The sequence below is a fragment of the Wenxinia marina DSM 24838 genome (assembly GCF_000379485.1).
In the GTDB taxonomy this organism is placed as follows: Bacteria; Pseudomonadota; Alphaproteobacteria; order Rhodobacterales; family Rhodobacteraceae; genus Wenxinia; species Wenxinia marina.
Genome location: NZ_KB902286.1, coordinates 57,672 through 98,407, shown reverse-complemented (window position 1 = coordinate 98,407; position 40,736 = coordinate 57,672). Strand labels below are relative to the sequence as shown.

Genomic DNA, 40,736 nt, shown 5'->3' with positions numbered 1-40,736 from the left:
CCGCCCCCGCCCCGCCGGTCAGGATGTCGGTGCCGCGCCCGCCGATCAGCTCGTCGTCACCCGCGCCACCGTCCAGCGCGTTGCGCTGGCCGTTGCCGATGATGCGATTGGCGAATTCGTTGCCCGAGATCGCGACGTCCTGCACGACGTTGCCGTCCGCGTCGCGCACGCGCCTGAGCTCCAGCTGCTCGATCCCCTGCCCCTCGGGCAGGACGTAATCGGTATAGGCGCGGACCACGTCGTAGGAGCTGGAGAAGCGCGGATTCTCCTGCACCACGTCGCCTTCGCTGTCGACGATGAAGAGATCGTTCAGCGCACCGCCCTGCAGGATGTCGTCGCCGCCCTTTCCGTCGAGCGTCGCCTCGGTGCCGAAGATCGAGCGCAGCGTGTTGGACAGGTCGTTGCCGACGATGACACCGGCCGCCGAGAGGTTCTCGACATCGGCATATCCCTCGAGCGAGAAGGAGGTCGTCGTGATGATCGTGTCGATACCGCCGTCCGCGGCCTCGACGATCACGTCGCCCGTCTTCACGTCCCAGTAGGTGTCGTTGCCCGCTCCGCCGTTCAGCGTATTGGCCAGATTGCCCGTGCCGTAGATCATGTCGTCACCCGCCCCGGCCAGGACGGTGTTGCCGCCGGTATCGGACGTGCCGTCCGACGCGGCGGGATCGTTCGTGCGGATCACCTCGCCCCCGTCGGTGCCGACGATCTCGTCCGGGCCATTGGTGCCCCAGATGTCGAACGTGCCGCTGTCGTCGCGTGGGTCGATGAAGGCCACGGCATCGGTATCGACGAATACCGCAGAGACACCGACCTCGGCATTGCCGAGCGCGTTGCTCCCGGAAGAGGCGATTCCGATCCCGACGAAGTCGAAATCGGGGTTCGCCACCGCCGCCGCATAGGCGGGGACGTTCTGCAGAAGGTAGTTGTGCAGGTTCGGCCCGCCATTGGCGTAGTTGCCCGCCAGAGGCTGCTCGTCCAGATAGAGCGTGACCTCGACCGCTTCGCCGGTGACGTCGAGCCCCTCCGCCTCGACCCGGGTCTCGGCCGGACTCGCCGGGGCATCCGCGTCCTGTGCCGCCAGAACGCGGGCCGCGCCGGCGTCGGCCACGGCGTTCAGATGTCCTTCGAGGGCGAGGCCCGGCAGACCCGCCTCGACCCTCCCGAACCGGATGAACTGATAGGTGCTTCCCTCGCCGTCGGTCGCGAATGCCGTCGCCATGTCCGTCTCCTCCTCCGGGAAGGTCTACGCAGAAATCCTGCGGGATCCGTTCCGCTTCGGGCGGACCGTAACCTGTCGATTCTGCGATGCAATGTGGATCGGCCGAGCCCTGCCGGAAACCGCCGACCGCCCCCTCAAACCAGCCAGACATCCCCGATCATCGGCGTGTCGCCGCCTTCGTCGAAGGCGATCAGCGCCACCGGGGCGATCCCGCCCGCGCCGTCGATATCGACATAGCCGGTGCGCGTCCCGGCATCCCAGATCAGCAGGTCGTCCGCGTCCTGCGCCTCGGTCCCCAGCCGGACCAGTTCGGGCATGGTCTTGAGCGGCACGAAATCCGCGTCGCCGAGGTCCACCCCCAGCGCCCCGGCATCGAGCCAGATCCGGTCCGTCCCGCTCTCGAAATCGGTGATCCGGTCGGGTCCGTCCGCGCCGGGACGCTCGGTGAAGCGGAACACGTCCGCCCCCGCGCCGCCGGTCAGGATGTCGGTGCCGCCCGCGCCGATCAGCTCGTCGTCGCCCGCCCCGCCCTCCAGCGCATTGCGCTGGCCGTTGCCGATGATCCGGTTGCCGAACTCGTTGCCGGTGGCCGAGACGTCCTGCACCACCTCGCCGTCCGCGTCGCGCACCCGGCGCAGCTCCAGCTGCTCGATCGCCTGCCCCTCGCCCAGCGTGTAGTCGGTATAGGCGCGGACCACGTCGTAGGACACGATCACCTCGTCCTCGACCACCACGTCGCCCGCATCGCGCACGAGGAAGAGGTCATCGCCGAACTTGCCGACCATCGTGTCGTCGCCGCCCTTGCCGTCGAAGACCGAGCCCCCGAAAAGCGCCCGAAGCGTGTTGCCGAGCTCGTTGCCGACGATCATGCCCTCGGCGGTCAGGTTCTCGACATTGGCGTAGCCCTCGAGCGAGAATTCCCCCTCGTAGACGATGGTGTCGATGCCGCCGTCCACCTCCTCGACGATCACGTCGGGCCCCCCCTGAAGGTAGTCGGGATGATAGGTGTCGTCGCCCGCGCCTCCGATCAGGGTGTCGACATAGAAGTCGGCGGCGTAGATCGTGTCGTCGCCGCCGCCGCCGTAGATGGTGTCGCTGCGGCCCCCGCCCAGGAACCCGCTGACGTGGTCCGCCCGGATGATCTCGCCGGCGTCGGTGCCGAAGATCTCTTCGGACGCGCTCGAATCCCATATCGCGAACGTCTCGCCGCCGTTGTCGACGAGGGCGATCGCGTCGGTGTCGACGAAGACCACCGACACCGCGACCTGGCGGTCCTGGGAGGACCGGACCGTCGACGTGATGCCGATGCCCACGTAGTCGTAATCGGGATCGGCCAGCGCCTCGGCATAGCCCTCCGCCTCGTCGATCAGGACGGAGTTCAGGACCGGGCCGCCGGTGGGGAAGACCCCGGCGCCGGGATAGTCGAGGTAATACGTCACCTCGATCGCGCTGCCGGTCACGTCCAGCCCCGCGGCCTCGACCTCGGCCGCCACGTCCCGCGGCGCGGCGGCCGTCCCGTCGGCCAGCACCCGGGCCGCGCCGGCATCGGCGAGGGCGCTCAGATGCGCCTCCAGTTCGAACGAGCCCTCCGCATAGGCCGTCATGAAGCCATAGGTGCTGCGTTCGTCTTGCGTCGCGACCGCGGTGGCCATGGCGTCTCTCCTCCTCTGGGGAGGGTCAGCCTAGACGGTCCTGCCCCCGAGGCAATCTCAGATCAGCCAGAGGTCCGATCCATGCGGAATCTCGCTGTCCGGCCCGAACACGGCGAGCGTGCGCGCCGCCGCGCCCCCCGCCCCGTCGGGGTCGAGATACGCCGTGCGGGTCGCGGGGTCGTAGAGCAGCCGGTCGCCCGCGTCCCGCGCCTCGTCCCCCAGCCGCAGCATCGCACCGGGAATGCGCCCCGCCGCGCCGCCGACCAGCTCGGCCGCGATCTCGATCCGGTCCTGGCGGCGCTCGAAATCGAGCACGGTGTCGGGCCCCGCTCCGTCGGGCGCGGTGTCGAAGACGAAGGTGTCGATCCCCGACCCGCCGCCCAGCCGGTCCGCGCCCGCGCCCCCTGCCAGCCGGTCGTGGCCCGACCCGCCATAGAGCCGCGCGCCGCCCGTCAGGTTGTCGTGCCCGCCGCCCCCCAGCAGGATCGCGCCATCGCCGCCCGCGATCCGGTCGTCGCCACCGCGGCCGTCGTAGATCCCGCCGGGCTCCGGCTCGGCCAGCCGGTCGGCCCCGCCGGTGCCCACGAGGCGGAACCCCGCGCCCGCGTCGTGCAGCTTGGCGGTGCCCGAGGTCGCCCCGAAATTCTCGGTCACCGCGATCGCGGACATCGGCCGGCCCGAGACCGTCCAGCTGCCGGTGACGAGGCCGACGCCCAGATGGGTGACGTCCGGGTCGAGGATGTTGACGCGGTGGCCGGGACTGTCCATCAGGTTGCGGTGCAGCTGCACCACCTCGTCCGTCCAGCCCGGCCGCCCGTCCGCGGTGACGAGGGCCAGGTTCTCGGTCGTGCGCCAGGGCCCGTCCCGATCGTAGCCCGCGGCGGCGATCCGGTCCGTGTGCGAACTGCCCTCCGCGCCGGTATGGCTGAAGACCTCCGTCCGCAGCATCCAGGCGCTGTGATCCGCCGCCGCCGCCGCGAGCCGGATCTCCATGGCGACCGGGGCCAGCCCCGACGCCGCGCGGGCGCCGTTGACGAGGTCCAGCATCTGCAATTCCAGGGTACTGATGGAAGCGTTCATCGTCCTTCTCCGATTGGACGCGCCCCCCTGGCGATCGGCCGGGCTCCGGCGTCGCGACGGAGGCCGGCGCGAAGGTGGGCGGGGAGTCTCGTCGGGGGCCTACCGGTCAAAGACGACGGAAATGCGGCTGCGCGGTACTGGGATGAGGTTGCGAGCCGAAACGTTCTGCCGCAAAGACGCTGGCATCGCGCATGGAGGCGGAGGACCGCCTCGCGCGCCGGGATGGGTGGACGGATCGTGACTGGGACGGCGCAACCTTCGATACGGCAGAGAGGAGCGGACGAGGGCCGGCACCGGCCAGCCCTCCGCGCGCCCCGCGCACGCCCCGCCGCCCGGCGCGTCCCCCGGCCGGGTTCCGCCATCGCTGCGTGCATCCCGGATCCGCGCGTGCCCGGGGGCCGGCCTTGAGCCAGACGGGCCTTCTTTCCGATCTGCCGGACGGCCTCCGCCGGACGCTGCGCCGCGGCCTCGCCCGCCTGCCGGGGCGGCGGGCGGGCTATGTCGACCGTTTCGACGAGACCCGCGTGGCGGGCTGGGCGGCCGATCCCGCCCGCCCCGAGGGCGGGGCCCGGCTCAGCCTGCATGTGGACGGCGTGGCGGTGATGAACATCGTCGCCAACCTGCCGCGCGAAGATGTCTCCTCGCGCGGGCTGGCGCCGCTCCATTGCGGCTTCGACGCGGCCCTGCCGGCACGGCTGCGCGACGGGCGGTCCCACCGGGTCGAACTGCGTCTCGGCGAGTCCGGCCCGGTCCTGCGCGGCGGGCGGCTCTCGATCGCGGCACGACCCGGCGCCGCCGCGGCGCGGATCGAGACCGGCCTCGTCGAGGGGCTGGCCTGGTTCGACCGGCCGCGCGGCGCGGTGGTGGGCTGGGCGGCCGGCACCACCGCCCTCACCGGCCGCTGGGACGATGGTCCGGCCGAGACGGTGATGCTCGACCGCGAGGTGCCGGGGTTCGGCAAGGGCGTGCAGCAGGGCTTCGTGGTGCCGGTGCCGCCCGCGCTCTGCGACGGGCAGGTGCACCGGCTGCGGCTCGAGGCCGGCGGGACCGAGATCGACGGCAGCCCGGTCGAGGTGATCCGCAGCGGCAACAGGCCCGCCGTGTCGCTCGTCTCGGCCGTCGGCGGGCAGGTCGTGCTCGGCCTGTCGGACGCGACCGGGGCCGCGGTGTCGCGCCCGGTCGCGGCCTTCGCGGACGGACGCGCGGTGACGGTGCGGGCCAAGGCCGGCCCGGGCGAGACCGGGCGGATCACGCTCGACCTGCCGGCAGGCACGGCCGAACTGGTGCTGCGGGCCGGGTCCCAGGAGGGGCCGCAGGACGGAACGCAGGAAGCGGACGGGGCCATCCTCGCCCGCTATCTGGTGCAGGCCGATCACCGCGCGGCGCCCGCAGGGCTGGACCTGACCGAATTGTCGCCGCGCCTGTCCGACCCCCGGCTCGACCTGGCCGACCTGCCCGAGGATCTCGCCCGCGCGGCACGGCAGGCCTTCGAGGCCGCCGGGCGGGCGCTGGAGGGCGGCGCCGAAGTGGCGGGGATCGACCCGGACTGGCTGGCGCGCGAAACCGGCCTGACCGGGTCGGAGGCCGTAGCGCACTGGCATGCGGAAGGGGCTGCGCGGGGGCTCTCGCCCGGCCCCGGCTTCGAAGAGGCGGCGGCCCGGCGGCGCCATCCGGGCCTCGCACGCGCGGTGGAGGAGGGGCGGATCCCCTGCGCCTTCGCGGTCGAGCTCGCCTTGGGCCCCGGTGCGCTCGCCAGCACGGAGCCGGAGGATGGTCCCGGGATCGGCCCCGCTCCCGGCCCGTGGGACGAAGGCGCCGAAGCCCGGCCCGGCCCGGCCTCCCTTCCCCCGCCCAGCCGGGACCTTGCCCCGCAGGACAGCATCTGGGCAGCGAGCCTCGCCCGGCTGACGGCCACCCGTGCCGAGCGCGGCGAGATCGACGAGGACGAGCGCCTGATGCGCGCCGAGATCGCCGCCACGCCGCTGCGGGAGCGGCCGCTCGTCTCGATCGTGATGCCGACCTGGAACCGCGCCTTCACCATCGGCGAGGCGATCCAGAGCGTGATCGAGCAGAGCTACGGCAACTGGGAGCTGCTGATCTGCGACGACGCCTCCGAGGACCGGACCGCCGACGTGGTGCGCGGCTTCGACGATCCGCGCATCCGCTACATGACCTTTCTCAAGTCGAACGGTGCCGGGGCGCGCAATCACGGGCTGCGCTTCGCCCGGGGGGAGTACATCGCCTATCTCGACAGCGACAACATCTGGCACCCGCTGTTCCTCGACCGGATGCTGCGCGCGCTGGAGGAGAGACCCGCCTGTCCCATCGCCTACGCCGCCTATCTGGACACCCAGACCGTGGGCGCGGCGATCCGACTCGAGGCACTGGCACGCCCGACCTTTCGGCCGATCGCGCTGTCGAGCAAGAATTTCATGGATCTCAACGGGATCGTCCACCACCGCAGGGTCTCGAACTGGCTGGGCGGGTTCGATCCCGCCCTCGCCCGGCTGCAGGACTGGGATCTCGTCCTGCGCCACACCTCGATCTTCGGCGCCACCTATGTGGACCGGATCGGCGTCTTCTACCGCCGCAACATCGCCTGGGGGCAGGTCACGCACACCCAGCTCGGCTCCGGTGCGCAGGACAGCGTGGGCGAGAAGACGCGCGACCGGCTGGCCGGCAACCACGCCCGGCTCGCGCTCGACTGGCCGGTGCGCCCGCGGCTGACGCTCCTGCGGACCGGGGCCCCGGGCGCGGGCGCAGCCGCCCTCGACGCCGCCCTCGCCGACGGGCTGGCCGGCCTCGCCGCGCCGACCGCCGATCTGCTGCGCCTCGCGCTCGATTCCGCCGGGGCGGAGGACGAAGGCGGAAGCGCCCCGGGGCCCGAGACCCGGCTGCCGCCCGAGCTCGCATCGGATCCCGCGCGCCTGATGCATCTGCTCGACGGCGCCCTGGCCGAGGGTCCGGTGATCGCCGTCGGACCCCTGCCACAGGGTCTGGAACAGAGCCTGCGACAGGGCCCAGCGTCTCCCGGCCACCGCCTGCTGCACCTGCGGAACCTGGGCGAGCAGACCGCCCTCGTATCGGTCGGGGAGGCACGGATCGACTTCCCGCTCGGGGCGGTGCCGATCGACCTGCCGTCTGCCGCGGCCTCGGGCCCGACCGGCAGCGCCTCCGGCAGTGGGGACATCCTGGTGCTGCGGACGGAAGCGGCGCCCGCGAACTGGGCGGCGCTGGCCGAAGGCCCGGCGCTGCAGGACCTCGCCCGCGTCCTCGGCACCGGACTCCTGCTGCCGCCCTCCGGCCGCGCGCCGTGGCTGAGGCTCGACGGGCGGCGGGCCGACGATCTCGGCCCCGCCCTGCCCGCCGCCCTTGCCGGGATCCGGGCTACCATGGTGCTCGGACCGCTGGGCGGGCTCGATCCGGCGGGCATGGCGCTGCTGCAGGCGCTGCAGGCGCGAGGCGTGCCGGCACTCGTCGCCGCCGATACCTGGACCGAGACCCCGGACGGCCTCGCCCGGCAGTGGATTGAGGCCCGAGCCACCTTCGCGCTGCGCCATGCCGAGCCGGCCTGGATCGACGAGAAGGTGGGCACCCTGCTGCAGGACCACGGCGCGATGGCCCGGCTGGACGAGCGCAGCCGCATCGTCCACGCCATCGCCTTCCACCCCGCCCTCGCACGCGAGCGGCTGGCCCATGCGATCTGGCGGCTGACGATGGATCCCCCCCGCCCCGGATCGCTCCGGAGGACCGGATGACCAGGATCGCCCCCTCCGCGTCCCGCCCCGATCCCAGCGGGCCCGATTTGCTCGTCCCCGTGCTGCACCGGGGCGTGCTGGTCCTCGGCCCCGGCCTGCGGGCCGAGGACGTGACTGTCACTGCTGCCGAAAACGGTAATCCAGACTCTGCGGGCCCTGATGCAGACCCTGTCACAGGCTCAGGCAGGGACACCTCTCCCGGCGCCGCCCCGGGCCCGGGCTTCCGCGTGATCCCGGTCGGCCGGACGGGGCGGGCCCTCGTCGATCCGGTGCCGCGCGGGGACGTGCGCCTCACCCGGCCCGGCCACGCCCCGGTCGACATCCAGGTCAGCGGCTGGTCCGGAAGGGTCGAGACCGTCGAGGGCGCCCTCGTCACCGGCTGGGCCCGGAACGATCGCCATCCCGGCCGACCGGCCACCGTGCTCGCCCTCGGCGCGGAGGGCGTCGTCGCCCATGCCTCCGCCGGCGCCGACGGCCGCTTCGCCCTGCGCCTCCCGGGCGCGCTGGTCCGGAGCGCTGCCGCCCATGTGATCACGCTCGCGATCGCGGGCTCAGACCACCTGATCGAGGACGGGCGCATCGCGGTAGGCGGCGTGCCCGGGGCCGCCCGTCCTCGCCCGGCGGGGCGACCAACCGTGCGACTGACGGCCCGGCCCGCCGCATCCCGCGCGATCCGGATCAAGATCTCGACTCCCAACCTCAAGGAAGCCCCGATGTGGGGCGATTACCATTTCGCCCGCTCGCTCGCCGCCGCCTTCGAACGGCTGGACCTGCAAGCGGGCGTCGATTGCCGCGATGCCTGGTACGGCCGGACGGTGGACGAGGACGTGGTGCTGGCGATCCGGGGGCGCGAGCGGCTGACGCTCGACCGCGGCCGGATCAACGTGATGTGGCTGATCTCCCATCCCGACCGGATCGAGGACGACGAGTTCGCCGAGTACGACCACGTCGCCGTCGCCTCGGACGTCTACGGACGGGCGCTGGCCGCGCGCGGCCTGACCGAGACCAGCGTGCTGCACCAGGCCACCGACGCGCATCTCTTCGGCGCAGCCGGGGCAGCAGCGCAGGACGGCGAGCGCCGCGCCGCCTGCCTCTTCGTCGGCAATTCTCGACGCGAATACCGCACCATGGTCAAGTGGTGCCGCCAGCGGGGGATCCCGCTCGACCTCTACGGCGGCGGGTGGGAGGGCATCCTGCCGGCGGAGGCGGTGGCCGCACCCTCGGTCTCGAATGCCGAACTGCCCGCTCTCTATGCCCGGCACCTCCTCCTGCTGAATGATCACTGGGACAGCATGCGCGACAACGGCTTTCTGTCGAACCGGCTGTTCGACGGCTCGGCCACCGGCACGCCGATCCTGACCGACCCGGTCGCCGGGCTGGCCGAGGTGTTCGGCGACACGATCGCCACGGCGGACACCGCCGAGAGCTTCGCCGCCCGCGCCCGCGACGCGCTCGCCGATCCCGGCCCCTGGCTCGGGCGGGCCGCCCGAGCTCGCGAGATCGTCCTCGGGGCGCATACCTTCGATCATCGCGCAGCGAGCCTCGCGGCGCTGTTCGAGCGGCTGGCCCTGCGCAAGGGCATCGCCTGAGAGGAGCCCCCCCGGAACCTGCCCCCCGGTGGACGAGGCGACGCGAACGATCCGGCGGGCACGCTGGCCCGGCCGCCCCGCTCCAGGACCTAACGGGGGGCTCGCCTTTCTCAGAACAGCAGCACGTCCTGGGCCAGCACCGCGCCGCTGCCCTCGAGCACGGCGACGAGTTCGCCGTTGAACTCGCCTGAACCTGCTTCGTAGGCCGCCTTGCCGCTGTCCAGCGCGCTGCGCACCGTCTCGCGCCCCGCGGGGGACGCATCGACTCCGGGCAGAGCTTGCGCCAGGGGGCAGGTCAAACGGCACGTTGTACGATGAACAGGATAGCGACTGGATCGGTCTGGATCTGAGTGCCGGCCAGACCTATCGCTTCACCCTGACGTCGCAGTCGGGCGACGACATGCTCTCGCTGTTCGATTTCGCCGTCTGGAACGAAGGCGCCCCGTGGGACGGCTACGATCCGGCTTCTGTACGAATATCCGGAGACAGGCAATTCGCTGAGCTTCGATTTCGTGCCACAGACCGACGGGCCCTACTTCGCACAGGTTTGGTCGCTGATCGGAGCAGAGGTCGACGGCGATTACGCGGACCGGTTCCGGTAGTCCGTCTCCTACGAGGCGGTGGAGTCCGATAACCCCGATATCGTCGCGGACGATGATCCAACCGGTCCGGATTCCGGCGGGGATGGCGGTTCCGGCGCGGAGCCGGGCGGGCCGCTGGACCTTGCCTTGGCCGGCGATTCCGATCCGGACCTGCTCAGGGGTCAGGACGGCAACGACCGGCTCGAGGGGCTGGGCGGCAACGATACGCTCGCCGGCCAAGGGGGAACGGACACGCTGATAGGTGGTGAAGGTCGGGACGCATTCACCTTCTTTTCCGGTCCCGGCCAAGGCGTCGACACGGTGATGGACTTCGAGGCGGACGATCGGCTCGCGCTCGACGACCGCTTCTTTCCGGCCTTCGCAACCGACGGCATTGATCCCCGCGCGGTGGCCGGCCTGACCTTCGAGGATGTCTGGCTGTTCTGAGCCCGGTCCCGGGCGGATGAGCCTGCCGTCTCGACGCGGGCGATCGCTCAGAACAGCAGCACATCCTCGGCCAGCACCGCCCCCCCGCCCTCCAGCACGGCAACGAGTTCGCCGTCCAGGCGCAGCTCGCCCGAGCCCGCGTCATAGGCCGCCTTGCCGCTGTCCAGCGCGCTGCGCACGATGTCCCGGCCCGCGGGCCGCGGGTCGATGCCGCCATCGCCGATCGCCGGGAAGAAGCCGTCGTCGATCGCCAAGAGGTCGCCCTCGCGCCGGTCGAAATCGGTCGCCACGGTCGGCCCCTCGTCCGGGCGGATGACGAAGATGTCGGCCCCCGCCCCGCCCTCCATCCGGTCGCTGCCCTGCCCGCCGATCAGCGTGTCGCTGCCGCCGCCGCCGATCAGCGCGTCGTCGCCGGCGCCGCCCTCCAGCCGGTTCGGCAGGTCGTTGCCGTCGATCCGGTTGGCCAGGTCATTGCCGAGGCCCAGGCGCGCCCCGCCAGTCAGGGTCAGCCGCTCGACATGGGTGCCCTCCAGCGACCAGTTCAGAGCGGCCACGATCTGGTCGCCGCCGCCCCAGGAGGCGATCTCGGTCACGACATCCCCGCCCTGGTCGACGAAGAAGACATCCGCCCCCTCGCCGCCGATCATGGCGTCGGCCCCCGGCCCGCCGTCGATCCGGTCGGCGCCGGCGCCGCCCTCGATCGAATCGTTGCCGCCCCCGCCCGTCAGCACGTCGTCGCCGCCGAAGCCGAAGATCAGGTCGGACCCGGTCGTGCCGGTCAGCGGCTGGCCCTGCCCGTCGCCCAGGAACAGCGGCCGCTGCGAGCCGCCGAAGGCGCCGAGGCCGAAGGTGCCGTCCGACAAGGCCAGGAACTCCACGTTCACCAGCCGGTCGATGCCGCCGCCCGGCGCGGCGACCAGGACCGAGCCGTCGCCGGGGAAATAGACGTCGATCTGGTCCGAGCGCGCGTTGAACGCCGCCCGGTCGCCCGCGCCGCCGCCGAAGGTCCCGCCCTGCGGGCCGCCGTCGATCAGGTCCGATCCCGGCCCGCCCGACAGCAGGTCGTCGCCGTCGAGACCGATCAGCGTGTCGTCGCCGAAGCCGCCCCGCAGGGTGTCGGCCTCGCCGCCGGGCTCGACCTTGCCGATCAGCACGTCGCCGAAATCCGATCCGATCACCACCTCGATCCCGACCGCCTGCAGCCCCAGCGCCCAGCCCGCCGAATGGTTGCCGTCCTGGATGTTGAGGTCGACCACCACCGGCCCGGTCGCATTCTGGTAGGACAGCGTGTCGACGTCGTTCGGCGCGAACTGGAAGAAGCCTTCGGTGATCACGTCGCCGACACCGAACTGCTGCGCCTCGGGACCCGGGGGGCCCGGCAGGTAGAAATCCGATCCCGACCCACCGTCCATCGCGTCGGTGCCGGGGCCGCCGTCCAGCAGGTCGTTGCCGCCCTGCCCCGCCAGCACGTCGTTCGAGGCGCCGCCGAAGAGCTGGTCGTCCCGGTCCAGCCCGGCGAGGAAGTTCACCCCGTCGGAGCCTTCCAGCGAGCCGCCCCTCATCACCAGCACGTCGCGCTCGAACAGCTGCTTCAGCGGGACCAGCGAGTTGGTGTTGTAGGCCTGCACGATGGCCTCGGTGAACACCGTCGCCGCGGTGGGCGGGATCGCGATCTCGGCGTCAAGGACCAGGAAGCGCGGGTTGAACAGCGGGCTGAGATCGCCGCCCACCCCGTTGTCGATTGCCTCGGCGAGGCGGTGGTTGAACTCGGACACGATGCCGGTGACGGTGCCCCCCGTCAGCATCGGCAGGGTGCCACCATTGGCCAGCGTCGCGGTGCCGAAGGTCAGGTTCTGGCCGACGAAGGTGACGCGGCCGAGAAAGTTGAACTCGTCGGTGAACAGCACTGCGTTGCCGCCGCCGCGCGCGGTGATCGGCTGCGGCTGCGCCGCCACCGGTCCGGTGCCCGGCGCGATCGAATTGGTCTGGAAATAGCCCTCGACCCCGCGGGCGAAGTTGGCAAGGCCGCCGAGCGGACCTGGCCCCAGCCCGATCAGGTGCTGCGAATTGCTGTAGAACGTCCCCACCCACGCCATGTCGCGCCTCCGTTCCCGTCGAGTTATCGCTGCGTCAGCCTAAGCCGCTCCGGTGCCTGGGGCGACCCCTTTCCCGCCCCCGGGCCTCGGGCCGGACGGACCCGTCCGCGCGCAGGCGACGTTAGGGTCGAAGCACCCGGGACCGCCCCGGGACAACAGGAGGTCCCCATGCGTTCGACCCTGCTCGCTCTCGCTCTTTCGGTCGCACTGCCGACCCTCGCCCCCGCCCAAGGAGCCTGCCGCAATCTCGATTCTTGCATCACCGACGCGACCGACGCGCTGCGGGCGGTGCTGGACGTGCTGCCCGGCCAGGCATCGCGGCTGGACCGCCTGGAGGCACGGGTGCGGCAGCTGGAAAGCGATCTCGACCGCGAGCGCGCCGCGATCCGCTACACCTTCACCGATGGCAGCCCCTGTCCGACGGGCTGGGTGTCGCTCGGCACGGTCGGCTGGCTGTGGGAGATCGACCGCCGCGGCACGAACCTCTCGAGGGGTGGCGACTTCAACGACCGATGGGAGTGGTCTCATCCCCGGATCTGCGAACGCTCAGGGCGCTGAGCGCCCGCACGAATTCCCGCGCCCCGGAGGCGCGGGTCCTCGTCCAGGTGATCTGCGGTCCGGCCCCGCGGCGGCGCCATGGGGCCGGATCGTCGGGATTGTCAGAGTTCGAAGTTGTCGACCCGCGCCAGCTGCGCGACCGTCACGCTCTGCACCAGGATCTCGGTGTCGAAATAGCCGACGAGGACGTCGTCGCCCTGCCTGTCGAACGACACCTGGGCCGCTGAGGAGACGCCGTCCAGACGGATCAGATCCTCGCCGAGCGTGAAGTCCGTGATCGTGTCGGAGCCGCCGTCCCGGTCGAAGACGAAGACGTCCGCCCCGTCGCCGCCGGTTAGGGCGTTGTCGGCCCCGTCGCCCGCCAGCCGGTCGGCGCCGCGGCCTGCGATCAGGTTCTCGATCCCCGAGAGCGCGTAGAAGCCCCGCTCCTCGAGGAAGTTGCCCTGGCCGAGCGTCACGTCGAGGTCGCCGCCCACGAAGGCCATGTCGATCGTGTCGATGCCGCCGCCGCCCTCGATCCGCATCCCCTGGTCCGCGGCGAGAAAGCCCACGCGGATCAGGTCGTCGCCCTGGCCGGCATCGGCCAGCGCGATCCCCTGGTAGCCCAGAAGCAGCGTATCGGCACCGTCGCCGGTCCCGACATATCGCGCGCCGCCGCCGATCGACACCGCATCGGTGCCGTCGAAGGTCACGACCGCATCGACGAAGCCGCGGGCGAGGATCGTGTTGTTCCCCGCGTCGAGCTTCACCATCCCGGCCCCGCCGGAGCCTACCGTAACCCTGTCGTCGCCCTCGAAGGTGTAGATGCCCTGCACGAAGCGTCCCGCGGTGACGACCTCGTTGGCCCCGCCGCCGAGCTGCAGCACCTCGGCCCGGCCCTGGCCGGACATCCGGACGACATCGTCGCCGCCAAAGGCCAGGACCCCGTCGATCTGGCCGCCCTCGATCTGCAGCCGGTTGTCGCCCGAGCCGAGGCCGAGCGCGCCGATGCTCGCGCCCTGGCCGACGATCGCGACGTCGTCGCCCGAGCCGAGCTGCGCCTGCTCGATCGAAGCGCCCGCATCGAGCGTCAGCGTGTCGCGTCCGTTCGACACGCCGAGGCTGCGCAGGGCCGCATCGCCCCCCAGGGTGATGGAATTGACGCTGTCGTCGTTCGAATAGCCGGTGATCGACCCGCCGTAGCCGCGGGCGAACGTCACCTCGTTGCTGCCCGACCCGAAGGTCAGCTGGCCGAACCCGTCCTCCAGCACGAAGGTGTTGTTCCCGTCATTGGCCTGCACGCTCTCGAAGAAGGCGCCCTCGCGCAGGATCAGGGTGTTGTCGCCGCTCTCGAACTTGACGTTCTGCAGGTTGCCGCCCGCGATCTCGACGATGTTGTTGCCCCCGCCCATCGCGGCGTGGCGCCCGCCTTCCGAGACCCGGAGCGCGTCGTCGCCTTCGCCCAATTGGACAAAATTGACGAACTGGCCGAGCGCGATGTCGTGATCGCCCTCGAAGCCGCGCACGATATTGAGTTCCGTCTCCGGCAGCGTGACCTCGGAGCCGCCGTCGGGCAGGCGCAGCAGGTTGATGAACCGGTCGCCCGTGCCCTCCTCGCGTATCACCATGGTGGAGGCCGGGTCGCCGTTGAACTTGGCCAGGTCGATGTCGATGTCGTTGCGGATCACCAGCTCGGCGAAGCCCGTGTCCCCGTCGTCCAGCCGGGCCCGGAGCCGGCCGATGAAGCCGTCGTCCCAGGAGAAGGTGCGGTCGAAGATGGTAAAGTCGTCGACGCCGTTCAGGATGACGGTCTGGTTGTAATCGGTCATGGCAATTCTCCGTAGAAACGAGGCTGACGTGAGGGAACCCTAACCCGATTCCCGTCGGGATCGAAACCGGCGCGATCTCTCTTACTCGGCCCCGCCCCGCGCGCGCCCCGGATCGATCCTGCCGTGTCGACCCGCCGTGACCCCGTCCGCCCCGGATCTTCCCCCCGCCGGCGTGCCCCGTCAGACGAACTCCAGCGTGTCCAGAACCGCCGTCGCTCGGGATGTCCGGCAGGATGGCCCGGTGGGGCGACGCGGGGTCAACATGCCCCGGGGAGGCTCCGTCAGCCGCCCTTCACCAGCCGGTCCAGGGCGGCGAGCGTGCCCAGCATCGCCGCCAGACGATCGACCGGGATCATGTTCGGTCCGTCGGACGGGGCGCGGCCCGGATCCTCGTGAGTCTCGACGAAGAGCCCGTTGACGCCGGCCGCCACCGCCGCCCGCGCGAGTGGGGCCACGAATTCGCGCTGCCCGCCGGACGTCGCGCCCTGCCCCCCCGGCTGCTGCACCGAATGGGTCGCGTCGAAGACGACCGGCCAGCCCGTCCGTGCCATCTGCGGCAGCCCGCGGAAGTCGCTGACCAGCGTGTTGTAGCCGAAGCTCGTCCCCCGGTCGCAGAGCAGGATCCGGCCGTTACCGGTGCTCGCGATCTTGTCGGCGACATGGACCATGTCCCACGGCGCGAGGAACTGACCCTTCTTGACGTTGATCGCCGCCCCCGTCGCGCCGGCGGCCAGCAGAAGATCGGTCTGGCGGCAGAGGAAGGCGGGGATCTGCAGGATGTCGCAGGCCTGCGCCGCCGGCGCGCAGTGATCCGGCAGGTGCACGTCGGTCAGCGTCGGCACCCCGAACTCGGTGCCCACCTTCGACAGGATCGACAGCCCCTCCTCCAGCCCCAGCCCGCGCTCCGTCTTCAGCGAGGACCGGTTGGCCTTGTCGTAGGAGGCCTTGAAGACGAAGGGCGTCGCGGTCGGCGCGCAGGCCTCGGCGATGCGCTCGGCCATCATGCGCGCGTGGTCGAGACCTTCCAGCTGGCAGGGCCCGGCGATCAGCGCGACCGGGGACCGGCCGCCGAAGGTGACGGAGCCAACCTCGATCTTTCGTGTGGAGAATTGCGGTATGTCGAAAATATCGAGGGTCAAACGTCCTTTTCCTTGATCATCGCGTTGCGGCGCAGCGCGTCCTCGATCCGCGGCACGTCCTCGGGATTGTTCAACTCCCAGAACGTCCGTCCGCGCGCCTCGACCGTCGCGCAGGCGACGCCGAGCCCTTCATGGAGGAAGCGCAACTGCTCGAGCCCCTCGCGGTCCTCGATATCGCAGGGCGGCGCGGCCATGTAGGCGGCGAGACCGTGGGGGCGGTAGGCGTAGAGCCCCACATGGTGGAACGCGGCACCGGGCGCGGCGCCATAGGGCAGCACCTCCTTCGAGAAGTAGAGCGCCCGACCCCCTCTGCCGATCACCGCCGTGGTCCCCCCCACCCGCCCCGCCGCGCGGTCGGCGCGGAAGGCCGCGAGCGTGGCCTCCTCCATCGCCAGGACCGGAGTCGCCATGGCGGCGCCTGGATCGGCGCGCAGAGCGGCGACCGTGTCGGTCACGAACCAGGGCGGGGTCAGCGGCGCGTCGCCCTGCAGGTTCACCACGATGTCGGGCCGCGCGTCCAGCACCTCCAGCGCCGCGGCGCAGCGCTCGGTCCCGTTGCGGCAGGCGGCGGGCGTCATCACGACCTCGGCGCCGAAGCCCCGCGCGGCCCCGGCGATGCGGTCGTCGTCGGTGGCGACCATCACGCGGGTCAGGCCGGGCACGGCCATCGCCGTCTCCCAGGTCATCTCGATCAGGCTCTTCGTGCCGCCGCCCGGCTGTTCGAGCGGCACCAGCGGCTTGCCGGGATAGCGGGAGGAGGCGTAGCGCGCCGGGATCAGGCAGAGCGTCTCCATCACGCCACGCCCGCGCGCAGCAGGTCGTGCAGATGCAGCACGCCGACCGGGCGGCCGTCCTCGACCACCACGACCGCGCCGACCTTGCGCGCGTTCATCAGCGCCAGCGCCTCGGGGGCGAGGCAGGAGGGCGCGACGGTGACGGGATCGCGGCTCGCGATGTCGGCGGGGCGGCGCTCCATCAGGCCGGCCATGTTACGCCGGAGATCGCCGTCGGTGACGACCCCGGTGAGCCGCCCGTCCACGTCGGTCAGCGCAGCAAGGCCGAAGCCGCGCGCCGTCATCGTGAGCAACACGTCGTCCATGTTCGCCCCCGGCCCGACGACGGGCGTGGCGTCCCCGCCATGCATCAGCTCGCCCGCGGTGCGCAGCTGCGCGCCCAGCTTGCCGCCCGGATGATAGGTGCGGAAATCCTCGGCCCGGAAGCCTCGGGCATCGAGCAGCGCCATCGCCAGAGCGTCGCCCAGAGCCAGCGTCATCGTGGTCGAGGTGGTGGGGGCCATGCCGATCGGGCAGGCCTCGGGCAGGTCGGGCAGCACGAGCCGGTGATCGGCGGCGCGCATCAGCGTACTGTCCGGCACCTGGGAGATCGCGATCAGCGGGATATCGAACCGCGTGACATAGTAGAGGATCGGCGCCAGCTCCGCCGTCTCGCCCGAGCGCGAGATCAGCAGCGCCACGTCGCCGGGCACGATCATCCCCATGTCGCCATGCGCCGCCTCGGCGGCGTGCAGGAAATCGGCGGGCGTGCCGGTGGAGGCGAGGGTGGCAGCGATCTTGCGCCCCACATGTCCCGACTTGCCGAGGCCCGCGACGATGACCCGGCCAGGCGCGGCGAGGATCGCCTCGACCGCGGGCCCGAAGGCCGCGGGCAGATCATCGGCCAGCACGGTCAGCGCCGCCGCCTCCTGTCCCAACACGTCGCGGGCAACGGCGCGGATCATCGCAACGTCGGCGGCAGGCGGGGCGGAGGAACGGTGGAACTGGGTCATGAACCGCTTATGCCGAACCTCATCTGCGAGAGCCAGACGCGGTCATCGGGCGGGAGGGGGCGGATCCGACCGCGCCGCACACCCCCGCCCTTGCGGCAGGGCCGCCCACCGGCTCGGAGAGTCACTTGCGCTTGCTGGCCCATAACAGGCATGTCGTCGGTGGGCAGGTTCTTGCCCCCGGGATCGATGGTGGGGCCTGCGACGCGCCGGATTGAAGGTAGGATTATGACCAAGACGATCGCTTTTGTCGGCGGAGCACAGAGAAGCGGCACGACGGCCCTCCGCCAGTTCCTGTCCTCCCACCCCAGGGTCGCAATTCTGCACGAACGGTTCGCGCATCTTGCCAACAAACCCGAATTCGGACCTCATCTGTTCACCTCGGACCAGATCGTCGAGGCCGGCGGCGAGGGGGAAGGCCAACGCAGGTTCGACGGTCCCGTGATGAAGGCCATGGCCGCCAAATGGGACGATGCGACTGTCGTCGGAGACAAGATCCCCAAGATGCACTCCCTGATCGCCGCCGCCCGGCGTGTGCCCGGATCCAAGGTCGTGGCGATCGTCCGCGAGCCCTACGGAATGGCCCAGAGCTTCCAGAAGCGTTACAAGAACGAGGAAGACGGGTTCGGCGCGGATTTCAAGGCCGCCGTCAAGCAGTTCAATTTCTCGGTCCAGACCCTCGCCGCCATCGATACCCGGAACGAGGATTTCGACCTGTGCGTCGTGCAGTATCACGACCTGGTCGCCGATCCGGCACGACTGGGATACGTGTTCGAGTTCCTCGGTGTCGACGTGCCCTCTCACGAAGCGATGTCGATGTATCAGCTGAAGGATACCGACCGGCGGCGCGAGGAATCCGAGATCGCGAGTTACGTGTCCCGGAACGCCCGCGTCGGGCTCTATCGAAAGGTTCTGGAACGGTTCAGCGGCGACATGTCGAACGAGAGTTGATCGCATGGTCGTCCGCATCTTCGAAGACGACCTTCTGAGAATCACGTCCCGGCATAAGACGAGCCGCCGCGAAACCGGCTCCGTCCTTCTGTCCTTCACCGGCATCGGTCACGAGATGGGGGGGATCAACGTCCAGAAGCCCGAATTTTTCGGGGTGGGACGCTCGTTCGACAATATCGTATTCATCACCGACAAGACCCGGTCGTGGGGAAACCGGCTGGATTTCTCCGCCGTGAGAGAAGCGATAACGCCTGCCATCGGGGACCGGACGGTGCATTCGATCGGCAACAGCATCGGTGGCTTCAACAGTATCGTATCGACGCATTACATCCCGACGCACACCTGCATCGCGTTCGTTCCGCAATACAGCGTGAACCCGTCCGTCGTTCCGTGGGAAACGCGCTGGAAGAAATACACGTCAAGGATCGAAAGCTTCCGCATAGATCGCGCCGGAGACCACATGAACGACACGACGCGGTATTTCCTGTTCAGCGGCGGGGACGGCCCTGACCGCAAGCACGCCGAGATGTTTCCGGTCCGGGAGAACCTGCATCACTACGCCTTCCCCGGAATCACGCACAAGGTCGCGCAGACGCTCAAGAAGATGGATGCGCTGGACCGGGTCGTGCAGTCCTGTTTCGACCATACCGACGGGCTGCCGAAGGATCTCGAATACGACGTGCTGAGCCCCGACGCCGCCCGACCGGGTGCGGCGCCGGTCCGGGCGGCGGGAGGATCTCGCCCATGAGAAGGGCCGGGGGCGTCTCCTCTCCCGGCCTTCCACCCGCGGATCGCGTCAGAACAGGAACACGTTCTCGAAGGTCAGACCCGACTCCTCGCCGATGACGCGATCCGGGTTCCACCGATCGAAAGCGTGCCGGTGTCGTTGTCGAACGAATCCGCCGTCCGACAGGCCTTTGCCCGGTTCGGTTGCAGTCGGATCGCCCAAGGTCGATCCATCCACTCCAGGTGAGAGGCTCAGAACAGCAGCACGTCCTCGTAGGTGAAGCCGGGCCCGCCCTGCAGCACCGCGACAAGGGCCGGATCCGCGCCGCGTCCCGCCCCGTCGGGATCGATCCGCAGCACCCCGGTGTCGATGTCGTACTCCACCTTGCCCGACCGCAGCGCCGCCTGGGCCTGCACCTTGGTCACCGCGCGGGGGTCGATCATGTCATCGCCAAGGCCGAAGAACCGGTCGTCCAGGGCGAGGAGGTCGGCGCCGCCGAAATCGGCGATCTGCTGGATGCCCTCGCCGGGGCGCAGGACGAAGGCGTCCGCGCCGGCGCCGCCGACCATCGTGTCGGACCCCCCGCCGCCGATCAGGGTGTCGCGGCCGCCGCCGCCCGACAGGGTCTCGTCGAGGGCGGTTCCGATCAGGCGGTTCCGCCCGCCATCGCCCTCGATCAGGGGCGGGGGCGGGGGCGGGGCGGACACGTCCGACACCTCGAAATGACGCGCCTCCAGCGGAGAGCCGGGCCCGCTGGCATGGACAATACTGACCTCGGTGCCGTCCACGAAGGTCAGCGACGAGACGTTGGAGAACGGCTTGGCGAGCGCCGCCACCGCCGCCTCGGCCGAGGCGAAGCCCGACCCCACGATCTCGATCCTCTCGTCCTCGAGGTCGAGGTCGGCGATCCGGATCGATCCGCCGCCGGCCGCGCGGATGACGAAGCGGTCGATCCCGTCGCCGCCGTAGAACGCGTTTTCGCCCGCGCCGTCCTCGAGCAGATCGTCTCCCGCGCCGCCGAACAGGACGTCCGCGCCATCCTCCCCCGCCAGCGTGTCGTCGCCCGCGCCGCCCTGGAGCCGGTCGTCCTGCGCGCCTCCCGACAGCCTGTCGGCCCCGTCCCCGCCGAACAGCAGGTCCTCTCCCGCCCCGCCGTCCAGCGTGTCGTCTCCACCCCCACCCTGAAGCTGGTCGTTGCCGCCCAGACCATCGATCGCGTCGGCCAGTTCCGTGCCGAAGACGGGCCGGTCGTCGCCTTGCGTGGTGATCGGCGGGGTCGATCCCTGCGCGACGAAGCCGTCTATCTCGTAGCCGATATCGGCGAGGAGCGCGAAATCCACCGCGGACGGCAGCTTGCGCGCGCCGATGGTGAGGGTGGGGTCCATCAGCGCGCGGCCCTCGTCGAACCCGTCGGCGACGTGGTCCGCGCCCGATTGCAGCGGGACCGGCGCGCCACCGTTGGCGGCCAGCGCGTTGGGCCCGCCGAACGTGCCGTCCCGGCCGATCGCCTCGAAGATCGGCGCCGTGCCGATGCCGAGGATGTGCCCGATCTCGTGCAACGCGACGCTGAGGAAGTCGTGGCGCCCCGGCTCCGGCCCCTCGAGCGAGAAGCTCCACGCCGCCGCCGTGTCGAAGGTGATCGTGCCGGCCCAGGGTTCGAAATCCGTCACCGGTCCGCCGCCGCGGAAATCGCCCGAGACCCGCGCCCTGTAGACATCGCCCGCCGCGTCGGTGCCGTCGTAGCCGCCGAGGCCGAGCGGGCCGTCCAGCGCCTCGGCCCCGGCGAAGACCAGCAGATCGTCGATCGGTGCGTCCAGGACGATCGGGCGCCGGGTACCGGCATCCGACGGATCGTCGACCGTGAAGGCCGTGCCGGCGGGCACCTCGTCGAACTCGTCGAGGAGCGCGGCTTCCCAGATCGCCGCCGCCGCCTCCAGCGCGGCGCGCCGGGCGGGGTCGTCGAAGAACCCGGTATCGAAACGGTAATCTATGGCGATGTCGAAAGACATGGATCGGTCTCCCTGCCCGAATGGGGGCAGATTAGCGCGAGCGATCGCGGAACTCATGCCTTTCCTGTCCGCCTCTTCCTCCCGCCCGGCTCCCGCAAGACCCTGCCGGGAGGAAGGAAAAGGTCAGAACAGCAGCAGATCGTCGGCCTCCAGCCGCGGCGCCCCGCTCAGCAAGGCGACCAGGAACGGATCGCCCCCGCCCTGGTCTCCGTCCGGATCGAACCACAGCCGCCCCGTGGAGCGCTCGTACTCCGCCCGGCCCGCCGAGAGCGTCCCGCGCACCATGCCGGGCGTCACGTCGCGGATGTCGATCGCGCGCTCCCCGTTGAAATAGCGGTCGTCGAGGGCGAGGCGGTCGCCCGCCTCGAAATCGCGGATCCAGACCGGATCCTCCCGTCCCTCCCATTGCAGCACGAAGACGTCGGCGCCGTCCCCGCCGCTCAGCGTGTCCGCCCCGCCCTTGCCGATCAGCAGGTCGTCGCCCTCCCCGCCGCCCAGCTCGTCGGCGCGCCGCGAGCCCTTGATGCGGTGCAGATCGGCGACGGACCCACCGGATCCGGGGCCCGAACCGGAGCCAGAGCCCGAACCCGTTCCAGTGACCGGCTCCGGCTGTCCGCCGCCCCCCGGCGCGGAGGGGGGCGGGTCGGGCTCGAGTTCGATCCCCTCCATCCAGGCGGGCAGCATCCGGCTCAGCGGCAGCGGATCGGCGGCGCGCAGATCGTCCTGCGTGATCGTGCCGCCCCCCGCCCGCACCAGCCGCAGGACCTCGTCGCCGAAGCGCAGCACCGCGCCGTCCGCGACGCTCTGCACCTCGATCTGCTCGACGCTGCGCAGGAAGCTCCAGGCCGACAGGTCGAGCCGATCGACGCCCACCTCGAAATCCAGCACCCGGTCGAGCGCGCCGTCGGCCTCGAAAACGAAGGTATCCGCCCCCGCCCCGCCGGTCAGCCGGTCCTCGCCCGCCCCGTCCATCAGCACGTCGCTGCCGGCGCCGCCCCGCAGGTCGTCCGCGCCACGCGCACCGGCCAGCAGGTCGTCGCCCGCGCCGGCCTCGATCCGCTCCCCGGCGGAGCGCGCGATCCGGGTGGTGCCCTCCGGCCCGCCGGGCAGGTCGATGCGGGTCAGGCCCGGCTCCGCGCCGCTGGCCGCGACGAGCTCGATCCCGTCGCCATGCGCCGCCATCGACAGCGCCGAAACCGAGGCCAGCGTGGTCTGCGTCGTGTCCGCAAGGCTCGCGACATGGGACAGCCGGCCGCCGGGCAGAAGGCGCAGCACGCTCACCCCGTCATCCGATCCCGCCACCGCCAGGTGCACGCCGCCCGCGCCGTCCGCCACCGCGATCTCGCAGGCCCCGGCGAAGCGGGTGCCCCGGCCGTCGATCACGTGATCGACCGCCTCCAGCCGGCCGGCCGGGTCGATCCGGAACACGCTGAGCGAGGAGGACCCCGCGGCGGCGAGGATCGCGTAGCTCTCGCCCGCCACCTGCGCCACGGCCAGGGCTGCGGGCGCGGCGATCCCCAGCCCCTCCGCCACCGCGACGGTGTCGGCCAGGCTCGCCCGGCCCTCCGAATCGAGCCGCAGCAGCGCCAGCGCGGTCTCGCCGCCGGTCGCGGCCACCAGCCAGTCGGTGCCGCCGTCCTGCGCGGGCGCGAGATCCGCGAGCCGGTCCGCGCCGGGGATCGCCACCGTGCGGCGATCGGCCAGCGTCCCGTCCTCCAGCCGCCAGCTCTCGACCAGGCCCCGGTCGATCTGTCCGCCGTGAACGAGGACGTCGCCGCCGGCCGGCCGGGCCACCCGCGCGGCGAATCCGTCCTCCGGCCCGCCGCCATCGACGCGGCCCCTGGCCGCGAGATCGTCCCCCGTGGCGTCGAAGCGGCGGATCACGCCCCCCGCGAGCCCGCCCAGCAGCAGGTCCTGCCCGCCCGGCAGCGCCAGCAGATCGCGCGGATTGCCCGCCACCGGACCGTCGCCCAGGCTCAGCTGGTCGAGCCGCCGGGCCTGTCCGGCATCGTCGATCCTCCAGCTCGCCACGCCGCCGGCGGCCGCGGCGTTCACGCTGTGGTAGAGCCCCGGCTCCGTCCCCGCCACGATGTCCTGGACCGCGGCGAGGAAGGGGTCGCCGCCACCGCTCGCCCGCGCCGTGATGTCGTCCGTCCGGATCGCCATGGTTCGTCTCCCGCAGGGTGCGGAGGACGGTCTGCGGGCCGGGCATGGCCGGGCGGGGGCGGAGCCGGTACGATCCGGGCGGCATCCCGGGGCGCGGGCGCGGCGATCACCGCCGATTTTCGGTCAATTGGCCGGACCGGAGGCCCCGCGGTCAGAGCCTGCCGGCGGCCAGCGCCTCGAGATAGGCGCCGTAATCGTTCTTGGCGAATTTCGTCGCTCGCGCCCTCAGGCCCGCGCTGTCGATCCATCCCTTCTGGAACGCGATCTCGTCGGGGCTGCCGGTCTGCAGCCCCTGCCGCTCCTGCAGGGTGCGCACGAAATTGCCCGCATCCAGCAGCGAGGCATGCGTGCCGGTATCGAGCCAGGCATAGCCCCGCCCCATCCGCTGCACGTCGAGCGTGCCGTCGGCGAGGTAGCTCTCGAGCAGCGAAGTGATCTCGAGTTCGCCCCGCGCCGAGGGCGTGATCCGCGCCGCCCGCTCCGGCGCGGTCCCGTCGAGGAAGTAGAGCCCGGTCACGGCGTAGGAGGAGGGCGGCACGCGGGGCTTCTCGACGATCGCGCGCACAGTGCCCGCGGCATCGAAATCCACCACGCCGTAGCGTTCGGGGTCGGCCACGTGGTAGCCGAACACGGTGCCGCCCTCGCGGCGCGCATCGGCCCGGGCCAGCATCTCGGGCAGGCCGTGTCCGAAGAAGATGTTGTCGCCCAGAACCATCGCCGAGGGGCTGCCCGCGAGGAAATCATCGGCCAGCAGATAGGCCTGGGCCAGCCCCTCCGGCGCGGGCTGGACGATATAGGTGAGCGCGATGCCCCACTGGCCGCCATCGCCGAGCGCGCGGCGGAACTGGTCCTGGTCCTCGGGCGTGGTGATGATCGCGATCTCGCGGATCCCGGCCAGCATCAGCACGCTGAGCGGGTAGTAGATCATCGGCTTGTCGTAGAGCGGCACCAGCTGCTTCGACAGCCCCAGCGTGATCGGATAGAGCCGCGTCCCCGACCCTCCGGCCAGCACGATGCCCTTGCGCGCCGTTCCGTCCGCCTTCGTTTCCGCCATACCCTCACCCTTCTCTGCCTGTCCTGCCGCTGCCCCGCAGCGCGGCGCCGCCCATCGCTAGTGCCGCCCCTCCGGGCACTCAAGCGCGGCCGCAGCCCTGCGCGGCGGAACGAGGGTGGCTCTGGCGGTTGCGTCACAGGCCGCGACGGGGTCTGTCGCCAGGCGAGGCCTGTTCCTTCTTTTCCGCTGCAGAGGACGTGCCGGCTTCCTGCTCGGCTTGGAGCCGGCGGGCCCCGCCGGCCCCCTGCCCCCGCTGCCGACCCGCGACTGCCTGCTGCCCATCGTGGCGCCGCTGGCCGCCGCCCGCGCCGCCGGGCGGCCGAGGCGCGGCTCCGCCCGGTATCTGGACCCGCGCGGGCCGCGCGCTCGGACATGACCGTTTCCTAGCCTTCGGCCGGTCCGGCAGCGCCGACGACCCCGCCGCCCGTCGCTGCGAGGTCGCGCGCCACCGCGCGCCAAAGCCGCGCCAGCGCGCTGCGGGGGCCGATCTGGGCCGCGCGCCCGGTCTCGCGCGGATCGACGTCGAACCAGGTGCGCGTCCCGCCGCGATCGAGGGGCGCGGGCGGCGGCGCGGGCAGGGGCGGCAGGGCGCCGGTCAGGCCGGGCGGCGTCTCCTCCAGCGGCAGCAGCCGCACCTCCGGGCGCCGGGGACCGGGCAGGGGCCGCCCCAGAGCTGCGGCGAGGTCGCGTTCTCCCGCCTCGATCCGCTCCAGCGCGGCATCGAGCACGGCGAGGCCCAGCCCCGCCTCGCCCGGATCGCGCCCGACCGGCGCCAGCAGCAGATCCGCCCCCGCCAGGACCGACGTCGCCAGCAGGCCCAGCCCGCGCGGCGGATCGATCAGGATCAGGTCCGCCTCCTGCCGCAGGGGGGCCAGCGCCTCCTCCAGGGCCCGCACCGCGCTCCAGCCCGGCACCGCGCGGTCCCATTCGGCCAACGCGAGGTCGGCTGCGGCCAGCTCCGCCCCGCCCGCGATCACCGAAAGTCCGGGCCAGCGGCTCGGTCGTGCGAGATCGCGCCCCGATTCCGCAGCCGCGGCCAGATCGGCCGGCATCGGGGCGGGGCGCTCTCCCCGTTCGGCCAGGGCGGCATTGCGCGCGCGCAGCGCGCGGCCTGCCGCCGCGGCGAAGAGATCGCGCATCCCCCCGTTCCGTCCCCTTTCCCGGCCCCCTTCCTGTGCCGGTCCGGCCTCGATCCGCCGGGCCAGATCGCCTCTGCCGCTGCCGTCGATCGCGATTACCCGCCAGCCGTCGAGCGCGGCGGCCACCGCCAGTTCCGCGGCCGCCCGGCTCCGCCCCGCCGCGCCGAGCGGGGCCGCCATCGCCACGACGACGGCCCGCTCGCGAGGTGGGGGCAGGTAGCGCTCGGCGGATCCCGTCGCCGCGAAATGCGCCCGGATCGACGACAGTTCTCCGGCGGTGAACCGCAGGGCGCCCCGGCCTTCGGCATCTCCCCGCGGCAGGGTCGGAACCTCGCGCAGGGTGCGGCGCAGGTATTCGGCCGAAACCGGCAGCATCCATTCCGCGATCTCCCAGATCGCGAACCGGCGCGGCCCCTCCCCGTCGGTGTCCCGCCTCGATTCCGGGTCGGGGTCCGACCCCGGGATCCCGGCCTCTCGCCCCTTGGCCTGGAGGCTTCGGGCCATGTCCGACAATCCCGCCATCGTAGTTCGTTTCCTGATCAGGTTTTCATTTTTTCTGCAGGTTCATGTTTATCGGCAACCAGATGGAAAAACGACTGCTTTCTCTGCTTGTCCTGAGGCTTCCGGGCAGGCCCGCTCTGTCCTTGTGGATTCGGCGTCACAAGGCGCTGTTACTGAATCTGTTATTTTATAGTTACGGCCTTCGAGACATTTCGGAAAAGTCTTTGCGGTCAGTCCCTTCCGCGGGTTCGACAGGTTCGAAGCGATTCCGAAACCCCGATCGCCCGATTCCGAAACCCCGAGGGCGGCGATTCCGAAACCCCGATCCTCGCTCCGCTCCCGGTGGCATGGCGCGGCCGGGGACTGTAGGCTCAGCGTAAATGAAACCCCGAACCGCCCTCCGCCTCCGGCCGGGCGCAACCGGAGGGCGGAACGAGCGGGCAGGGGCGCCATGACGGGACGAGACAGGGGTCGGATCACGGAAAGCCTTCCCCGCGGGGAAGAACGGTATCGGACGGGACGGGGCGGGATGGCGGTGGGCGCGCCTCCCGATTTCTTCGCCTGCGACATCTTCGATGCCGTGCCCAAGGACGACCTCGCCTCGATGGAGCATCCGCTCTTCTCGCTTTCGACCCGTCCCGACCGGCAGGTGCTGTCCTACGCGCACCGGGGCACCCGGATCGAGGTCGTGCCTTCGGTCAAGGGGCGGGCCACGATCCACGACAAGGACATTCTGATCTACTGCACCAGCCAGCTCATGTCCGCCCTGAACGCGGGTCGGGACGTTGCGCGCACGCTGCATCTCACGGCCCACGACCTGCTGCTGGCGACGCGGCGCGAGACCAGCGGCGACGCCTACCGGCGCCTGCGCGAGGCCTTCGAGCGGCTCGCGGGCACCCGTATCACCACCAATCTCGTCACAGGCCCGCCCGAGGATCCGGTGGAGGTCACGCGTGGCTTCGGCCTGATCGAGGACTGGGAGATCGTGCGCCGCACCCGCGGCGGGCGCATGGTGCAGGTGCGCGTGACCCTCTCCGAATGGCTCTACCGCGCCGTGCTCGCCAAGTCGGTCCTCACCCTCAGCCGTGATTATTTCGGCCTGCGCCGCCCGCTGGAGCGGCGCCTCTACGAACTCGCCCGCAAGCATTGCGGCCGCCAGCAGGACTGGCGGATCGGCCTCGCCACGCTCCACGCCAAGTCCGGCTCCGGCAGCCCGCTCCGCGTGTTCCGCGCGATGGTCCGGCAGATCTGCACCGAGGACCGGCTTCCCGATTACGTTCTCGCCGTGGAGGAGGGCGACGTCCTGCTCGTCCGGCCGCGGGCCGCGGCGGCGCTGCTCGAGGACGGCCCGGGCGCCCCGGTATTGCCGCCGCTCTCCCCCGCCATCCACGACCGGGCCCGGGCGATGGCGCCGGGGCTTGACGTCCACGCGCTCGAGGCCGAATGGCGCGGCGTCTGGGCCCGCTCCGGGCGCCCGCTCCTGCGCAATCCCGGCGCGGCCTTCCTGGGCTGGGTCAAGAAACGCGAGGCATGAAGATGCAGATAGAGACGACCCCCCTGCCCGGCGTGATGATCCTCACGCCGAAGCGCCACGGCGATGCCCGCGGCTTCTTCTCCGAGAGCTGGAGCCGGGAGACGCTCGCCGCGCAGGGCATCGAGCTCGACTTCGTGCAGGACAACCATTCCCTGTCCGAGGCCGCCCCGACCCTGCGGGGCCTGCATTTCCAGGCGCCGCCCCGCGCCCAGGCCAAGCTGGTGCGCTGCGGGCGCGGGCGGCTGCTCGACGTGGCGGTCGACATCCGCAAGGGCTCCCCGAGCTATGGGCGCTGGACCGGCGTGGAGCTCTCCTTCGGGAACGGCCGGCAGCTGCTGGTGCCCGCGGGCTTCGCCCACGGCTTCGTCACGCGCGAGCCGGGGACCGAGATCGTCTACAAGTGCACGGACACCTACGCGCCCGAGACGGAAGGCGCGATCCACTGGGCCGACCCGGACCTCGCCATCGACTGGGATCTTCCCCGCGGGGAAGAACCGCGCCTCTCGGCCAAGGATGCAGAGGCGGGCCGGCTGGCGGATCTGGACAGCCCCTTCACCTACGAGGGCCCCCTGCCCTGGGAGAACCGGACATGAAGCTCCTCGTCACCGGCGGCTGCGGCTTCATCGGCTCGGCCGTCGTGCGCCGCGCCGTCGCGCAGGGCCATGCGGTCGTCAATCTCGACGCGATGACCTACGCGGCCTCGCCCGAGAGCGTGGCGGAGGTGGCGGACCACCCCGCCTATGCCTTCGAGAAGGCCGATATCCGCGACCGCCCCGCGCTCGACCGGATCCTCGCTGCGCATGTCCCGGACGCGATCCTGCATCTCGCGGCCGAGAGCCATGTCGACCGGTCCATCGACGGTCCCGCAGCCTTCGTCGAGACCAACGTCACCGGCACGTTCAACCTGCTGGAGGCGGCTCGCCGCCATTGGGAGGGGCGCGGCCGACCGCGGGACTTCCGCTTCCACCACGTCTCCACCGACGAGGTCTTCGGCTCGCTGGGCGAGACCGGGCAGTTCACGGAAGACACGCCCTACGACCCGCGCAGCCCCTACTCCGCCACCAAGGCGGCCTCCGACCACCTGGTGCGGGCCTGGCACGGGACCTACGGCCTGCCCGTGGTCCTGACCAATTGCAGCAACAATTACGGCCCCTACCACTTTCCCGAGAAGCTGATCCCGGTCGTGATCCTGAAAGCGCTGCAGGGCGCGCCGATCCCGGTCTACGGAGCCGGGGCGAACGTGCGCGACTGGCTCTATGTCGAGGATCACGCGGACGCGCTGCTCACCGTGGTCCAGCGTGGCCGGATCGGGCGCAGCTACAATATCGGGGGCGAGAACGAGGCGCGGAACATCGACATCGTACGCCGGGTCTGCGCCCTGCTGGACGAGCGGCGGCCGGGAAACGGACCCTATGCCGAGCAGATCGCCTTCGTCGAGGACCGGCCCGGGCATGACGCGCGCTACGCCATCGACCCGTCGCGAATCCGGGACGAGCTCGGCTGGCGTCCCTCGGTCACGCTGGAGGAGGGGCTGGCCCGGACCGTCGACTGGTATCTGCGGAACGAGGCCTGGTGGCGCACCCTGCTGGAGCGCCGCCCCGCCCTGCTGGAGCGGCTGGGCACCTTCCCCGCGGGGAAGGTTTCGTGACCGATACGCCCGGAACAGATCCTCTTCCCGCCGCGTCGGGCTTCGCGGTCGACCCCGCCCCCACCGTGACCCGCCCGCTCGTCTTCGGCGTGACGGGGCAGGTGGCGCGGGCCCTGCGGCGGCGCGTGCCGGACGGGATCTTCCTCTCGCGTGCCGAGGTCGATCTCGCCGATCCGGCTGCGTGTGCCGCTGCGGTGGCGCACGGCGCCGGGGCGGTGGACGCGGTCATCAATGCCGCGGCCTGGACTGCCGTGGACGCGGCCGAAGCGGAGGAGGACGCGGCCCGGATCGTCAATGCCGAGGCGCCGGGCGCGATGGCGCGGGCCGCGGCGGCGGCGGGGCTGCCCTTCCTCCATGTCTCGACCGATTACGTCTTCGACGGGACCGGCAACCGGCCCCGGCAACCGGACGACGCCCCGGCCCCGCTCGGCGCCTACGGGCGGACCAAGCTGGCGGGCGAGCGGGCGGTGGCGGAGGCGGGCGGGCGCTCGGCGGTGCTGCGCACCTCCTGGGTGGTCTCGGCGGAGGGGGCGAACTTCGTGCGGACGATGCTGGCCCTGTCGCGGACCCGCGAGCGGCTGACCGTGGTCGCCGACCAGATCGGCGGGCCGACCCCGGCCGGGGCGATCGCGGCTGCGCTGCTGTCGATGGCCGGGCGGCTGCCGGAGGGGCAGGGGGTCTGGCATCTGTCGGGCGCGCCCGACACGTCCTGGGCGGAGTTCGCGCGGGCCATCCTCGCGGCGGCCGGGCGGACGACGGAGGTGGCGGACATCCCCGCCTCGGACTGGCCGACCCCCGCCCCCCGGCCCGCCAATTCCCGGCTGGATTGCGGTACGCTCGCGCGCGATTTCGGCATCGGGCGGCCCGACTGGCGGGCGGCGCTCGGGCCGATGGTGGCGGCGATCGAGGCAGAGGCGCAGCGGATGGGGTGATCCCTCCCTCCGGGGTCTGGGGTCTTGGGGACTCTGACGGACCTTCCCAGCGGGGAGGTCCGATCATGTACAGAGCCTGATGGAACGGCCGCGCAGGGTCTGTTCAAGGATCTCGGGTGATCCGGTCCCGCGAGGGGGCAAAACCTTCCCCGCGGGGAAGATCAGGGGGATGGACCCGAGGCGGCCCCCGGCTTAGCCCAGGCGGTCAAGGAAGGCGCGCAGCGCGTCTTCCAGCCGGGCACGATCGATCTCGGTCATGTCGCGGTCCAGGCGGATCTCGAGCCGGCCCTTCGAGGCGGCGCAGCTGACCGTGCCGGCGCGGTCGTGGCGCAGGGTGACCACGGTCTGCGGGGCGGGGCCGGAGGCGGTGACGCGGGGCCGGGGCGGCGGGGCAGGGGCCTCGTCCTCGCGGTCCGGCGGAGCCTCCGGCGCGCCGTCCTCGGCGGCGCGGCGCAGGACCGCAAGCTCGTCCTCGACCGAGCGGTTGTCCCAGCCCTTGAGGTCGGCGCGAATCCGGAACGTGATGCCGTCGTCCTCGTCGATCCGCTGGGAGAGGCGCAGGCCGAGGGCGCGGGGGATCTCCTCGGGAAAGCGCAGCACGTCGCCGAGGCGGCGCACCAGCGGCAGGAAGCCGCGGATGTAGCTGCGCTTCTGGTAGCCGGCGGAGCGGAACAGGGTCGCGACCGCCTTCTCGGCCGTCATCTCCTCGCGCGGGTCGAGGCTGGCGAAATTCTCGGCCAGCTGCGCCATCTCGGCGAAGGAGATGCCGGCGCGGACCATGTTCTCGTCCACCATCCGGCGGTAGAGCACCTCGAGCCCCTCGCCGGCGTCGGTCACCAGGGCGGGGATCGTGCCCCAGGCCTCTTCGTCCCCGGTCTCCTCCAGCAGCGCGCGGAAGGCCGAGAGGCGGCGCCAGCCCTGGATCAGCTCGAACCGGCCATGGGCGGCCCGCTCCAGCCGGATCGGGTTCGACAGGCCCACGTCCTGCAGCGAGGTCTTCAGCTCGTCCAGGGTGCCGTCGTCGAACAGCTTGCGGCGGCGGTCGCGCACCAGCTTGACCGTGTCGATCGCCTCCAGCGGCACCCGTTCGGCGACGAGGCCGAGGGCGCGGGCGCTGACATGGGCATGGGCGAGACGATCGTTCTCGTCGCGGATCGCGGCGAGCGTGGCGGCCCGGTCCGACAGCGCGACGCCGGTCTCGGTAATGGCGCTGGCCATCGGGCCGCGGCGGGGCCGGTCGGGCGCCAAGAGGCCCACGCGCGGCCCGGACGCGGCGGCTGGGCCGGGGCCGGGGCCGGCCTCCGGGCCAGCGGTGCCCTCCTCGTCCTCCGGCAGCTCGAGATCAAAGACCCTGCGCTTGGGCATCTTCCGTCTCCTGTGGCTCGTGTCCCCGCGGGGACGGGGCGGAGAGCTTCGGCCAGGCGGCGAGCGCGGTGCCGAGGAACTCGGTATAGGCTCTGTCGAAGGTGTCGCGGGCCCGGCGCCAGGTCTCTCGTGTCATGTCGCGGTAATCGGTCTCGTAGATCGAGGAGAGGAAGCGCCCGGACTGATCGACCGCGCGTGTCATCTCCACGGGATGGGTGCACAGATGTGAGCCGAAGACCTTGCCATAGGCTTCCAGCATCGCGCGGTGCAGATCGTTGCCCGGCTCGAACCGGGTCATCAGAAAGCGGATGTCGAGATAGGTCTTGGGCAGGGTCACGCCGCCCGTCGGCACCTCCTCCTCGGCGCCGCCATAGCCCGCGGCGAGATCGCCGAGCGCCTCGGAGAGCTGGCCGATGAAGGAGGTGGTGCTGTCGTATTCCCAGTAGCCCGGACCGGAGGGGATCCACAGCATGTCGGCGGCGAAGACGGCGTTCATCGACTGGTAGCCGATCGCGGGCGGGCAGTCGAAGAAGACCAGGTCGTAGGCGTCGTCGGGGATCTGCGCCAGATAGCGCGCGACGGCGGCGAAGAAGGTCCAGTCCGGGTTCAGGTGGCGGTATTGGGCCGAGGCGAACTCGACGAAGGCGGCGTTGGCGCAGGACGGGATCAGGTCGATCGTGGGCCAGGCGGTCGGCTTGATGAAGTCGGCCGTGCGCAGCGTATCGAGGCCGAGGTCGCGGATCGAGGCGGGGATCGTGCGGCGGGGCAGGGCGGTGCCCGAGGCGGCACCGGTGGGCCCGGCATTCATCCGGTCGGTCTCGTGGATGAGGTCGCGTGCGATGATGCCCCAGACGGTGTAGTCCTCGGCCACGTCGGTCAGGCCCATCGCATGGGACAGCGTCGCCTGCGGGTCGAAGTCGATGCAGAGCACCCGGTAGCCATCCAGCGCCGCGGCATGGGCGAGATGCAGCGCCACGGTGGACTTGCCGGCGCCGCCCTTGAAGTTGGCGATGGCCGTGCGCAGCGCCCGTCCGGGGGGGCGTTGCGGCATCAGAGATCGCCGCCCCACCTTCAGCCGGCGCCGAAGCTCGTTGATCTCCTCGAGGGAGAACCAGCGCTGGCGCCCGTCGGGTTCGACTTCCCCGCCGGGAAGATCGGGCTGTGCGGCGAGGCGGCCGCGGAAGGTCGACTGGTTGAGGCCGAGGATCAGCTCCGCCACTTCCCAGGACGAGAAGCGGCGCAGCGTCTTCTGCATGTCGGGGCTGAAGGTCTGGCGCCGGATATGGGTCTGGAGCCGCAGCGAGGCCGATTGCAGCCGGGCGAGGGCGGTATGATTGTAAAGGGGGCGGTCGGTCATGGGGCCTCGCGGTCGGTACGGCGCGGTCGCATCGGCAGGACGCTTTTTCGCCGTCGCGTCCATTTTACGTCCTGAGGCGCGGCGGGCAATCAAAACGATGCGTCTAGAGCACCCGCTTTTCCCATATCGTGGGATTTGCGCCGTCCAGGGCAGGAGATCGAAAGCCAACGCCATCCGAGGCGTTGCGGCGAAACGGGTCGATCGGTCGCTGCCCGAGGACCATGTTCACCCCCTTGCGGCAACTTGCGCGTTCCTTCCCGACGTCCCGCCGGAGCTCCCGCCGATGCCCGACCAGTCCGATAACCTGTCGCTGCCTTATCTCCAGCCGGCGCAGGCGCAGAAGCACGTGACCCACAACGAGGCGCTGAAGCGGCTCGACATCCTGGTACAGGCGACGGTGGCCGACCGCGACCGGACCCAGCCGCCCGCCGCCCCCGCCCCCGGCGACCGGCATCTCGTCGCCGCCCCCGCCACGGGTGACTGGGCGGGGTGGGAGGACAGCCTCGCCGCCTGGGACGGCGCGGCCTGGATCCGGCTCGCGCCGCGGCCGGGCTGGACCCTGCGCTGCCTGGCCGAGGGCGCGACCCTTGTCTGGGACGGGACGGCCTGGATCGCGGACGGTGCCGCGGAGGCGGCGCCGACCTTCGGCATCAATGCCGCGGCGGATGCCGGCAACCGCTTCGCCGTGTCCTCGCCCGCGGTGCTTCTCAATCACGAAGGCGCGGGGCACCGGGTCAAGGTGAACAAAGCCGCGGCCACCGACACGGCATCGCTCCTGTTCCAGACCGGGTTCTCGGGCCGGGCCGAGATGGGGACGGCCGGGTCGGACGCCTTCGCGGTCAAGGTCAGCGCGGACGGTGCGGTCTGGACCGAGGCTCTGACGCTCGATCCCGCGACCGGCCATGCGCGCGGCGCCGCGGTGCAGACCGAGCCCTCCGACGCGACTTCGGGCCGCCTGCTAAAGGTCGGAGCGGCGGGCGTGGCGCTGGGGCCGGACGTCTATCGCCGCGGCAATGCGGTGGGGACGGTGACGCAGGCGGAGGGCGTGCCGACCGGGGCGCTGGTCGAGACGCCCGTCTCGACGGCCGACGGCTGGGTCGAGAAATGGGCCAATGGCCGGATGGAATGCTGGCACCGGATCAATCTCGGTCCGGTGACAGCCATCGGCAGCGGAACGGACGGCGATCCCTACCAGACCGCCCAGACGAACTGGACCCTGCCGTCGGCGGACTTCGTCGAAGCGCCGCTGATCTGTCTCGCGCTGGAATATGACAGCTCCGATGGCCGCGCCCGCGGGCTTGCGGCGGGGTTCCGGTCGCGCTCGACGACGGCGGTGACCGGCATCGGCGCGACCCGGGTGAGCTCGCAGAGCGCGATCGGCGACGTCCTCGTCCACATCCGCGCCATCGGGCGCTGGTCCGCCTGAAACCGCGGGCCTCTCGCCGCCCTAGCCGCTGACCTGGGTGGCGAGACCGAAGACGGTGCCGATCAGCCCCAGAACAGTGACGGTCGAGGTGATCGGGCTTTCCGTGACGTAGACCAGATCGCCGGGCATGATCTGGAACTCGCCGGCGCTGAAAAGCCCGTCGGCCGAGGTCATGTCGAGCGTGAAGACGACGCGCATGTGGTCCGGCCCGGAGGCATCGGCGCGCACCGCGGAGGCGGGATAGCGGCGCAGGATCAGGATGCCCTGCGGATCGGCGCGGGTCTCGTTGACGCCGCCGATCATCGCCATCGCCTCGAGCGCGGTGATGCGCTCACGCCTGAAGGGATGGAGCGTCTCGGCCCCCGCGGCGCCGAGCGAGATGAAGAACCGGTCGTCCTCCTCGATATAGACCTGATCGCCGCCGACCAGCGTGGTGTCGAGCCGGGGCGAGTCCAGCAGCCGCTCCATCGAGATGCCGAAGATGCGATCGCCGCGGTGCAGCCGGACCTGCGGATTGTCGATCGTCGCGGCAACGCCGCCGCCCTCGGCGATCAGGCCCATGATGGAGAAGTCGCGGTCGGGCAGGGGGTAGCTGCCGGGCGTGGCGACCCCGCCGACGAGGCTGACGGTGTTCTGCCGGCCCTCGACGAAGTCGAACTGGACCTGCGCCGAGGGCGTGACGGCGGTGTAGAGCTCCTCGATCCGGTCGCGCGCGGTCTCGGGCGACATCCCTGAGACCCGGACGGAGCCGACATAGGGCAGGAAGATCGATCCCGAGGCGCCGACCCGGATCTGCCCCAGATCGACCGCGCGCTGCCCGGTCGTGGTGAGCAGGCCGTTCTCCTCGGTGCTCCAGATCCGGACCGAGACGGTGTCGCCGGCGGCGATGATCCGGTTGTTCGGCTGGTCGACCCGTTCGATCCAGGGATAGCTCTCCCCCCCGATGCGGGGCCAGGCGGCATAGACCGGCAGCAGGGTCCGCGTGACCGGCGCGACGGCGAAGTCGCGCAGCGCGGCGTCCTGTCCGGTGCGGGTCTCGAGGATCTCCGATTGTATGGCCGCGCCACGCGGCGGCGCGCAGGCTGCGAGGCCCAGGGTCAGTCCCAGGATCAGGGCACGCGCCGCGGCGGTCCGGCCCCTGCTCGTCGTCCAGTCGCGCATTTCATCCCCGGTTCCGGTCGTGCCATGCCCCTCGAGCGCCGTGGCTGCAGCCTCGCAGTGCCGATTTCTTCCTTAACGGCTCTGCCGGGACAATTCCATCGCCCCCGCGCGGCCGATCACCGCCTTGCGCGGCAATCGGCGGAAGGAAGGCCGCATCGGCCCACGGTGACGGTGCCGCCGCGTTCCGTCGCGCGCGGCGCTAGCTCCGGAACGTGCGGGAGACGGCGCGCAGGGGCGAGGTGACCTTCCAGGAGGTGCTCGACAGCAGATCCTCCACGGCCCGGGCGGCCTCGGAGGATCTGCGGGTCTCCTCCTTGAGCCGGCCGGCGAGCTTGTCGCGCTCGCGCCGGACCTTTTCCAGCTGCGCCGACACCGTGTCGATCCGCGCGGTCAGGGCCGCGATCTCCTCCGCCGCCCGGATCCGCTCGGCCTCGAGCGTCCGGACCTTTCCGGTCTCGGCCTCGACCCGGTCGCCGAGCTCTGCGCAGAGACGGCGCAGGGCCTCGTGTTCCTCGGAGTCCGCTGCGGCAATCGGTCCGGCAATCGGTGCGGGCGCGGCGCGGGCCTCGGCCTCCTCGAGCAGCTTGCCCATCTCGCGGAGCTGGGCGGCGAGGCCATCGGCCCGTTCGCGCTCCGCCTCCAGCCCCGTCGCCTCCCCGGCGGTGCCGTGCCCGGTCTCCAGCGCGTCGGCCCGGCTCTGCGCGGCGTCGCGCTCGGCCTCGACCTCCTCGAGGCGGCGGCGTGCCGCGTCGAGATCCCCGCGCAGGGTCCGGACCTGGTTCCCGGCCACCTCGGCCTCCGCCTGCGCGGACCGGATCTCTTCCTGCGCGGCCTCCAGACCGAGGGCCGCCGCGGCCGCCCGCTCGTCCCGGGCCTGCATCTCGGCCCTGAGGCTTTCCGTCTGCTGCTGCTCGGCCTTGAGCCGGTGCGCGGTCTCGACCTCGCGGTCCCTGGCCCTCCGGACCAGGCCGTGGGCCTCGTCGACCTCGCTCCGGGCTCGCTCCGCCTCGCCCTCGGCATGCTGACCGCCCCCGAGACGGCGGAAGATCTGCCGCACCATCCGGGTGTCGCGATGGCTGGTGCCGAAATCGAGCAGCGTCGCGAGACGGGACGGGAGCTCCTGTGCGTCGCCGACCACCACCGCGCCGTCGCCGTGGGGGAAGACCAGCGTATCACGCTCGCCCAGGACGGCCGGCAGCGCCGCCGCCGAGCGCAGGCCGTGGATTACGACGATGCCGCCGCGCGAGAGGCGCCGGAGCATCCCTGCGGAGACAGCCTCTGCCAGCATCGCCGCCTCGATCACCAGCAGATCGAAGCTTTCGGCCTCGATCCCGTCGATCGCCTCGGCCACGGGACCGGGCAGCAGGGTCGAGAATTCGGCGTATTGCTGGTCGTTGTAGTCCAGGATCGCCCCGTCGAACCCGTCCGTGCCGCCGGCGACGGCCCAGCATTCGGCACCGGTATCGAGCCGCTCGACCGTCTGGCAGATCGCGAAATGGGCCAGCGCGTCCGTCCCGCCCAGGCTGAGCGTCGCCGCCGGGCGCAGCACCTCGGTGATCCAGAACAGCAGCGGCAGGTGATGCAGGATCGGCGCAGGGCGGACGAACTTGGCGCGCGCGAAGAGCGCGAGCACGCTCAGCGTCATGGGAATCCGCGAGCCGGCTGTCGCGATCTCGCCCTCGGGCGCGGGGGTCAGGTCGGTCTGTGACACAGGGGAATGCACCGGATCCGGGTTGAGGCCATCGTGGGCGGGCCGCGTTTCGTCGCGGCCTGTTCTATGGGATGGATGGCGGGAGTTACAAGTTTCGCCGAACCCGGCGCGGGGGCGATTCCGGCGCGCCGGGGCGGGGCCGACGTGCCGCGGCGCGTCATCTGCGACGCCGGGCATTTCGTGCCCAGGGTCTGTCCGCGCCAACAACCCCGGCGCGCCGGGGCGGGTAACAGCGGGCGGTCGCGTTTCGGTTTGAAACCCGGCCGGTTTGAACGGAAGAGGGGCCCTGGACGTTGTGCAGGAGGCCGGACGATGAGCGAACGAAGCGCCCGGAAGAAGACCGATGCCGAGCTGATCGCGGACTCCGGCCTGTTCGACGCGCAATGGTATGTCCAGGCCTATCCCGACGTGGCGGCGTGGCCGGGGCTGCCGGAGAGGCACTTCCTGCTGCACGGGCTGGCGATCGGGCGCGATCCCGGCCCCGAATTCTCCTCCGCCTTCTATGCCTCGGCCTATCCCGACGCCGCCGGCATCCCGCCGCTGCTGCATTACCTGCGGGTCGGGATGGCGCAGAAGCGCTACCGCACCGTCTTTCATGCGCGCCGCCCGCTGGGTCTTGCGCGGCGGGCGGCGCGGCGGATGTCCTACAAGATCTTCGTCGCCGGGTTCGAGACGGAGGCCCTGCGCGAGGCCGAGGCGATGGTGAGGGATCACCACAGCATCTTCATGCGCTCGGCAATGGCGATGACGCTGGCGAGCTGGGCGATCTGGCGCGCCGGACCCGAGATCGCCGTTCCGGTATCCGGGGAGGAGACGCCCGAGCAGGATGAGCCGTCCTTGCAGACACGAGATCTGGCTCGACGGGCGCTCGGCTGGCTCGGCGGGATGAGCACCGGCTGGCTGGCACCCGAGGAGATGGCGGCGCGGGACCTGCTGACGGTGCTGGCGCTGATCGGCGATCGCCGGATCCGGCAGGCCCGGCTCCATGTCGAGGCCGCCGCCGCGGCGGGGCGCCCCACGGCCGAGCTCGACCTCGCGCTGACGCTTTCGCAGCGCAGCGGCGGCGTGCGCCGCAGCCTGCTGGCGCGGGCCTTCGGCGGGCTGGGCCTCGCCCCGCCCGAATTTCCCGCCCGAAGCGGAGCCCCAGACCTGGCCGACCGGCTGCGTTTCGTCACCGCCGCCGCGCCGCGCGCTCCGGCGGGGCCGGCGATCTCGGTCGTCGTCGCGGCGGAAGAGGCGACCGATCCGGCCGCGATCCTGCGCACGCTGAGGGCGGTGCAGGCCAGCGAGGGGGTCATGGGCGAGATCGTCCTGGCCGGGCCCGAGGCCACCCTGCCGAAGCCGTCCAAGGTGCCGAAGGGGCCTTTCGCGATCCGCCGGATCGAGACGGACGGATCCGCCGCGGCGGCAGCGAACCGGGGCCGCCGTGCCGCCACCGGCGCTTTCGCCGCCATCCTGGCGGCCGGGGATGTCGTCCATCCCGCGCGGTTGCGCCGGCAGGCGGACGCATTGCTGCTGTCGCCAGAGGCGCTGGCGGTCACGGCGCCCGCGATCTGGCTTGCGCCCGATCTGCAGGCGCGGCGCTGGTTCACCGGCGCGGGCGGGGGGCAGGATGTGCCCGGCCCCGATACCGAGCGGGCGGGCGAGGGGGTGAGCCTCTTCCATCAGGACCCGGAGTCGGTCCTGGTCCGGCGCGCCGAGGCCGAAGCCGTGCTGGGCGACCGCGACCTGCCCGAGGGCGGGGCGGCGGAATACCTCGCCCGGGCGCGCGCGGCGGGCGGTCCGGGGGCGGTGCTGCACCTGGCGGACGGCCCGCCGGTGCTGCGGTTCGAGACCGGCCCGGCGGGGCACGCGGCACCGCTGCCGCGGGGGGCCGCGCTCGATTACCGCGAGGCGGGGGCCCATCATCATGCGCAGGTCCTGAAGGACATGGCGGCGGCGCCGCTGCGCTACGATCTGGGCGCGGGACGCCCCTTTCCGGCACCGGCCCGGCTGTCCGGGCGAGCGGGGACCGGGTTCTACGACGTCATCATCGCCTCGGACTTCCGACTGATCGGCGGCTCGACCCAGTCCAACGCCTCGGAGATCCGGGCGCAGCGGCAGGCCGGGCTGCGCACCGGGCTGGTGCAGATGTACCGCTACGACTTCCACAGGGATCCCTGGCGTCCCATGCTGCCCGAGATCCGCAACGAGGTGCATGCGGGACAGGTTGCAGGCGGGCAGGAGAGCCTCGTCGATGTCCTGGCCGAGGGCGACGAGGTGTCCTGCGATCTGCTGATCCTGCGTTATCCGCCGGTCCTGCGCTATTCGCAGACGATCGTGCCCCGGATCGCGGCCGGATCCATGAAGGTGATCGTCAACCAGCCGCCGCGCAGCGACTATTCGGACGACAGCGTGGTGCGCTACGACCTTATCGAGGCGGACCGCACCGCGCGCGAGATGTTCGGCACCGCCCCGGTGTGGCATCCAATCGGTCCGCTGGTGCGGCAAGCGATGATCACCCACCACGGCACGGACCTGCAGCAGATCGAGCTGTCCTCCGAGGACTGGGTCAACATCATCGACCTCGCCGATTGGGCGCGCCGGCCCCGCGGCCCCGCGCCGGGGCGCACGCCCCGGATCGGCCGCCATTCGCGCGGTCATGCCCACAAATGGCCGGCCACGGCCGAGGACATCCTCGCCGCCTATCCGGCCTCGGGTCCGTTCGAGGTGCACGTGCTGGGCGGCGCGGAGCCGGCCGCGAAAATCCTCGGCGCGGTGCCGGAAAACTGGACGGTGCACGATTTCGGGGCGCGTTCGCCGCGGCGCTTCCTCGCGGAGCTCGATTTCTGGGTCTATTTCGCCCATCCCGACTGGATCGAGAGCTTCGGCCGCACCATCATCGAGGCGATGGCGGTAGGCATGCCGGTGCTGCTGCCCGAAGTCTACCGCCCGCTCTTCGGCGAGCACGCGATCTACTGCACGCCCGCCGAAGTGCAGGGGATCGTGCGTGATCTCTGGGCCGATGCGGGCGCCTACCATGCGCGGGTCGGGGCCGCCCAGGATTTCGTGCGCAGGCGGTTCAGCTACGAGACGCATATCACCCGGCTGGCTGCCGCCGGAGTCAGCGTCGGCACGGTACCGCCCGCCCCGTCCGGAACGAGGCCGGACCAGGCCAGGGCGGAACAAAGGCAGGCGTCCGGGGCGCCAGCGGTGCCGGCGAAGGAGGGGCGGCGCCCCGCCGCTGGATCTACTACCGTCCCCGGCACGGCCCAGCTCGTCCTGGGCGACATCTCGGCAGTGCGCAGGGGGCTCAAGGATTCGGCCGAGACGCTCGACCACCTGCCGCGGCGCGACTATCCG

At 71.6% G+C, this 40,736-nt stretch carries 31 protein-coding genes (1 of these 31 only partly in view); 13 read left to right on the top strand and 18 right to left on the bottom strand.

Annotated elements, in window-relative coordinates:
• The 3 genes from A37W_RS21355 to A37W_RS22790 form a co-directional block, all read right to left on the bottom strand.
• Nucleotides 1-1,222 (bottom strand): calcium-binding protein (locus A37W_RS21355; RefSeq protein WP_040753720.1); only part of this gene is annotated, 1,222 nt, incomplete at its 3' end.
• A gap of 134 nt (nt 1,223-1,356) precedes the next feature.
• Nucleotides 1,357-2,874 (bottom strand): M10 family metallopeptidase C-terminal domain-containing protein, encoded by a 1,518-nt coding sequence (locus tag A37W_RS0108650; RefSeq protein ID WP_018302635.1) that lies wholly within the window; start codon nt 2,872-2,874, stop codon nt 1,357-1,359.
• A gap of 57 nt (nt 2,875-2,931) precedes the next feature.
• Nucleotides 2,932-3,954 (bottom strand): CAP domain-containing protein, encoded by a 1,023-nt coding sequence (locus tag A37W_RS22790; protein ID WP_081617058.1) that lies wholly within the window; start codon nt 3,952-3,954, stop codon nt 2,932-2,934.
• Nucleotides 3,955-4,358: 404 nt separating this feature from the next.
• Between A37W_RS22790 and A37W_RS22785 the strand changes: the two genes are divergently transcribed.
• Both A37W_RS22785 and A37W_RS0108635 read left to right on the top strand, forming a co-directional pair.
• Nucleotides 4,359-7,712, top strand: coding sequence for a glycosyltransferase family 2 protein (locus A37W_RS22785; protein ID WP_018302633.1), 3,354 nt, complete (start codon nt 4,359-4,361; stop codon nt 7,710-7,712).
• A 227-nt stretch (nt 7,713-7,939) separates the two neighbouring features.
• Nucleotides 7,940-9,301, top strand: a complete 1,362-nt coding sequence (locus tag A37W_RS0108635) for a glycosyltransferase family protein (RefSeq protein ID WP_018302632.1) — start codon at nt 7,940-7,942, stop codon at nt 9,299-9,301.
• Between the two features lie 110 nt (nt 9,302-9,411).
• On the opposite strand, the gene A37W_RS24540 is transcribed toward A37W_RS0108635, so the two are convergent.
• Entirely contained in the window at nt 9,412-9,537 is a 126-nt protein-coding gene (locus A37W_RS24540) for a hypothetical protein (protein ID WP_018302631.1), read from the bottom strand.
• Between the two features lie 384 nt (nt 9,538-9,921).
• Between A37W_RS24540 and A37W_RS22780 the strand changes: the two genes are divergently transcribed.
• On the top strand, nt 9,922-10,329 hold the full coding sequence (locus tag A37W_RS22780; RefSeq protein ID WP_018302630.1) for a calcium-binding protein: 408 nt from the start codon (nt 9,922-9,924) through the stop codon (nt 10,327-10,329).
• 47 nt (nt 10,330-10,376) lie between these two features.
• On the opposite strand, the gene A37W_RS0108620 is transcribed toward A37W_RS22780, so the two are convergent.
• Nucleotides 10,377-12,425, bottom strand: a complete 2,049-nt coding sequence (locus tag A37W_RS0108620) for a calcium-binding protein (RefSeq protein ID WP_018302629.1) — start codon at nt 12,423-12,425, stop codon at nt 10,377-10,379.
• 168 nt (nt 12,426-12,593) lie between these two features.
• Between A37W_RS0108620 and A37W_RS0108615 the strand changes: the two genes are divergently transcribed.
• Nucleotides 12,594-12,983: a hypothetical protein gene (locus A37W_RS0108615; RefSeq protein WP_018302628.1), complete on the top strand. Its 390-nt coding sequence runs from the start codon at nt 12,594-12,596 to the stop codon at nt 12,981-12,983.
• 101 nt (nt 12,984-13,084) lie between these two features.
• Here A37W_RS0108615 and A37W_RS21335 read toward each other — a convergent pair whose 3' ends face one another.
• The 4 genes from A37W_RS21335 to A37W_RS0108595 form a co-directional block, all read right to left on the bottom strand.
• Nucleotides 13,085-14,791: a calcium-binding protein gene (locus tag A37W_RS21335; protein WP_018302627.1), complete on the bottom strand. Its 1,707-nt coding sequence runs from the start codon at nt 14,789-14,791 to the stop codon at nt 13,085-13,087.
• Nucleotides 14,792-15,072: 281 nt separating this feature from the next.
• Nucleotides 15,073-15,885: a 3-deoxy-8-phosphooctulonate synthase gene (gene kdsA / locus A37W_RS0108605; RefSeq protein WP_047772116.1), complete on the bottom strand. Its 813-nt coding sequence runs from the start codon at nt 15,883-15,885 to the stop codon at nt 15,073-15,075.
• Nucleotides 15,886-15,926: 41 nt separating this feature from the next.
• Nucleotides 15,927-16,724 carry a 3-deoxy-manno-octulosonate cytidylyltransferase gene (locus A37W_RS0108600; protein ID WP_018302625.1) on the bottom strand — a complete coding sequence of 266 codons (798 nt, stop codon included), beginning with the start codon at nt 16,722-16,724 and terminating at the stop codon, nt 15,927-15,929.
• Nucleotides 16,724-17,668 carry a KpsF/GutQ family sugar-phosphate isomerase gene (locus tag A37W_RS0108595; protein WP_018302624.1) on the bottom strand — a complete coding sequence of 315 codons (945 nt, stop codon included), beginning with the start codon at nt 17,666-17,668 and terminating at the stop codon, nt 16,724-16,726. Before A37W_RS0108595 ends, A37W_RS0108600 begins: the two co-directional genes overlap by 1 nt.
• A 273-nt stretch (nt 17,669-17,941) precedes the next feature.
• On the opposite strand from A37W_RS0108595, the gene A37W_RS0108590 reads away from it, so the two are divergent.
• Both A37W_RS0108590 and A37W_RS0108585 read left to right on the top strand, forming a co-directional pair.
• Nucleotides 17,942-18,664: a sulfotransferase family protein gene (locus A37W_RS0108590; protein ID WP_018302623.1), complete on the top strand. Its 723-nt coding sequence runs from the start codon at nt 17,942-17,944 to the stop codon at nt 18,662-18,664.
• Nucleotides 18,665-18,668: 4 nt separating this feature from the next.
• Complete coding sequence (locus A37W_RS0108585; RefSeq protein WP_018302622.1) at nt 18,669-19,412, top strand: hypothetical protein; 744 nt, start codon at nt 18,669-18,671, stop codon at nt 19,410-19,412.
• A 48-nt stretch (nt 19,413-19,460) separates the two neighbouring features.
• On the opposite strand, the gene A37W_RS23700 is transcribed toward A37W_RS0108585, so the two are convergent.
• The 5 genes from A37W_RS23700 to A37W_RS0108565 all read right to left on the bottom strand — a co-directional run bounded on the left by A37W_RS23700 (nt 19,461) and on the right by A37W_RS0108565 (nt 26,263).
• Entirely contained in the window at nt 19,461-19,613 is a 153-nt protein-coding gene (locus tag A37W_RS23700; protein WP_156169081.1) for a hypothetical protein, read from the bottom strand.
• A 29-nt stretch (nt 19,614-19,642) separates the two neighbouring features.
• The gene (locus A37W_RS24535) at nt 19,643-21,400 is read right to left on the bottom strand and encodes a matrixin family metalloprotease (protein ID WP_018302621.1); all 1,758 of its coding nucleotides are present in this window, start codon (nt 21,398-21,400) and stop codon (nt 19,643-19,645) included.
• Nucleotides 21,401-21,523: 123 nt separating this feature from the next.
• Nucleotides 21,524-23,566 (bottom strand): M10 family metallopeptidase C-terminal domain-containing protein, encoded by a 2,043-nt coding sequence (locus A37W_RS22775; protein WP_018302620.1) that lies wholly within the window; start codon nt 23,564-23,566, stop codon nt 21,524-21,526.
• Nucleotides 23,567-23,717: 151 nt separating this feature from the next.
• Nucleotides 23,718-24,620, bottom strand: a complete 903-nt coding sequence (rfbA, locus tag A37W_RS0108570; protein WP_018302619.1) for a glucose-1-phosphate thymidylyltransferase RfbA — start codon at nt 24,618-24,620, stop codon at nt 23,718-23,720.
• 383 nt (nt 24,621-25,003) lie between these two features.
• Nucleotides 25,004-26,263: a ParA family protein gene (locus A37W_RS0108565; RefSeq protein WP_018302618.1), complete on the bottom strand. Its 1,260-nt coding sequence runs from the start codon at nt 26,261-26,263 to the stop codon at nt 25,004-25,006.
• On the opposite strand from A37W_RS0108565, the gene A37W_RS23695 reads away from it, so the two are divergent.
• The 5 genes from A37W_RS23695 (at nt 26,262) to rfbD (ending at nt 30,374) form a co-directional block, all read left to right on the top strand.
• Entirely contained in the window at nt 26,262-26,453 is a 192-nt protein-coding gene (locus A37W_RS23695; protein ID WP_157236474.1) for a hypothetical protein, read from the top strand. The two genes, A37W_RS0108565 and A37W_RS23695, sit on opposite strands and share 2 nt — an antisense overlap.
• A gap of 336 nt (nt 26,454-26,789) precedes the next feature.
• The gene (locus tag A37W_RS0108560) at nt 26,790-27,794 is read left to right on the top strand and encodes a replication initiator protein A (protein WP_018302617.1); all 1,005 of its coding nucleotides are present in this window, start codon (nt 26,790-26,792) and stop codon (nt 27,792-27,794) included.
• Between the two features lie 2 nt (nt 27,795-27,796).
• Nucleotides 27,797-28,387 (top strand): dTDP-4-dehydrorhamnose 3,5-epimerase, encoded by a 591-nt coding sequence (rfbC, locus tag A37W_RS0108555; protein ID WP_026198379.1) that lies wholly within the window; start codon nt 27,797-27,799, stop codon nt 28,385-28,387.
• A complete protein-coding gene (rfbB, locus tag A37W_RS0108550) occupies nt 28,384-29,442 on the top strand; it encodes a dTDP-glucose 4,6-dehydratase (RefSeq protein ID WP_018302615.1) in 1,059 nt (352 codons plus the stop codon). Before rfbC ends, rfbB begins: the two co-directional genes overlap by 4 nt.
• Nucleotides 29,439-30,374: a dTDP-4-dehydrorhamnose reductase gene (gene rfbD / locus A37W_RS0108545; protein WP_018302614.1), complete on the top strand. Its 936-nt coding sequence runs from the start codon at nt 29,439-29,441 to the stop codon at nt 30,372-30,374. Before rfbB ends, rfbD begins: the two co-directional genes overlap by 4 nt.
• 192 nt (nt 30,375-30,566) lie before the next feature.
• Here rfbD and A37W_RS0108540 read toward each other — a convergent pair whose 3' ends face one another.
• Nucleotides 30,567-31,739, bottom strand: a complete 1,173-nt coding sequence (locus A37W_RS0108540; RefSeq protein ID WP_018302613.1) for a ParB/RepB/Spo0J family partition protein — start codon at nt 31,737-31,739, stop codon at nt 30,567-30,569.
• Nucleotides 31,717-33,096, bottom strand: a complete 1,380-nt coding sequence (locus tag A37W_RS0108535) for an AAA family ATPase (protein WP_018302612.1) — start codon at nt 33,094-33,096, stop codon at nt 31,717-31,719. The genes A37W_RS0108540 and A37W_RS0108535 overlap by 23 nt, the downstream gene beginning before the upstream one ends.
• Before the next feature lie 283 nt (nt 33,097-33,379).
• Between A37W_RS0108535 and A37W_RS0108530 the strand changes: the two genes are divergently transcribed.
• Nucleotides 33,380-34,522, top strand: a complete 1,143-nt coding sequence (locus tag A37W_RS0108530; RefSeq protein WP_018302611.1) for a DUF2793 domain-containing protein — start codon at nt 33,380-33,382, stop codon at nt 34,520-34,522.
• A gap of 21 nt (nt 34,523-34,543) precedes the next feature.
• Here A37W_RS0108530 and A37W_RS0108525 read toward each other — a convergent pair whose 3' ends face one another.
• Nucleotides 34,544-35,683: a polysaccharide biosynthesis/export family protein gene (locus A37W_RS0108525; protein WP_018302610.1), complete on the bottom strand. Its 1,140-nt coding sequence runs from the start codon at nt 35,681-35,683 to the stop codon at nt 34,544-34,546.
• A gap of 199 nt (nt 35,684-35,882) precedes the next feature.
• Entirely contained in the window at nt 35,883-37,394 is a 1,512-nt protein-coding gene (locus tag A37W_RS0108520) for a hypothetical protein (RefSeq protein WP_026198377.1), read from the bottom strand.
• A gap of 312 nt (nt 37,395-37,706) precedes the next feature.
• On the opposite strand from A37W_RS0108520, the gene A37W_RS22770 reads away from it, so the two are divergent.
• Nucleotides 37,707-40,736: the 5' portion of a glycosyltransferase gene (locus A37W_RS22770; protein WP_018302609.1), read on the top strand. The gene runs 762 nt beyond the window's last position; only the first 3,030 of its 3,792 coding nucleotides appear in the window; it begins with the start codon at nt 37,707-37,709; its stop codon lies beyond the right edge, outside the window.

Excerpts from the sequence above, each read along its gene's own strand:
- A37W_RS0108650 (WP_018302635.1), bottom strand. The coding sequence starts at position 2,874 with ATGGCCACCGCGGTCGCGACGCAAGACGAACGCAGCACCTATGGCTTC.
- A37W_RS22790 (WP_081617058.1), bottom strand. The coding sequence starts at position 3,954 with ATGAACGCTTCCATCAGTACCCTGGAATTGCAGATGCTGGACCTCGTC.
- A37W_RS0108620 (WP_018302629.1), bottom strand. The coding sequence starts at position 12,425 with ATGGCGTGGGTGGGGACGTTCTACAGCAATTCGCAGCACCTGATCGGG.
- A37W_RS0108615 (WP_018302628.1), top strand. The coding sequence starts at position 12,594 with ATGCGTTCGACCCTGCTCGCTCTCGCTCTTTCGGTCGCACTGCCGACC.
- A37W_RS21335 (WP_018302627.1), bottom strand. The coding sequence starts at position 14,791 with ATGACCGATTACAACCAGACCGTCATCCTGAACGGCGTCGACGACTTT.
- A37W_RS0108600 (WP_018302625.1), bottom strand. The coding sequence starts at position 16,724 with ATGGAGACGCTCTGCCTGATCCCGGCGCGCTACGCCTCCTCCCGCTAT.
- A37W_RS0108595 (WP_018302624.1), bottom strand. The coding sequence starts at position 17,668 with ATGATCCGCGCCGTTGCCCGCGACGTGTTGGGACAGGAGGCGGCGGCG.
- A37W_RS0108590 (WP_018302623.1), top strand. The coding sequence starts at position 17,942 with ATGACCAAGACGATCGCTTTTGTCGGCGGAGCACAGAGAAGCGGCACG.
- A37W_RS0108585 (WP_018302622.1), top strand. The coding sequence starts at position 18,669 with ATGGTCGTCCGCATCTTCGAAGACGACCTTCTGAGAATCACGTCCCGG.
- A37W_RS24535 (WP_018302621.1), bottom strand. The coding sequence starts at position 21,400 with ATGTCTTTCGACATCGCCATAGATTACCGTTTCGATACCGGGTTCTTC.
- A37W_RS22775 (WP_018302620.1), bottom strand. The coding sequence starts at position 23,566 with ATGGCGATCCGGACGGACGACATCACGGCGCGGGCGAGCGGTGGCGGC.
- rfbA (WP_018302619.1), bottom strand. The coding sequence starts at position 24,620 with ATGGCGGAAACGAAGGCGGACGGAACGGCGCGCAAGGGCATCGTGCTG.
- A37W_RS23695 (WP_157236474.1), top strand. The coding sequence starts at position 26,262 with ATGTCCGACAATCCCGCCATCGTAGTTCGTTTCCTGATCAGGTTTTCA.
- A37W_RS0108565 (WP_018302618.1), bottom strand. The coding sequence starts at position 26,263 with ATGGCCCGAAGCCTCCAGGCCAAGGGGCGAGAGGCCGGGATCCCGGGG.
- A37W_RS0108560 (WP_018302617.1), top strand. The coding sequence starts at position 26,790 with ATGGCGGTGGGCGCGCCTCCCGATTTCTTCGCCTGCGACATCTTCGAT.
- rfbC (WP_026198379.1), top strand. The coding sequence starts at position 27,797 with ATGCAGATAGAGACGACCCCCCTGCCCGGCGTGATGATCCTCACGCCG.
- rfbB (WP_018302615.1), top strand. The coding sequence starts at position 28,384 with ATGAAGCTCCTCGTCACCGGCGGCTGCGGCTTCATCGGCTCGGCCGTC.
- A37W_RS0108540 (WP_018302613.1), bottom strand. The coding sequence starts at position 31,739 with ATGCCCAAGCGCAGGGTCTTTGATCTCGAGCTGCCGGAGGACGAGGAG.
- A37W_RS0108535 (WP_018302612.1), bottom strand. The coding sequence starts at position 33,096 with ATGACCGACCGCCCCCTTTACAATCATACCGCCCTCGCCCGGCTGCAA.
- A37W_RS0108530 (WP_018302611.1), top strand. The coding sequence starts at position 33,380 with ATGCCCGACCAGTCCGATAACCTGTCGCTGCCTTATCTCCAGCCGGCG.
- A37W_RS0108525 (WP_018302610.1), bottom strand. The coding sequence starts at position 35,683 with ATGCGCGACTGGACGACGAGCAGGGGCCGGACCGCCGCGGCGCGTGCC.